This window comes from Petrotoga sp. HWHPT.55.6.3 (genome assembly GCF_002895495.1).
GTDB lineage: Bacteria > Thermotogota > Thermotogae > Petrotogales > Petrotogaceae > Petrotoga > Petrotoga mobilis.
Genome location: NZ_AZRJ01000019.1, coordinates 1 through 57,671, shown reverse-complemented (window position 1 = coordinate 57,671; position 57,671 = coordinate 1). Strand labels below are relative to the sequence as shown.

Sequence of the window (57,671 nt, the reverse complement as noted above, 5' to 3'; positions counted from 1 at the left end):
GTTCATTTGCAATAGAACTTTTAAAAGAGTTGGGTTACTCTGAAGAACTTGCAGAAAAATTTTTAAAGGACAGGGGGGAGTAATAATGCTAGGAAGAATAATATTAGTCGCATTAGGTATTTTAATTGTTTTATCAGTTATTTTCAACGAATTCTTTGTTAGTTTTAACTTGTTAGAATTCTTTTTTACATTGATTTTTCTTGGATACGGATTAAATTTTTTCAAAAAGAGAAATTTAGGAACTTTAGGAAGTCTAATATTTGGAATAATACTGTTGCTAGACACATTTGATTTGTTCCCCACTTCATTAAATTTTTGGGAACTGGTTCTATTGATGATCGCATCTTATATTATTGCTGCTGGATTTAAAGGGCTGTTCCATATTAGAAAGCCCCACTTAAAGATTAACAAATCGATCATATCTGAAAATCTTCCTCCTAAATTTATAGGTGACACACTTGATTTATCAACAGATGTAGACTGGAGCTCTGTAACTATTGACTCTTCTAAGATAGAGACACCTGTAAAAGTAAAAGCTGTAATTGATAATGATATATATTCTTTTAAACAAGAATATGACTCTTCTAAAGTCAATATTTTGAACAAGTTGAAAGTATCAAACATAAAAGTGCCTGAACGGGCAAAGATAACTGTATATTTAAACGAAAATATTAATTACAATTTTCGCGCAAAATTGAACGTTAGTGTAGCTTTTTTTGATTTAAGACAAATTAAAACACAAGAAGTAAGAATCAAATCAACTGCATCTAAGATCACCTTAATACCTTCTCAAAAAGATAATACAACAGTCGACGTGGACTCCGAAGTTTCAGCGATAAACATAAAATTACCTGGGGATGTCGCTTTAGTATTAAACCATGTTGGGGACTTGAACTTCAAAAATGTTGAGCGAATGTATCAAAGAGAAGATGGAACTTATATTTCTGATAATTTCTCGGAGGCATCTTACACTTGTTATTTGAATATTGCTTCTGAAATTTCCCGTTTAAATATTGAATTTATGTAATTAATCTTTATTTCTATACAAATTCATATAAAATTTAAATAGATCGGGTAATTTTTTGAATCGATGGGGCTCTTCAAACATTCTATACAACCATTCTAATCCAAGTTTTTGAAAGAAAAGGGGAGCCCTTTTTGTTATTCCAGCAAATACGTCAAAGCTACCACCAACTCCCATCATAAGCTTTGCTTCTAACGTTTCATAGTTTCGAAAAATAAAAGATTCCTGTTTTGGAATTCCCATCCCTACAAAAAGGAGATCTGTTTTACTATCATTAATTTTTTGAACTACCTCTCCTTCAGCATTTATATCAAAATATCCATGATGAAATCCAACAATATTTACATTGAACATTTTCTCAATTGTTTGCGCTGCTCGTTTAACTACATCCTCTTCGGAGCCAAGTAGAAATATTCTATAATTACTTATTTGAGACAATTCTAACAAATACTTCATTGTATCTATACCGGGACACCTTTCCGTCTCAATTCCTTTCTTTTTGAGTAATTTGACAATCCCCACTCCATCGGGAATAGAAAAAGATGCTTTACTGATGGCTCTAGAATAATCGTTACCTTTTAAATATTCCATATACATCAACGCATTTAAAGTAACTATCCAAAGCTTCTCTTTTCCTATTTGGTCTTCGATAAAAGAATAAATATCATTTTGACTGCCATAAATCATTGGAATATCTTTCAAAAGGAACTGTCCAACCAATACTTTCACCTCTAAATACTATTTCGAGTCGAAATATTGTATCACAAATAAATTAGAATTTCCAAAAAAATATTATACAAATAAAAAGTTGAGTTATGAAAAATGTTTACACTATAAAAACAAAAATTGACGTTTAATTAACCAAATTCCCTCTCTTTCATTGTATAATACTTTGAACTTTGATGAAAACTTCTCAAAATTAGGAGGAAGAATCATGGAAAAAACTTTACTTAGTCAAGACAAAAATGTTAAGAAATACCTTATCAAATTTTCTAAAGATGAAATTGAAAAAATAGAAGATCAAATCGTTCGAGAAATTAACCAGCATTACACCTTTGAAGGATTTAGAAAGGGTAAAGTCCCCAAACAGGTTATTAAGTTGCGTTTAGGTCCCGATTTCAATAATATGTTGTTAGAAGAAGCCGAACATGAGCTAGATCACAAAATCAGAGAAGAAGAAAAGTTACTCTTCCCAATTATTGTTGAATCAAAAGCTCAAGATGAGGAACACATAGAATTTGAAGTTTTACTTCACACCTATCCTGAAATTACAAAAACAGAATTTGAAAATATAACGGTTAAAATCCCTGAATCTAAAGAAGTGGTTGAAGACTTTGTTCAAAGAAGATTGAATGATTTACTGGAGAGCAACGCAATATTAGATCCAAAAGAAGAACCAATACAATATGGAGATTATGTAAGAATTAATTATGATTTAGTAGACGAAAACGGTGAAATAATCAAGTCCAATGAAGAAGAAGAAATAGTAGTAAGAGAAAATGACGAAAGAGAGCTGGTTAAAAACCTTCTCGGGAAAAAATCCGGTGACGAATTTGAATTAGAAAAAGAAGACCAGGGCAAAAAATTGGTTCAAAAAGTGCGAATCGCACAAGCTTATACAAGAAGACTTCCAGAATTGAACGATAATTTCGCCAAAGAGTTGAATATTGAAGTAGAAACATTGAACGACCTGAAAGAGATGCTGAAAAAAGAAGGAGAAGAAGCTGTTAAAAATTGGCAGGATGAATTTGTGATTAACTATATCTTATCTGAGTTACCCAATTATGTTGATATTGATATATCTGAAGAAAGCATAAATTATTATATTGACTCGACAATAAACGACCTAAAAAGCAAGGATAAATACGAAGAAAACTTAAAAAAATTTGAAAATGATGAAAATAAATTGAGAGAAGAAATCAAAAAGAGTGCTTTAAATTGGATTAAAGAGATGGTTGTCATCGAAAAAATATCTTTAGAAAACAACATAAAAGTAGGAAATGAGGAGTTATCTCAAGAAATTAAGAACTTCTCAACTATGTATGGTTTACCTTTCTCTCGCGCTCAGGAAATAATAAGCTCAAATCCCGAACTATCAAATGAAATCCTGTGGAACAAATTAAGAGAAAAAGTTGCCCAATTCATCAAAGAGAAAGTACAAATAGTTGAAATATCAAAAGAAGAGTTTGAAGGTGAAAATGTAACCCCAAACGAAGAACAAAAAGAAGAAGTCATCACTGATGATGAAGCAAGCGAAGAATAGACTAGACAAAATAAGAATTATATGATAAAATACACTTGAAGTTGAAGGGGACGTGGTGAAGTTGGTTATCATGCCGGTCTGTCACACCGGTGGCCGCGGGTTCGAGTCCCGTCGTCCCCGCCAATTTGGCAACGTAGCCAAGGGGTCAAAGGCGGCGGTCTGCAAAACCGTTATTCGAGGGTTCAAATCCCTCCGTTGCCTCCATTATAACTAAATTATCCCTGTGTATTACTTCTTCAGGACCAACGTTGTCTTTGAACGTAAGAATTTCATTGGTTTTCTTACCAATTATTTCTTTCAATTCCTTTGATGAATAGTTTACCAAACCCCTTCCGATATTTTCTCCTTTTTTATTGGATACTATCACCAGATCTCCGATGGAAAAATTTCCTGTTAAACTTACAATTCCTACCGCTAACAAACTTTTTCCTTTTAAAAGTGCCTCGCGAGCTCCATTATCCACAATCAATTCTCCTTTTGGCTTTAAGCTGAACTGAATCCACCTTTTCCTTTTGCTCATCTTTTTATCTTTAGGTAAAAAGGTTGTACCGATGTTGAACTTCGTATTTTCAATATTATCAACAGCTTTTGTGATGATACCCTCTTCGTAAGATGGGAGAATTGTTAAAGGTATTCCTGAAGCATTGGAAATCTTTGCTGCTTTTAATTTTGAACTCATTCCTCCAGTACCAAGTTTGCCACTCTTTCCGTTGGCAAGATTTTCAAGCTCGGGGGTAACTTCTTCAACAATATTAATCAGCGATTTCGGGTTCCCTAAATCTTTTAATAATCCTGGAATATCCGAGAGAATGATCAATAAGTCCGCTTCCAACAAGCTTGCAACTTGAGCAGACAAAACATCATTATCTCCTAATTTAATTTCATCTGTCGTTACTGTATCGTTTTCATTTACAATAGGTACTACATCATTTTCTAAAAGTGCATTCATCGTATTGTATGCATTTAAATAACGCTGACGATTAGAAAAATCGTCAGCCGTTAAAAGTATTTGAGCCACTTTAATATTTTTAACTGCAAAAAGATCACGATATTTAGAGATCAACACACCTTGACCAACTGCTGCACAAGCCTGCTTTTCAGTAACAGAATAAGGTTTATATCGGTAACCTAACTCACTTTTGCCAGCGGCTATAGCTCCTGATGAAACAATAATTATATCTTTTTTTCTTTTAAACTTTAATTCAGTTACTTGCTCAACGACTTTATTCATCTTACCAACATTTATTCCATTTTCATCGGCTATTGAGCTACTACCAACCTTTATAACTATCTTATTGATTGTATTTTTCAAAAAAATCACCAACCATTCAATTCAAAAATGAAATAATTTTATTTTTTATGGACTCTATGTTACCTTTTCCACCTAAATCCGGGGTTAAACTCTCTATATCTTTAACTGTTGAGGAAATAGCGTTTTCGAGTTTTTTTGCTAACTCGTTCAGCTTTAAATAATCTAACAACATAATGGATGAGCTTAATAAGGCGATCGGGTTTGCTATACCTTTATTAGCTATATCCGGAGCACTCCCATGGACTGCCTCAAAGATAGCAGTATCCTCACCAATATTAGCAGCTGGAGCAAGACCCAATCCTCCTATTAAACCTGCAGCTAAATCGGAAAGGATATCTCCGTACAAATTTGGGGCTACAACTACATCAAATTTTTCAGGATTCAACACCAACTGCATTGACATATTGTCAATGATCTTTTCTTCGTACTCTATTTCAGGATATTCATTTGCTACTTTTCTAATAGCTTCCAAAAATAAGCCATCTGTAATCTTTAGAATGTTAGCCTTATGAACAGCTGTGACTTTCTTTCTTTTATTTTCCTTTGCATAATTAAATGCAAAATATGCGATCTTTTCACTTGCGCTTTTTGTTATAACTCTGACGGCACAAGCTGTATCGTCAATCTTATACTCAATCCCTTTATACAAACATTCGGTATTTTCTCTCACTACAACCAAATCGACATTATTGTACTTAGTATTGAGACCCTCTAAACTTTTAACAGGCCTTAAATTTGCATATAAATTGAACCGTTCTCTTAGTGTAACGTTCACACTTCTAAATCCTTTGCCTATCGGCGTAGTTATAGGACCTTTCAAGGCTACTTTATTTTTCCTAATCGAATCGATCACATAATCAGGCAGTGGAGTTCCATATTTTTCAATTACCTTCTCTCCAGCTTCCACTAAATCCCAACTAATAGGAGCTTTCAAATGTTCAAAAATCTCTACCACTACAGAGGTTATTTCTGGACCTATTCCATCACCTGGAATCAAAGTAACTGTATACATAAAATCACCTACTATTCCATTAATTCTAAAGTACCATATTTTTTGTAATAATTAACCAAACCCCCACTTTGTAAAATCTTTAGCATCACTTTGGGGAGAGATTTAATCTTCAAAATTTCATCTTTGGTAAGATTCTTAACTACACCTTTTTCTAGATCAACAGTCAATAAATCACCTTCATCTATATTATCAGTTGGAACTTCAACTAAAGGTAAGCCAATATTTATGGAATTTCTATAAAATATTCGGGCGAAAGATGTTGCTATAACAGCACTTATACCAGCATGTTTTATCACTAAAGGAGCTTGTTCCCTAGAAGAACCACAACCAAAATTTTCTCCTGCAACAATGAAATCACCTTTTTTGATTTCATTATAAAAATTTGGCCTTAGATCCTCCATCAAATGAACAGATAATTCATCCATATCGATGGTATTGAATTTGTATTTTCCAGAAATAATGTAGTCGGTGTTCACATCATCACCAAATTTATGAGAATAACCTTTTAATTCCATTATTTATCCTCCCGTTCTAAAAATTAACTTTCACAAATATTTTCGGGGATCCGCTATTTTTCCCTCAATACAAGAAGCCGCCACTGTGGCAGGTGATCCCAAATAGATGAAAGCTTTGTTGTTTCCCATTCTTCCTTTGAAGTTTCTATTTGCTGTAGAAATTACATTCTCGCCATCTGAAGGTACTCCATTATGTGTACCCACACAAGGCCCACAGCCTGGGGCAACTACTGTAGCTCCAGCTTGAATTAAAGTTTGAATTATTCCCTCATTCATAGCTTTTAATAAAGTATCTTTAGATGCAGGAGCCACAATAAGTCTAACACCCTTATGGATTTTTCTGCCTTTTAAGATATTCGCAGCTATTCTTAGATCTTCAATTCTTCCGTTAGTGCACGTACCTAACAAACCTTGATGTATAGGAATACCTTCAACTTCACTAATTGGACTAACATTATCAACGGCATGGGGTTTGGCAACTTGAGGTTCCAAATCGCTGACATCAAATTTGTATATCTTTTCATAATTTGCACCTTCGTCTGATTCGTAACTTTTAAATGGTTTATCAGTTCTTTCTTTTATCCAATTTTCAGCTTTTTCATCAAGTTTCATCAAACCGACTTTGGCTCCCATTTCCACTGACATATTAGAAATGGTAAATCTTGCCTCAACCGATAAATTATCAATAACTGGGCCCTCAAACTCTACAGCCTTGTAAGTTGCTCCATTGGCGGTCATATTCTTTATAACATACAACGCAACGTCCTTAGAATAAATACCTTTTGAAAGAGAACCTTCTAAAACAATTTTTATACTTTGTGGTACCTTAAACCATAACTTACCACTCGCCATAGCAATAGCCAAATCTGTTGAACCGACACCCGTTGAGAAACAATTAAGGGCACCATAAGTACACGTGTGAGAATCAGCCCCTATTACGATCTGTCCAGGTAGGGCATGCCCTTTTTCGGGCATTAGTTGATGACATATGCCCTCACCGATATCGTAAAACTTGGTACCGTAATTGCTACTAAAATCTCTCATCAATTTATGTAACGCAGAAACCTTTTCACTTGGACTGGGAGCGTTGTGATCTATTACAAAGGCTACTTTTTCAGGGTAGGCAACCTTTTTAGCTCCAACATTTTCAAACGTCTTAATAGCTAATGGAGTGGTTCCATCTTGCCCCATCATGAAATCAACATCAACTATGACTATTTCCCCCGCTTCAACATCTCTTCCCAAATGATCACTGAATATCTTTTCAGATATTGTTTTGTAAGTTGACATCCTTTATCTTTTCCTCCCTCATTTCGTTGTAAAGATAGATTAACTCTTTATCGAATAAGCTTCTTTTGAGTTGAACAGATAGGGATCTTACCCTTTTTAAAATCTCTTCTCCTTCTTCAGGAGTTAAATCTATTTCGTATTCTTTGAATTTTGCAATAATAGCGTTCCTCCCGGAATGTTTTCCAATAAGTATCTGTCTTTGTAATCCTACTTCTTCAGGAGTGAAGGATTCATATGTTTTGGAGTCCTTTAATACACCGTCTGTATGAATGCCAGACTCGTGAGCAAAAACATTATGGCCTACGATTGTTTTTGATAAAGGAAGAACTCTTCCTGACGCCTTAGCAACGTATTCACAAACTTCTTTTAGTAAGTGAGTTTTTATTCCCAAATCATTTTTGTAAATGTATTTAAGAGCCATCACCACTTCCTCTAAAGCTGCATTACCTGCTCTTTCTCCTAACCCATTTACCGTAACACCTGCGTACTTAGCACCCGCTCTTATTCCTGCCAATGTATTAGCTGTAGCTAAGCCAAAATCGTTGTGAGTATGCATTTCAACATTTATACCAACTTCGTCTATTATTCTTCTGATATGTTCGTAGATGGAAAATGGTTCCATCATGCCAACGGTGTCACAGTATCTTAACCTATCCGCTCCTGCCTCTTTAGCCTCTTTGGCAAACTTTATAAGAAAATCCATATCACTTCTAGAGGCATCTTCAGCGTTTACAGACACGTACAAATTGTGTTTTTTGGCAAATTTTGTGGCATCTACCATGCTTTTTAATACCCAATCCCTATCTTTCTTTAATTTATGTTTGATGTGAATATCTGAAGTGGAAATAGAAATGGCAACCGCATCAACCCCACAATCAATAGATTCTTCAACATCCTTTATAACTGCTCTATTCCAGCCCATAATTGATACACCTAAGTCTAATTTACTTATCTTTTTTATGGCTTCCTTTTCATCTCCACCCATCGTGGGAATCCCGGCTTCGATCTGATAAACCCCTAACTCTGCTAACATCTTTGCTATTTGGACCTTTTCTTCATTTGCAAATACTACCCCGGCAGTTTGCTCGCCATCTCTTAAAGTTGTATCAACTATATATACGTTACTCACGTTCTTTTGTACGTTCTTCTTTCCTTTAGATTTAGAAGAATCGTACCCTCCCTCCTTTCAATTTTAGTGTCTATTGTAACTCTAGACTTACATCAAGGTCCTTAAATTTTTCTTAATTATACATTAATTTCAAAAAAATATCAAGTTCATGGAAAAATTCTTATTATGTCAAGACCTTTATTTTCAGGCAGTCCAAACATTAAATTCATATTTTGTACCGCCTGGCCACTGGCTCCCTTCATTAAATTATCAATCACAGACATGATTATCAAAGTATTTGTATGTTCGGCCATTTCAAAACCTATTTGACAGAAATTAGAGCCAGCAACACTTTTAGTAGATGGATACTTTCCAGGTTTAAGAATTTTTATAAAATAATCGTTTTTATAAAATTCTTGGTAAAGATCGTAGACTTCTTTTAGGGTTATATCTGATTTCAAATTACAATAAATCGTACTTAAAATTCCCCTTGTCATTGGAACTAGATGTGGAGTGAAAACAACTTTCACCTCTTGTTCCATTATTTTTGATAGCTCTTGCTCTATTTCTGGAATATGTCTATGTTTAGCAACGTTATACGGTTTAGTATTTTCATTACATTCTGAATATAGGTTACTAAATTTAGGTTCATGACCTGCACCCGATACACCAGATTTACTGTCAATAATTATGTTTTTATCTGTCACAACTCTATTTTTTAAAACAGGGGCAAGTGCCAAAATCACACTAGTTGGATAACAACCGGGATTTCCGATAATTTGTGCATTTTTAATCTTTTCCCTATATAACTCTGTTAATCCATAGACTTTATTGTATTTATCATATTCTATTTGTTCTATGTCTTCGTTTGAACCATACCAATTTTTGAAAATATTAAAGTCATCAAAACGAAATGCTGAACCTAGATCTATCAATCTCTTACCTGCATCCACTACCATCTTACCGATTTCGAAAGTTAGTTCGTGAGGTAAAGTTGAAAATATAATATCGCAAGTAACAACCGCTTTTTTAAAATCATCACCCTCTAATATCAGATCACAAAATCCGTCGAGACCTGGATAAACTTCCGAAATTAATTGGGATTCAAAGTGTTTTGATGACAGATAAGTTATCTTAGCATTTGGGTGTTTTGAAAGAATTCTGATTAATTCAATACCAGTGTATCCTGTTGCCCCAAGTATACCTACATTCATACATCTTCCTCCCATCTGGCTGCCCCAATTGTTTTACGGCTTTTTAGAATATTTCTTACATTTAAAGCTTCATATACATCCTCATCTATCGACTGACAAAAATTTTTAAATTCTGAAATATTCAACTCTTCTAATGGAACCTTTTTTGTTATAGCATACGCAACTAATTTTCCAACTATATCGTGAGCGGTTCTAAAAGGGATCCCTTTTTTTACCAAATAATCTGCCAAATCCGTTGCATTGAGATAACCAAATTTTACAGCCTCTTCCATTTTTTCTTCGTTCACACGCATCGTTTTCAACATACCTATAAATACCTTTAAACAAACTTTTAATGTATCAACTGTATCAAACAGTGGTTCTTTATCTTCTTGCATATCTTTGTTATACGCAAGGGGTAAACCTTTCATAGTTGTTAAAAGGCTAAGCAAATTTCCATATACCCTACCCGTTTTACCCCTGATTAATTCAGCAGAGTCTGGATTTTTCTTTTGTGGCATTATACTACTTCCAGTCGAATATTCATCGCTCAGTTCAACAAAATTGAACTCTTGGCTAGACCAAAGTACTATCTCCTCAGAAAATCTACTCAAATGCATCATTATCAAAGAAGCTATTGATAAAAATTCAACGATGAAATCCCTATCGCTTACTCCGTCAATACTGTTTAGTGAAACCTCTTTAAAGTCTAACAATGAAGCCACATACATTCTATCTATATCGTATGATGTTCCAGCTAAAGCTCCTGAACCTAAAACCAAAACATTCACTCTTTTCAAAGAATCTTTCAACCGTTCTATATCCCTTTTAAACATCTCCACGTAAGCCAACAAATGATGAGAAAATGTGATAGGTTGAGCTCTTTGCATATGTGTGTAACCGGGCATAATTTTGTTTTTGTATTTTTTTGAAAGTTCCACTAAAACGACATTCAATTGTTCTAATAAATCTATAATTTTGAATATTTCATTTCGTAAGTACATCCTTTCATCTGTTGCTATTTGATCGTTCCTACTTCTTGCTGTATGAATCTTTTTGCCCACATCCCCTATCTTTTCAACCAATATTTGCTCTACCAATGTGTGCACATCTTCTACCTTTGGAATCTCTTCAAATTTTTCTTCTTTTATTTCTCTTAACGCCCTTTCAATTTGTTCAAACTCTTCTTCAGAAATAATTTTTGCCTTTTTCAACCCTTCCGCATGGGCTAATGACGCTTCTATATCGTAGGGCAATAATCTGATATCAACATTTATTGACGAATTAAATATTTCCATGTCTTCTGCAATTTTTTCTTTAAACCGACCTCCCCATAATTTCATTGTTCTCCTCCTGCAGTCGTTTTGTCGTATTTTTGATTTTCAACAAAATGCTTCATCTGATAAGCTCTCATCTTCAAAGGTAGTCCAAACAAGTTTATAAAACCTTCTGCATCCTTTTGGTCGTAAATTTTATCTTCTCCAAATGTAGCTAACTCTTCGTTGTATAAGGAATATGGTGAACTTAATCCTGCAGTTATAATATTTCCCTTGTAAAGTTTCAATTTCACAACACCGGTAACCACCTTCTGTGTTTCATCTACAAAAGCATCTAAACTTTCTTTCAACTGAGAGAACCACAATCCATTATAAACAAGATCCGCATACTTTTGTGCCACTAAATCTTTGAATCTTGACGTTTCTTTGTCAAGTACCAAGCTTTCCAGTTCTTTGTGTGCAGTATATAGTAATGTTCCACCTGGAGTTTCATACACACCTCTTGATTTCATTCCAACTAATCGATTTTCTACGATATCTGCAATCCCCACACCATTTATTGATGCAATTTCATTGGCTTTCTTTATCAACTCTACGGGAGAAAGGTCTTCTTCGTTTATCTTCACTGGAATCCCTTTTTCAAATTCTATGGTTACATATTCAGCAACATCGGGGGCTTTTTCAGGTGGAGTAACCATATCGAATAACTCAGGCTTTGGTTCATTCCAAGGATCCTCTAAATCTCCTCCTTCATGGCTTATATGCCAAATATTTTTATCAACACTGTATATTTTTTCTTTGGTTATAGATATTGGAATTCCCTTCTTTTGGGCATAGGCAATTTCTTCCTCTCTGGACTTAATTTCCCATATTCTCCAAGGAGCAATAATTTTTATAGAAGGATCTAATGCCTTGATAGATACTTCAAATCTTACTTGATCGTTACCTTTACCTGTGCAACCGTGTGCAACGACATTTGCACCTTCTTTGTGGGCAATCTCAACTAGTTTTTTTGCCATTAGAGGTCTTGCAAAGGATGTTCCCAACAAGTATTTACCCTCGTAGATTGCTCCAGCTTTCAAAGTTGGATAAATATAATTGGTTACAAATTCTTCCACAACATCTTCTACGTAAACCTTAGTTGCACCACTTGAAAGAGCTTTTTTCTCGATAACATGAGTTTCTTCTCCTTGCCCTACATCAATACATACTGCAATAATTTCACAATCATACTTTTCTTTTAACCATGGTATGATTACAGATGTATCTAACCCTCCTGAATATGCTAACACTACCTTTTCCCCGGTTTTCATAAATAAATCACCTCTTTTTGATATTTGAAAATTTTTTTGTAGATTATGATAATAATCTACATATTCGTTCAAGGACTGTACATTATTTTTTCCGATTTTGCAATTCTTTGTTGCTTCAATTGATTTTTGAGCTGTTTCCAATGCTGTAAATAGAGGAATGCCGTTTTCTAAAGACGTTCTTCTTAATTTGAATCCAAAGTTGGATACGTTTTTACCTTTTGTAGGTAAATTAATAACCATTGAAAAATAACCTTTCTTTACTAACTCTAATGATTTTTGGTGATCTATCTCTTTTATTGTAATATCCATCAATTTGAAGGCTTCTGCTGTCCCAGTAGTTCCCCACAATTCGTATCCACAGCTTTGAAGATATTTAACAAAACTTTTACTTCCACTCACTTCTTTTTCTGGAAATGATAATAGTACATTACCCGTAGAAGGAACATCCAAATGAGCACTTTTAAAAGCCTTATACATCGCATTATGATAGTCGAAATCGATGCCAAGAGTTTCCCCTGTAGATTTCATCTCTGCACCTAAGGCAACTTCAACACCTGGCAATTTTTCTAATGAAAATATTGGCGCTTTAACCACCGTATATGGGATTTTTAGATAAAAAGGTTCATAATACCCAAGTTCTTTCAAGTTATTACCTAACGCAATTTCAACTGCCAGTTTTATCATTGGAATTCCTGTTACTTTACTGATTATCGGAACCGTTCTTGAAGCCCTAGGATTCACTTCAATAACGTAAACTTTTCCCTCTTTCACGATAAATTGAATGTTTATTAAACCCTTAACTTTCACCGCTTTGGATATTTTTTCAACGTATCTCACAATTTCTTTCTCTTCTAATTCTGACAAGGTTTTGGCAGGAAATACGGCAAAACTGTCACCTGAATGAATTCCCGCTTTTTCAATATGTTCCATTATTCCAGGAATTAATACATTTTCTCCATCAGAGACGGCATCAACTTCAACTTCTACTCCTTCTATGTATTCATCTATTAGAACTGGTCTATTGGGTGATAAGTCTAAAGCATGTGATAAGTACTCGAATAATTCATCTTCGGAATTAACCTTTTCAATAGATTGTCCTCCAATCACATAAGAGGGTCTAACTAAAAGAGGAAACCCTAAACGCTTAGCAATTTCTCTAGCTTCATCAAATGAAGTAACGTACCCACCACGAGGCTGATTGATCTCCAACTCTTTTAGCAACAGTGAAAATCTTTTTCTATCTTCACACAAATCAATATGCTCATATGATGTTCCCAAGATTTTGATTCCATGTCTTTCAAGTTCTTCACCTAGATTTAAAGCTGTTTGCCCTCCAAACATGACCATTGTCCCCATTGGATCTTCTTTTTCTATGATATTCAAAACATCTTCTTGAGTAAGGGGTTCGAAGTACAATCTATCACCTGTATCAAAATCTGTACTGACGGTTTCAGGATTGTTGTTTATGATGATTGATTTGATACATTTTTCTTTTAATGCCCATAGAGCTTTAACTGTACAATAATCAAACTCCACCCCTTGTCCGATCCTTATCGGTCCTCCACCTATAACTATGACTTTTTTTATGTCCTTGTGAACCTCTATTTCGTCCTCTTCACCATAAGTTGAGTAGAGATATTGTGTTACTGAATCAAACTCCGCTGCACATGTGTCAACCATTTTGTATGACGGAGTAATAGCATAGGTTTTTCTCAATTCTCTAACTTGATCTTCTTGTAACCCGTTTAATTCAGATATTTCTTGGTCTGAAAAGCCAAGACCCTTTGCTTCAAGTAATAGGTCGTAATTCAATTGGGAGAATCTAATAGTATTTTCAAAATCGACGATGTTTTTTATTTTTTCTAAAAACCATTCGTCTATGAAGGTTAATCTATGAATATCAAAAACCTTATAACCTCTTCTAAGTGCTTCGGCAATATGAAACAATCTTTTTTCGTTCGGAATTTGTAAATGTTCTACTAATTCTTCATCGCTCTCTTTTTGAACCTCTTTAATTCTCAAGCCTTTAATTTTCATATCAAGAGAGCGTACCGCCTTTAATAAAGAACTTTCAAAGGTACGTCCAATAGCCATCGTTTCACCAGTGGATTTCATTTGTGTACCTATCTTTTTATCAGCTTGATAAAACTTATCAAAAGGCCAGCGGGGGATCTTTGTGACAACATAATCTAAAGATGGTTCAAAAAAAGCTGTTGTTTTTCCAGTAACGGGATTTTTTATCTCATCCAAAGAAAATCCTATTGCGATTTTTGTAGCAATTTTTGCTATAGGATACCCCGTTGCTTTGGACGCTAAGGCACTGGATCTACTCAAACGAGGATTCACTTCAATAACTCGATATTCTTCGTTATAAGGATTGAGGGCAAATTGAATATTGCAAGCACCTTCTATCTTTAAAGCTTTTATTATCTTAATGGATGAGTCCCTTAACATTTGATGTTCTTGATCTGTCAACGTTTGAGAAGGTGCAACAACTATACTATCTCCGGTGTGAATTCCTACAGGATCAAAATTTTCCATATTACATACGGTGATGCAATTATCAAAAGAATCCCTAACCAATTCGTATTCGATCTCTTTCCAACCCAATAAGGATCTTTCTATTAAGACCTCTTTCATCATGCTCTTTTTCAACCCATTCTCTACAAATTCTATTAACTCCTCTTCGTTGTAAGCAAATCCACCACCTGTTCCTCCTAAAGTGTATGCTGGGCGTATTATCAAAGGATACCCAACTTTGTTAGCAAAATTTATGGCTTCGGATACTGTCGACACCGTGAGGCTTTCAGCGATAGGTTCTTCAATTTCTTGCATTTTTCTTTTAAATAATTCTCTACTTTCTGCTATTTTTATGGATTCAACCGATGTTCCCAATTCTTGAATATCGTATTTATCGATAATTCCACTATCCTTTAATTGGATAATTAGATTTAAGGCTGTTTGTCCTCCAAGTGTTCCTAAAATCCCATCCGGTTTTTCTTTTTCTATAATGGAAATTAAAGTATCCATTTCAAGGTTTTCCATATAAACTACATCTGCTATTTCTGTATCAGTCATAATAGTTGCAGGATTGTTGTTTACCAATATTACTTTACATCCTTCTTCTTTTAAAGATTTACAAGCTTGGGTTCCTGAATAATCGAATTCTGCTGCTTGACCTATTATTATTGGTCCAGAACCTATAACTAAAACATTTTTTATTTCACGTTTTTTTGGCATTGTTGACCTCCCCGGAAGTATGCTCTTAGTTTCTATTGATTAAATCTTTGATTTTTCTAAAAATAAAAGTTGTATCGTGAACCCCAGGACCACCTTCTGGATGAAATTGGACAGTAAAAATGGGATACTTTTTGTGCATGATTCCCTCGATACTTTGATCATTCAAATTGATGTAGGTAATTATTACATCTTTGTTTTTCACTGACTCTTTTTCAACCATATAACCGTGGTTTTGAGAAGTGATATAACATTTATTGTTCAACAAATTCATCACAGGATGGTTGGTACCTCGGTGACCAAATTTCATTTTTACAGTGTTAAAACCTAACGCCAAAGAGATTATTTGATGACCCAAACAAATCCCAAAAAGTGGTTTCTCACCTATAAACTCTTTAGCTAAAAGTATGGCTTCTTTTGCCTTTTTTGGATCACCGGGACCGTTGGAGAATAATACTAAATCTGGTTGAACCTTATCTACATCATTTTTAGTACTGTTATATGGAAAAACATAAATATCGTATCCTTCAGATTTGAGCTGGTTCACTATATTTTTCTTAACTCCTAAATCTATCAGGGCTACTTTTGGACCGTTCCCTTGAATTCTATAAATTTCCTTTGTTGAAACACTATCAAGTAAATTCTCATCAGAAGTTGGAACTTCAAAATCCTTCTCGGTGGTTATCACACCATTCATACTACCTTCTATTCTTAACTTTTTCGTAAGGGCCCTCGTATCTACTTTACTTAAAATAGGTACTTCATGTTGGTCTAAATAATCTAAAAGTGAATACTGAGATGTGTGATGAGAGGGAAATTGACAGTAATCTTTAACTATCAAACCTTTGATGGGGGGTCTTTTTGACTGTAAATTCTCTAAATTTACACCATAATTTCCTATCAATGGATAGGTCATTACCAGTATTTCTCCTGCATAAGATGGATCCGTTATTGATTCCTCGTATCCAGTCATAGACGTGTTAAAGACAACTTCGCCTTGTCCAAAATCTTTTTTACTGATAATTTCTCCTTCAAAAATGGTAGAATCATTTAACTTTATAAATCCTTTCATCTTAATACCCCATTTCTAAAAAAACTTCTTCGAGAATATTCATACCCTTGGCTATCTCTTCTTTTGTGATTATAAGAGGAGGGACGAATCTTAAAACATTGTGATTTAAAAGATTTATCAAAAGTCCTTTTTCCATAGCTTTTTTTACTATATCACTGCCATCTTCTATGTCTAACTTGACTCCGATCATCAAACCTTTTCCCTTAACTTTGTCAATTATTGAATGTTTTTCCTTCATTGCTAATAATTGATTTTTGAAAAATTCACCATTTTCTTTCACCATATTCAGAAAAGATTCTTGTGCAACGTTTTTCATCACAGCCATGCCAACTGCACAGGCTAACGGGTTCCCACCAAATGTTGATCCATGATCCCCTGGTGTAAATACGTCAGCTTTTTCATTCACAACAAGCACACCGATAGGGAAACCACCACCTAAGGCTTTTGCAAGGGTCATCACATCGGGTACCACTCCAGAATGTTCATAGGCAAAAAGTTTTCCAGTTCTTCCTATCCCTGTTTGGACTTCGTCAAAAATCAAAAGAAGGTCGTTCTCATCACAAAGTTTTCTAACTTGTTGAAGATATTCATTTTTTGCTTCGTTTATTCCCCCTTCACCTTGGATAACCTCCAACATTACAGCACATGTATTTTTATCAACAGCCGACTTTAGTGAATTTATATCGTTGTACTCTACGCTTTCAAATCCTTCCAATAGAGGTTCGAAATTCTTGTGATATTTTGGCTGGGCTGTTGCCGTCAATGCACCGTAGGTTCTTCCATGAAATGAGTTCTTTGCCGTGATAATTTTGTATCTTTGCCCATTGTATTTAGTGTTTCCATATTTTCTTGCTAACTTAATCGCAGCTTCGTTCGCTTCTGTTCCACTGTTGCAAAAAAAGGCACTTTTCCCAAAAGATTTTTCACAAATCATCTTGGCTAACTGTACTTGATTACCATTCCAATAGAGGTTAGAAACATGAACTAATTTGTCAACTTGAGATTTCACTGCTTCTACAATTACGGGGTGAGAATGGCCCAAAACATTGACAGCGATCCCAGCAACAAAATCTAAGTATTCTTTACCGTTTTCATCCCACACCTTTGTACCTTTCCCTTGTACCAAAGTTATTGGAAATCTTGAGTAAGTATTCATTACATACTTTTTATCTTCAGAGATTATCATTATCGTATACCTCCTTCGCTATCATTGTTCCCACACCTTTGTCTGTGTAGATTTCTAAAAGTAAGGCATGGGGAATTCTTCCATCTATTATATGTGCCCTTTTTACTCCATCTTCTAAGGCTTGGATACAACATTTTAACTTAGGAATCATACCGCCAGTGATAAATTGAGAATTCAATAAGTCTTTTGCTTCTCGATATGACAGTCTTGAAATCACACTTTCTTCATCTTCTTTGTTTTTTAAAACGCCTTCCACATCAGTCAATAAAACAAATTTATCCGCGTTCAAAGAGGAAGCAATTTTACCTGCCGCTATGTCGGCATTAACGTTATAAGTTTTCCAATCTCTTCCAATTGCACAAGGTGCGATGACAGGGATATAATCTTTTTCAATTAAATTCAAAATTACTTCCCTATTTACATTCACTACCTTACCAACGTAACCCAAATCCCCTTGGGACAAATCTTTTTCTGCCAACAATAAATTTGCATCTTTCCCACTTAATCCAACAGCCTTTCCCCCAGTTTTATTTATCAACGATGTAATCTCTTTATTTATCTTACCAACCAACACCATCTCTACTATTTCCATAACTTTTTCATCGGTTACCCTTAATCCATTTACAAATTTTGTTTCTATATTTAAACTCGCAAGCATTTTATTGATATCTGGTCCCCCACCATGAACGATAACAGGATTTAGCCCAACATATTTCATAAGTACGATATCTTCTGCGACCATCGATTTAATTTGTGGATCTTTCATAGCGTTACCACCAAACTTAATAACAGCTATACTTCCCGCAAATTTTTTTATGTAGGGTAATGCTTCAACCAAAACTTCCGCTTTAGATATCTCATCAGAGAACTTTTCAACTTTTATCATGTTCTGTACCCTCCATTTATTTCTACATATTTGTAACTAAGATCACATCCCCAAGAAATAGCACTCTCTTCACCATCTTTTAAATCTACAATAATTTTTAATTCTTTCTTACCTAGAATTTCTTTTGCTTTAACTTCGTTAAAATCTATAAAATGACCATCTTGACAAAGTTGAATCTTTCCCACACAACTTTGAAACCAGACATCTACCTTATCAGGATCAAAGTTTCCACCTGAATAACCAGCGGCTGCCAGCACTCTTCCCCAATTAGCATCCTCTCCATGAATTGCTGTTTTGACTAAATTAGACTTGGCTATAGACCTTGAGATCAATTTAGCATCTTCTTTCGTCTTAGCATTTTTTACTTGTACCTCGAAAAATTTAGTAGCTCCTTCCCCATCCATAACGATTTTTTTAGCTAAATTTTCAACTACTTCATAAAGAGCTTTTTGAAATAAATTGTATTCAGAAGAATCTTCTGTAATTTCTTCGTTTTTTGCTTGCTTATTTGCCAGAATAAGCACCGTATCGTTGGTACTTGTGTCACCATCAACCGTTATTAAATTAAAAGAATTATCTACAGAGTGCTTTAAGGCCTTATTCAAAGCAGATTTAGAAATGTTTGCATCTGTCATGATGAAAGACAACATTGTAGCCATATTGGGATGAATCATACCTGAACCTTTGGCAACCCCGGTTAATGTTATCTTTTTACCCCCAATCACAACTTGTGTAGAATTAATTTTTGGGAAGGTATCTGTAGTCATTATCGCCTGTGCGAAACTTAAAAGATCATCATTTGTTAAATCAATATTTTTTTCAAATGATTCTATGCCGTTTAAAATTTTTTCAATTGGCAATGGAACACCTATAACACCTGTTGAACTTACAAATACATCTTCTGACTTTAAATTTAAGATCTGAGCGGTTTTTTCTGCCATGCTTATCGCATCTGAATATCCTTTTACACCAGTGCAAGCGTTTGCGTTACCACTATTCACAATAACAGCTTGTATTTCGTTATCCTTAATGTTCTCCATACTCAAAATAACTGGAGCCGCTTTAACTTTATTCGTGGTAAAAACGGCTGAGGCATTAGCCTTTTTTTCTGAGTATATCAGTCCTAAATCTTTTTTGAGCTTCTTGATTCCACAGTGAATTCCCCAGACTTTAAAACCCAATGGTAAAACAATACCTTCTTGCATTATTTCCGTACTTTCCATACACTAACCTCCCTCTATTCTTTTGAACTTACTGTCTTTAGAAACTCTAAAAAAAACGGCTACATCTTAAAAGATGTAGCCGCATGGATTAAAAATCAATTAGGAGAGTAACCATCTCCCAACCTCATAAGCACCCATTACCGGTGCTTATGATCCACCGGCTACATGGGCGCCTCCTATTGTTATTTAAATTTATTTGATTATAAGAAATGAAATTTTTTTCACAATTAGTCATAAATTCAAAAAACTCCTTTTGCTAAATTTTAGGGATTATAACATAAAAAAATTGAATTGTCAAATTTATATCAAATTTTTTTCTTCGCCAGGTTGTATTTCGCAATTCAAGAGTTTTTTCTTTATTTCTTCTAACTTTGCTTTAATTTGAACACCTTCGTATCCTTTCTTTAGTAAATCTTTCCCCGTGATGGAGAGTTTTAGTTTCTCAATTTTTCTTAAATATTCATAGTATTTTGCTAATAATTCTTCTGGAAGTTTTACAGCTAAAAAAATTAATTGTTCATTTTGAAAACCGTTGGTTTTTTCATAGAAATAAGACAATTTTGATGTTTTTTCTTTGTCATTTAAATCTATAGAAATTTCATTAAATACATTTTTTACTTGGATTAAATTCTTAATAAAATCTTTCGGTAGTCCATATCTTTCAGTAATTTTCTTTAGAGATTCTTCTGGAGTGTATTGCAGTAGAACGCATAATACTATGTGGAATAGTCTGACTTTATTCAAATAATTTGGTAAGTTTGCCTTAAAGTATTCCCTAACATCAAAAAGTTTTTCTAAATCTTTTTCTAGTGTAGGAGAGTAGTAAGTTTTTTCGAACAAGTGAAGAATAATTTTCAGTTTACCCATTCTTTTTATTGCTTTCATAGGTTGGGGCTCTTCTAGTATTTTTTCTAATTCCTCTCTTATCCTCATTCCAGTGACTTTTTCTAAATATCCATTTTCTACAGCTTCTTCTAATTTTGTTAAGGTGTTAGGCTCAATTTCAAAACCAAATCTTTGTTCAAACCTTATAGCTCTCAATATTCTAGTAGGATCTTCGATAAAAGAAAGTGGGTAAAGTATTCTTATCTTGCCTTCTTCAAGATCTTTTTTACAATTAAAAAAATCCATCAGTATTCCAAAGGAACCCGAATTAATTTTTATTGCCATGGCGTTTATAGAGAAATCCCTTCTATATAAATCTTTTTTAATAGTTGATAATTCAACCTTGGGAAGTTCTCCTGCTTCTTCGTAATATTCTGTTCGGGCAGTTGCAATATCAATCCTTATTATCTTATTTTCCCCATTTCTATAAAAAATTGAGCAGGTGTGAAATTTGGGGTGTTCAACATATTTTGCCCTTAATTGTTTAGCAACATATTTACCAAATAACAAACCATCCCCTTCCACTACTACATCTATATCGTAGGGTATTGACTTTGTACCGTTTGATTTAGAGTTAATTGCTAGCAAAAGATCCCTGACAAATCCTCCTACTACATATACGTTTAACCCCAACTCATTCCCATACAGGCCAATAAGTTTTAGAAGATTAAGAATAGATATCGGTAGAATTTTTTCCATTTCTTCTTTTAGATTTTGCGATTTATACTTTTCTTCTAATATTGGGCTAAGTGAAAAATTAAAAACTCCGTTAGTAGCCCTTAAAAGATCAGTTCTAGTTATTATGCCAACAAGTATTCCATCTTTTAAAACGGGAATCCTTCCAATGTCTGCTTCTGCCATGATCCTTCTTACTTGAGTCAACGAAGTTTCTACATCAACAACCTTTAAGTTAGTGCTCATTATAGCTTTAACAGGGGCATTTTTTAAACCATGTTTCATTGCTTTTTCTATGTCTTTTTTAGTTACAATACCCACTAATTTATTGTCAGATATTACAGGAAGGCCTGAATGCCCTGTTTGAAACATCAATTCATGAGCTATTTCCACTGTTTCAAATGATAATATGGTTCTGACGGGAGATGACATAATATGCTTTGCTTTTAAAACTGGGACAAAAGAAGATTTTAACTCTTTTTTAATCTTGTTAATGACCTCTTGTATCCCAAGAGCTTTTGTTTTGGCTGAACCAGCTTTTTTATGACCTCCACCGCCAAATAAAGATAGAATTTTATTTAAATCTATTTCTTCAATCCTTGATCTTGCAACTATATGAATGCTTTTACCCATTTTTACAACAACAAACAAAACATCTGGAGTTAGAGTCTCAAACAATTTGTGGGTTATAACGTTTAACCCACCTATAAATTTGTCGATCTCAGAATAAGTAATCTGTATTGTTACTTCCTCCAAGGTAAGCTCTTGTACATTGTTATAGAGTTTGTCAAAAAGTTCTTTTTGCTCTTTTGTCATTTCTAACGAAACAAACTCTTCTACCTCTTCTATCCTAGCACCGCCTTTTAATAGCTCTGCAGAAATTTGATGATCTAGAGGCGTCGTTGTAGAATAAACATAGTTTCCAGTATCTTCATGGATTGCTATTAAAAAAAGAGTTTCATAGGTATCAGGAAGAACTATTTTGGTTTCTAATAATTTTTGAACAATTAACGTTGTGGCGCTTCCTACTTCTTTAGAATAATTATTACCAGTGATATTTTGCTCCTTTAACTCCGGATGATGATCATATATATCAACTTCTGTTCCCTGTTCAACGAGCGATTTTATAAAATCAGGGATTCTATTGATATCAGCAGTATCCACAATCACAACTTTTTCGAAATTGCGGTTTTTTATTTCTTCTTGATACTCTTTTATAAAATTATTCTCTTTTTCGTATGGAATATCGTATATATTCAAAAATTCCTTAAGATTTTGCTGAGGCTCTCCTTCGAGCACAATAATAGAGTCTTCATATATTAATGATGCAGCCACACATCCGGCAAACCCATCAAAATCGGCATTTTTATGCGTAGTTATAATAATTTTAGGAACCAAGATAAATTCTCCCTCGGATTAAATACATTATTTAAAAATGTGTTGAATGTCTCTATTTTACTTCAATCTAATTTATTGATAAATTCCCTTTCTATAAACTCGAAACCTTTTTCCCAAAAATCTTGGTTTGAGATATCAATCCCAATTTTTTTCAACAATTCTTTCGGGGAATCTTTTGCACCACTTCTAAGCAACTCTTTGTATTTTGGTGCAAAAGATTTTCCTTCGACTTTGTATTGTTGGTATAAAGCTATAACTAATAAATTAGCAAAATTGTATGCATAAACGTAAAAAGGTGTTCTAAAGATATGAGGTATGCTTGCCCATTCATAATAATACTCTTGTGGTATTATTACTGAATCACCAAACATAATTTCTAATTCTTTCTTATACAGTTCTGCAAGTTCTTTCCAATTAGCACTTCCATTTTGTTCTATCAAATTGTGAGATGATATTTCAAATCTAGCAATCATATTTTGTCTGAACATCGTCGAAAACATTCCTTCAACATTCGATGACAGGTAAGCCGTTCTTTCCGCTTCTGAAAGGGTGGGTAGTATTTTATCAATCACCAACATCTCACCAAACACAGATGCAACTTCTGCCATCGTTAAAGGAGGGTGATAATTCCAAATGTTTTGGTCTGAGGCTAAAGTCCCATGTATCCCATGTCCCAACTCATGTGCTAATGTACTCACATCGGCAAGGGTCCCAGTAAAATTTAATAAAATAAAAGGTTTTCTATTAGGAAGTGCGTAAGATGTGTATGCTCCTCCTCTTTTACCTTTTCTTATTTCAGAATCTATTCTTTTTTCTTTAAAGAAAGACTCTGCAATTTCTCCAATTTCTTCATCGAACTCGTAATACGAATCTAAAACAATCTTCTGTGCCTCTTCAAAAGTATATTCTTTTTGTACTTTTGCCAAAGGCGCATAGATATCGGCAAGAGTTTGTTCTATCCCTAACCTTTTACCTTTCCATCTGTAATATTGGTGAACCATGGGCGTCCTGTCAGTTGTGACCTTTATAACGGTTTCCACAATTTCATCTTCAACTTCGTTGTTAAAGTTTCTCATAGAAATCGGCTCTTTGTAATTCCTCAAACTAGCCTCTGTGTCGTAATTTTTTACGATAGAATTGTATATTTTTTCGAATAGGAGGCTATCTTCGTCGTACTTTTTAAAGAATTCTTTCATTGCTTGTCGTCTTAAATTTACATCAGGTTTTCTTCTTAAACTCCTTACTTGCGGATCGGTTAATTCTTTAAGTTCACCATCGATCTCTAACTTGAAAGTATAAGAACTTGTTAACCGACCATATAATTCTTCAAAGCCTCCCCGTGATGAGTTGTACATAGCGGCTAACACCTTTTCAGCATCTTCACTCAATATATGGCTTTTTGATTTAATAAGCTTTTGAAGCACATGGGTGTAATCTTTCAATTCCTCGGCATACATCAATTCGTTAAGCTTTTTTTCATTTTGCTTCAATAACCTCGGCTTCCAAAATGATGATTCCATTTCTATTTTTGAATCGTAATCTTTAGCCATCGCATAGAGTTTTTGAGCAGTTTCGTCTTGGGTGTTGGAATCATAAAGCAAGTGACAATACTGGTAAGTAAAATTATGCATTTTTAAAACTTTCTCAAACTCTTGGAAAAAGTTCTTCAATTCGTGGGGAGTCAGCGAAGGGTTCGACAGTTTGTCATAGTACTGTTGATATAATTTTTTGATTTGCCTTAAGCTTTCTTCGAAATCTTCTTTAATTTGTGAGTCTTCGGGTGAGGAATAAAAAAATGTTAAATCCCATCTAGACAAAACGTTTCATCTCCCTTCTATATATAATGCTTCTGTATGATCTTTCTAGCTTGGTCTTCATCTTTTTCCATAGCGCCAATTAATTCTTGTTCATTATCAAATTTTACTTCATCTCGTAAAAAATCTATTACTTCTAAAACTATATAATCACCATATAGATCACCAAAAAAATCCAAAAAATAGACTTCAACTTTTGGAGTCTTTTTGTATTCATCAAAAGTTGGTCTTAAGCCAACGTTCATTAGGCCCCACAAAAAACCCGATCGACCTCTTACATATCCTTTCACAATGTAAACACCAAATTTTGGCAATAAGATCTCCTCTTTTTCCCAAACGTTAATATTTGCAGTTGGAAATCCAAGCTTAAATCCTACATGTCTATCTTCATAGACTGTACCTTCAAGAGTCCATGGCCTTCCAAGCATTCCATTTGCTGTCTTAATATTACCTAATTTTAACTCTCTTTTTATAGCTGAAGAACTAACCCTGTTTCCTTGACTTTTTAAATCTTTCAGCACTTTGACTACTAATCCTTTGCTTTGACTAACAGCTTGTAAATATTCTACATTGCCTAATGCATTTTTCCCAAAAGTAAAATCTTCACCACAAACTATTGCTTTTACTCCTTTTTTCATCAATTCCTCAAGATATTGTTCATGGGGTAATCCCCATACTTCTTCTAAATCTTTAACTTCAACTTTAAATCCAATATCTTCGCAAATTTGTTTCCTTCGCCAACTAGGTAGAATGAGACCTTCAAACCCTCCTAGATGCTTTTCAGGAGGGTATCTGAACATCAAAACCAAGGGTTCAAACCTTAAGTTATTCGCGAGTTGGAGAGTGTTTTTCAATATATACTGATGGCCCTTGTGTACACCATCAAAGATCCCAATTGTGAGTGCATACAATTTTATGTCACCTCGTACAGAATTTTATATATTTTTACTATCCTATCGTTCCTTTCTTCTTCTTTAAGAAGGGTTCTTAAAAATGTCGATTTTTTTTCAGCCCTACCTATTCCTAAAAAACATTCTTTTTCGTCGTATATTTTAACGTAATCATTTTTATTGAAATTAGAAAATTCTAAAACATTATCTTTATAAATTTGCTGCCCTTTAATGACTAGTTGCCCGTTATTAATCTTAACGTAAGGAAGATCTAAAGCCTCATCCATTTTTAACATTTTTTCCAGTGAAACCTCTTCTAACAAAATGCTATCTTTTAATTCAAACTTACCACTTTTCACTCTACAAAGTTCTTTGGTAACGGCTCCACATCCTAAAGCATATCCTATATCCATGATTAATGATCTTATATAAGTTCCCGAACTTACTTCTACAAAGAAACTAAATTCTTGTCCTTCTTGTGAAAAATTTGAAAGCTGATATATTTTTACTTTTTTTGGAGGAAGATTAATTATTTTACCTTCACGGGCATATTCATAAAGCTTTTTACCTTTATATTTTTTGGCTGAATAGGCAGGAGGAACTTGTAGATATTCCCCCACAAAAGAAAAACATATGTCTTTCAAATTAGAGATGTGTTGCTGAGTAACTATGTTCTTTTCCTGTATTTTCCCTTCTATATCAAAAGTATCTGTGATGATTCCCAATTCAGCTTTTACATAGTATGTCTTTTTTTCGTTTTGAAAAAATTCTAACAATTTTGTAGCTTTATTTACTCCTACAACTAGTACTCCCGTAGCAAAGGGATCTAGAGTTCCAGCATGACCAATTTTCTGTAAGCCAAACTTTTTTCTAAGAATATTGATTACATCATGAGAAGTAATACCCTTTGGCTTGTTGATTACTAAAAAACCACTTTTCATTTCCCTTCCTCGTTTTTCTCTATTTTCTCTATTAGTTTATTTATTCTAATACTTGCTTCAATACCTTCGTCTTTATGAAACCTTACCTCGGGAACCTTGAACATTTTAATATTTTTTGCGATAAGAGTTCTAAACATACCCTTTGCGTTGTTTAGAATATTAATGATGGTATCAATATCTTCATCAAGAGATGAAACATATACATCTAAATAAGATTTATCTTTTGATAAACGTACCATATTTATGTCAATAAATTTGTCTTTTAATCTAGGATCCTTTAATTGAGAAAAACCTTGGGTAATTAATTTTTTCATTTCAGACTCAAGCATTTCTCTTCTATACTGAGCCATCAGATGTCACCTCCAGATCATCGAACACTTCTTTCATGTTAGTAAATTCAGGGGACCTTTTAATTATATCTTTGAATTCTTCAAAATAACTGGCATACTTATTATAATTTAATCCCAAAAAGTTCCAAATTTTTAAATCAACCTCAGGAATATCGAAGCATCCTGAATAGCCGTAAAAATATAAATTAGTAGTTATATTCGCAACATTTACAATATACAATAATTTTTTTGCTTCTTCATTACTAGACTCCAAAGGATTATCATGGTATGTAGCAGTTTCTATGACTAAGTCTGACATATTCCAATTTTCAAAAAGCTTCCTTCCAATCTGTTGATGCGAATAAGTTGATAACAAATTTTCCGCCTGAAAAAAAGAAATTTTTTCGTGTTGAGCAACTTTAATGACCATCTCAAAAACATCCGGCATAATATGTGCCATCACTACCTTACTAAGATCATGCAGAACACCACACATAAAGGCTTCTTCTTTATCTGGGGAATTAAGATATTTTGCTAAAAGTTCTGAGGCGACGCCAGTTGAGATCAAATGAACCCAAAAATGCTGTGTATTGAAAAAAGGTATATCTTGGGAAAAATAATTCTCGACAGTAAAAATACTTAAAGCTAAATTTCTAACCGTTTTGAAACCAAGCAGATTTATCGCTTGCGTAAGTTTCGTTACTCTCTTTGGTAGTGCATAATAAGCAGAATTAGATAATCTTAAAATCTTTGCAGTTAAAGCAGGTGATTGAACGATCATATTATGCAAGTCATTTATATCCGCTTCGGGATCGTTGGCTATGTTAATAATCCTTTGTACAATAAAATCAGGCGTTGGTAATTCTTTAATTTTTTTGGTGATCTCTTGAATATCCATTTCGTTCATTATATCAGTTCCTTCCATCAAGTTCTAATTCACTTTTTTGTTGTTTGTTATTCATAACAAATCTTTAAGAAGTAACGCGGAAATAGAAAAATAAAAAAACATACTTAGTATATCCATCAAAGTAGAAATAAATGGTCCAGAGATCAAAGCAGGATCTAAATGTATCTTTTTGGCAAGAAAAGGTAGTATGGCTCCTAAAAGATTTGAAATCATAACTACTATAATTATAGATAAAGATAAACTCAACATAATTAAGGGTTCTCGAGTATTGACTATTGATCTTAAAAACATGATTACTCCTAGAATTATACCTAAAATTATACCAGAAAAAAACTCTTTTCCTAAAACCTTTTTAAAATCATCCTCTTCAATATCTCCAACTGCCATTGATCTAATTACTATAGCAGACATTTGACTTCCAGTATTTCCGCCTATGGCGTTAATGGTCGGCATAAATGCTGCTAATACAGTAATTTTCTGTAGAACGTCTGAAAATCCTTCAATTACAAAAACAGCAATACTCTCAAAAAGTAGTAAAGCACCAAGCCAAATTACTCTACTTTTTACAAGTTCCCAAATCGAAGTATGAAAATAAGAAGTCTCTGTTACTCCTACTGCTGCCATTTTTTGGATATCTTCTGTGGCTGATTCTTCTAAAACATCTACAATATCGTCAATGGTTATTATCCCTACCAGTCTTTTTTCGCTATCTGTTACTGGAATAGCTAAAAGATCATAATCTTGCATGACCCTTGCAACTTCTTCCTCATCATCGTAAACCGTTGAATAGATTGGGGTTTCATTCATTATATTTTTTATAATCTCATTCTCTTCTGAAAAAATCAAATCTTTTAATTCTACTGTCCCCTTCAATTTTCTAGTGTTATCTATCACAAACAAAGTGTAGATAGTCTCTTTTTTATTGCCTTCATCCTTAATATGATTAAGCGCTTCTTTAACTGTCATACTTTCTTTGAGATCCAAAAAATTTGGGTTCATTATCCTTCCTGCAGAGTATTCTGGATAATTAAGAAGAATAACAGTGTTTTGCCTCTCTTCAGGAGAAAGATGGGCAAGTAAGCGCTTTACTACGTTGGCAGGAAGTTCTTCTAAAAGATCAGCTCTATCATCTGGTTCCATATTTTCTATTATTTCTTTCAACTTATCTTCTTTAAAAAGAGAAAGTAGTTCCATTTGATCATCTTTCTCTAACTGAGAAAAAACTTCTGCAGCGGTGTCTTTAGGCAAAAATCTGAAAACAACAATTTTTTCATCGTGAGGTAATTCTTCAATCATCTCTACTATTTTTGCGGGTTCTTGTTCTTTTAACAACTCTTTTAGAAGTTTAAACTCCTTTTCGTTTATTAATTTTTTTATATCAACTTTTACTTCAACCTTCAATTTTACTCCTCCTTTCAATCATTACGGTGGTAGATCGAGAAATTCACAGAAACTACCGTGACTATCCATATTTGCATCTCCTTTCTAGCCGATAATTTTACGCTTCTTCAGGCTCTTTTACAAAATAGAAAAGTATTCCTCCAATGATAAACAAAAAGAGCAAGCTTGCAACTCCCCATCTAGAACTCTTCCCAATTTGTGTGAAGATCCCTACTAAAAAGGGCCCCAAAATTGCTGAAAATTTTCCAAATATATTGTAGAACCCAAAATACTCTGCAGATCGATCCTTTGGTATCATGCGACCATAAAGTGACCTGCTAAGAGCTTGAATCCCACCTTGAGAAGATGCTACTAACATAGCTAATATCCAAAATTGGACAATGGTTTCTAAGAAAAAAGCAAAAACAGTGATAAAAGTATAGACAAAAATTGCAAAATATATCAAATTTTTTGTAGAAAATCTCTTGGATAATCTTCCATACAACAAGGCAAACGGAAAAGCTACTATTTGTATCACCAAAAAAGCGACCAGCAAATCGTTGGCGTTAAGTCCAACATCAAGTCCGTAAGAAGAAGACATCCTTATTATTGTATCCACTCCATCTATATAGAAAAAATATGCCAATAAAAAGAGAAAAACATTTTTGTTGCCTTTCATATTCTTTAAAAATTGCGAGAGCCTTTTAAAAGAATCTTTTATTGGAGTTTTCGTTTTTTCTACATAGTATGTTTGCTTAACATTTTTCATGATTGGGATTGAAAAAACAAACCACCACACTGCAGTGATAACAAATGCCAACTTTGTTGCTGCAGTAGTAGATTTAAGGCCGATTAATGAAGGATTCAAGATAAAAATAAGTCCAATTAAAAATGGTATAGTACTACCTATATAACCCCATCCAAAACCGCTAGATGATACCCAATTCATACGTTCTTTTGAAGTTACATCCGTTAAAAAGGAATCGTAGAAAACATTGGCTCCAGAGAATCCTATGCTTGATAAAACATATAACACTAAGGCAAAAAACCATTGTCCTTCTTGAATCAATGACAAAGAAGCTGTAAACACAACACCCATCAAAAGAAAGAAAAGCAAGAACCTTTTTTTATAATCCTTATAATCAGCTAATGTCCCTAAAATTGGTGCCAAAATTGCCACTATCAAAGTTGCTATAGTAGATGAATAACCCCAATAAGCAGTCGATAAATAATCTGGCATGTGAGCAGCGGCATAATCCTTAAAGAATATTGGTAACAGTGCGGTGGTTATAGCAACTGAATACGCGGAATTCGCCCAATCGTACAAAATCCAACTTCTTTCTTCTTTTGTCAACTTTGCCCTCCCCCTTATTTATTATCTTTTTCATCATCATTAATGAATAGATCTAAAGGATCTTCATAATAATTTTCCATCGCTGATAAAATTTCACCGATCTGAGCAAAGTACTCATCAACGTCTTTTTCATCGTAGATTCCTCTTAAGAATTCTTCCAACTTTTCTAAATCTACTTCAGGATTTTCCTCAATGTACTTTTCTGCACTTTTGATTATTTCTTCCATAAAAATCACCTCCTTTCACTATATGCATAAATTATAACAAACTTTTATCAACTTTTTTTAAATTTTAATAAAATATAATAAAACAAAAAGATTGGGTAAAAATACCCAACCATTTAAAGATCAAATTGATAATATTTATAAGGGAGAAAAAACATAATTAAATCTGCATTCTCATTATTTCTTTATATGCTTCAACGATTCTATTTGTAACTTCTGTTGTTAATTGTAACGAAAGAGAAGCCTTTTCTGCAGCAATCATAACTTGATGTATATCCGTTATATTGCCTGCGGCATAATCTGCTGCAACTTTATCAGCATTCTTTTGGATTGAATTTACTTCCTCAATTGCATCTTTTAATAATTTAGAAAAGTCTAAATTTTTATCTTCTTGTTTAGTTTTTTCTGGAGCTAATTTATTGGGGTCAATCCCATTTATTCCATTTATACCTTCTGTCATCAATGCTCACCTCCTTACTTATCTGCCTATTCCAAGGGCAGAATTGTACATGCTTTTGGCTGAATTTACAACCGCTGCATTCATCTCATAAGCTCTTTGGGCAGACATCATATCGACCATTTCTCGTAATACATTGACATTAGGATAACTAACGTATCCTTCAGCGTCTGCATCGGGGTGGTTAGGGTCATATACTAATCTAAAAGGTGAGGGATCCTCTACTATAGAAGAGACCTTCACTCCGCCAAAATTCCTATCTCCATTTGTACTTTCACTGAGTGCTTCTTGAAAGATTACTGCTTTTCTTCTGTAAGGTCCACCTTCTTCTGTCCTAGTTGTATCTGAATTAGCCAAATTCTGAGAAATAACGTCTAACCTAAATCTTTCTGCTGTCATACCGCTTGCAGCAATATCCAAAACCTTAAATAACCCATCCATCATTTACCACCTCTAATAGCTGTTTCATATCTTTGGATTGCATAGGTCGTCAATCTGGATAAAGTGTTGTATTTTAAGGTATTTTGAGTCATTCTTACCAATTCCATATCGGGGTCGACATTGTTTCCGTCATCTCTAAGCGATTTGGAATTATCTATTTGAATATTTGGTTGAATTTTTCCTAAAGATAAGGTATTATTTATGTGTTGGTCTCTATTCACTTTAAGAGTCAAAGCTGAATCTTCACTCAACGCTTTTTGTAACTCGTTTTCAAAATCAACGTACTTTCTTTTGTACCCAGGTGTTTCATAATTTGCTATATTTTGAGAAATCACATTTTGCCTTAAAGATAATGCATCCATAGTATTTGGAATAATCTGAAAATTGATATTATCAAACAATAATTTTCACCCACCTTTATTTTATCTATTTTATTTTTCTTTTCAAAAACAACATTTTCCTAAATAATGATTTTTAAATAATTAATTTGGAGGAAAAAAGATGAAAAAAATTTTTTTAATTGGGTTTTATGGGTACGGCAACTATGGAGATGATCTATTGTTAAAAAGTTTCTTACAAATATTAAATGAAATAAAATTCGATGGAATTATATTCTTACCTCTTGAAAACGAGTTGGAATTCGATGAAGAATATAGATTTCAAATAATCACTGTTCCAAGATTCAATTTCTACGAAATACGTAAAACTATAAAAGAGAGTGATGTTATAATTTTTGGAGGAGGAAACCTTTTTCAATCCGAAACATCTTACAGAAGTTTTATGTACTATTACTATATAGCCCACCTGGGGGAAAAATTTAATAAAACAATCTTACTGTTATCCCAAGGTTTTGGATCTTTTAACCAAAAACGAAGCCTCCAAAAATTAAAGAAAATCCTTTCTTACCCAAAACTTTACGCTAATTTGAGAGATGAAACATCTTATGTCTTTGCAAAAAAATACAATAAAAATATCTCTCTAGGTGTAGATGTAGGACCATATCCTTTTTTAAATTATACTTATAAAAAAACAGACAAAATATCAGTTTGTTTGAAAGAAGAACATGATTTACAGCTTTTAACAGAATTCTTATCAACTTTTGAACATTATACACTTTCCACTTTAGTAATAAATGCAACCCAAGACACATTAAAAAATTATGAATTAGTTGAAAACATTAGAAAAGAAACCAAGGTATCCGCTGAATTCCCTTTTAAAGACCCAAATAAAATAACCAAAGAAATTTCTCAATCTAAAATAATTATATCTGATCGTTTACACAGTGCTCTAACTGGAATCTTTTTTGCTGGGCAAACATTAACTTTCAACAATGTTAAGAATAGAAGAGTCCTAAAAAACATAAAGGAAGATTACAACTTTTTTTATAAAAGCACTCCTGAAATACCCTTTATCTATTACGACACCGTTTCTTCAAATTATGATTTCAAAGAAATTTCTGATATATACAAAGATAAATTACAAAAAACGGTGTTTGATATTAAAACACTCATTCAAAGTATCTTATAACCTGCAACTTCGAAGAATCGGTACAAAGTACCAAAACTACATTATCAGTAGGAGACTCAACGTCGATTGGATAATTGTAGGTATCAATTGTTTGATAGACGTTCGTACCCTCAATTACAAAAAGCTTATTTTCTATATGTGAGATAGCGAATAAGTATTGTCCATTGGGAGAAACAGAAATATCACTAATTGGTACATCATCTAAAATAACGTTGGTTTCACCAGAGGAGAGATCGTAGTAATAAACACCACCCATGAGAGAATTGCCCACAATATTATTTTTGTATATCTCAATGTTTGTAGTGTACCTTCCAAATTGAGCTATTTTAGGCTGTTTTCTGAAATCATTCCTATACAAATTGCCATTGTAATACGAAACCATATAAATGATTCCATTTGATCCTACAATATCTATAGGATGTTCTATATGGTTATAATTTACAATATAAGTATCATTATTAGGAATCAAAAAAAGCAAATCGGTTAAAAACACGTTGTTTTGAAAATTATCAAATAAAGGTATAAAAACTTGGTTGCCTATATTTCTAATTAACGGGCTATGCACAGGAAGGACCATTGATTTTTTTATAAACAGGTTGTAATCGACAATGTATAATTTAAAAGGATTTGTGCCTAATATGTACAATTCGTTGTTTATAAGTTTTATATTTACAGGTTTAGAATCTAAGATTAATTTTTGCATCACCTTGTTGTTTTTGATTTTTAGTAATTCTTTATTGTAATTATCAATAACATAAAAAAATTCTCCATCGAATGCTCCACCCATAGGTAAGATAGCTTGTGTAAACTCAATTTTTTCTAAAGTAAAGATATCTATAAAATGAGCTGTACCTTGGTAATCGGCAATTATCGCGTAATTTTTGCCCAAATCTATATGAAATGCTCTTTCCCCAATGTTGAAATTGTTGACTTCTAAAAAAATTGATTCTGAAAATAAAGACGCTGCCAAAAAAATAGATAGAACCATTAAGAAATGAAATTTTTTTGAAATATCAATCTCTCCTCTTATAAGTATTTTATAGGATTATTTTACCACATCAGATTTTCTCAATCAACATTTAATTACCTTAATTTTTTAATGAAAAAGCTCTTAATCATCTTTAATCGTTTTTAAAAGGATATAATTACTAATAATCAAGTATAATTAAGATAATCCAAGGTTGAACAACTACAAAAAAAATGATATAATAAAATCAATCATTTATTTGTTGTTCTAAATAATTACATAATTTGGAGGATAGAGATGAAGAAATTAGCCATTTTATTAATTACAGTCATTTTTTCTTTAACAGCTTTCACCCTCGATGTTGAAGCAGTTAGAGATGTTTATACATCGCTTATTCAAACCTACAACAGTGATGGTAATCTTTCCAACGAAGAATTCAATTCTTTTTTCCAAGAACTTAACAATTTAGGATTGTATAGATTTTATAGAACTCAAATGATAGGAAGTGCTGAATACGTTGATAGACCTACAAATATTCAAACTTATCTTTCTCAGATTTATGACAATGTAGAGTCTCAATTAACTACAATTGAAGAAAAATTGGCTTTTGCGGGATTCTTAGTGTATGTTCAATCCGATCTTTCTGGCGAACAAATTACACAAGAGATGATTAGATCTATGCCAGCCTACTTTGCAACCGTTCAAGATTATACAAGATCTTTAGAAAATGATGCTTTAACTTATTTTGGCAACGTTATTATATATTCTTTGGGAATTGTTGATACCGCTCCTTTCACTAATATTGAAAGATTCGAATCTAAGGCTGAGATTTTAGATAAAAGATTTTACATATATGAAGGGGAAGCTAATCCTGAATTTAATGAGATAATATTAGAAAATAGAGAAAGTTTAGAACAAGGAATTCAGCAGCTTGTACAATCTGGTATAACTGGAAGGCCACTCCAAATCGCGATAGATCAGCTCTCTTACAATTATGTCAATTCGCTAATAGATGAAACCAACCGCCAAGTACAACAAGTCACTCAAATATTTATTGAGGAAGGCAAGACTGGGACTAATATTTCTTTTATAAGAATTATCATCTATGCTGTTTTGATTCTTATAACTTTCTTATTTTTAAGAAAGTATCTTTGGGTGACAGCTTTAAGTATTTTTGGAGTTGAATTTGTCTATCTTCTGACCTTCTACAATCCTATAAAAGATACAATATCTTCCTTTCTATATGGAAGTTATATAGTTACTTTTGTGTTTTTGTTTTTAGCCGTTTTGCTCTTTAAAAGTTTCGGAAAAAAGACCAATTTTACAGAAAAAATTATAAACTTTTCCATTTTTTTCTTGGTGTTGCTTACTTTATTCGTACCCTCATATTATTCTTACGATCTTTTGATGCAAAATAATACTCAGTTTGATAATTCCACTTTTGAAACTCAATTATTGAACGATGTTGTTGTTTACCCACATGCTCCATTGCATAAAACTATATCCAGTTTGAATTCATACTTAGGAAGCGAATACTCAAAAGTCAACACTTTTTATAGATCAACTTTTTCATCTTTTTTAGCTGATCTTTTGAACTCACAAGTTTTGTCAAACCTACAAGGATCATCGGTTCAAACAAATAGAGACGGCTTGAAAATTGATAAAGTACAAAATTACCGAAGTATACCACTTGATTTTTCAAAAGAGGTTATTGACTTTGTTAATTCATCAGAAATTGCAGAAAGAAATATCTATAATGAGTTAGACGCATTAAAAGTCCAAGCCAACGATGTGTTAAAATTTTCTGATGCAGAATTCGAATCTAAATTCATAGAAACTTCAAACCAACTCCTTCAATCTACTGATCTAATCGATCCCTTGTTACCCAGTATAAAAACCTTTTTTGATGTAGAAAAGGTCGACAAAATAAATTTAAGAGCCTATAACACTGTTTATGGTACAAAAATCTTTCTTTTGTTTTTTTTAAGTTTAACGATTCTTGTCATTTTTGAAGAGAAAATCACAAAATTTGTTTCTTTAATATCTATGTATATAATAAGCATTCTTAGCTTCATACAAGTAACTCCCCTTCAGGTTTTCAGCCAAACTGGCTATCCTAGTATTCACACTGTTGACTACACTATAAACTATATATTTGGAATAATTTTATTACTTTTAACTTCTCTGTTGTTTGTTAGAAACTTTTACTTTCAAAAAAACAAGTAAATTTACCCAAAGGAGGTAGGAAAACATGAAAAAGTTGCTAGTTCTTAGTTTAATCAGTTTAATGTTTGTAAGTTCTTTCGCTTTAAAAGTTATTATGGTAACTGATGTGGGTGGTTTGGGAGACAAGTCTTTCAACGACGGAACATGGGCTGGAGTTCAAATGGCTATGGATCAACTTCCAAATGTTGAGGGAGAAATAATCATTTCCAAGGAACAAACTGATTATATTCCAAATCTAACCAACGCAGCTCAAAGAGGAGATGTAGTAATTGGAGTTGGATTTATGATGGCAGATGCCTTATTCAATATCTCCGCTCAATATCCCGATACATTTTTCATAGGAATAGATATAGAACCATCTCCAGGTCAAACGGTCCCAAACAATTTAGCCCTTTACACCTTCAAAGAACATGAGGCAGGCTTCTTAGGTGGATACGTAGCGGCTGCCATGACCAAAACAGGTAAGATAGGTTTCGTTGGTGGAATAGAAATACCCCCGGTCAAAAGATATGAAATAGGTTACAGAGCAGGAGTTGAAGCCTACAATCAAATCCATGGTTCCAATGTCCAAGTTTTAATCGGGTACGCTGCCAGTTTTGAAGACCCGGCAAAGGGCAAACAGTTAACCCTTTCTCAATACGACAACGGCGCAGATATCGTCTTCGCAGCCGCTGGTGCAACAGGTAATGGTGTCATCGACGCTGCAAAAGAAAAAGGAATGTCTTTCTACGGTTTACCAGCAAATGCGCCTCTACAACAGGTTATAGATAAATATTATGAAAAAGGTGAGGGTTACTTCGCAATAGGAGTCGATGTTGATCAAGATTATATGGCACCTGGTTATGTTTTACTTAGTATCACAAAAAAGATCGATGTAGCAACTTTTGATGGTATCAACTCAGCTTTGTCAGCAAGATATTTTCAATCTGGACATAACAACTTAGGTATAGTCGATGACGGTGTTGGAATATCTCCAATGAAATATACCAAGGGACTTATACCAAACGAAGTAATAGCAGAATTGGCATATTTACAATCACTTGCCAAGGAAGGAAAAATCAATATCCCTCAAAGCGAAGCTGAATTAGGTTCCTTTAATGCAAGTAATATAGTTTTTCCATTCTAATTTACTCATTTATTGCAAATATGAGGCGGGATAAAATCCCGCCTATTTTGTAGATTATTTATCAAAGTTTGTTAAAACTTTTATTCCTGAAGTTGAAAGGAGGTTGCAGATGCCTCAAACAGAAAATATCCATGAAGAGTTAAATGACTATGCAGTATACATGAATGAAATAACTAAAATATTTCCCAGGGTTGTTGCAAATGATAAAGTTACCTTTAAAGTAAAAAAAGGAGAGATTCATGCACTAATCGGTGAGAATGGCGCTGGAAAAACCACTTTGATGAATCAACTCTATGGTTTGTACCAACCCACAAGCGGCGAGATTTACATAAAAGGAAAAAAAGTTGATATCAAAGGCCCTTCTGATGCTATAGACAATGGTATAGGCATGGTTCATCAACATTTTATGCTGGTTGAAAATTTATCAGTTGCGGAAAACGTTGTTTTAGGAAACGAACCCACAAGGGGAGTTATTTTTAATTTTAAAAAAGCCAAAAAAGATGTTGAGGAATTGTCAGGAAAGTATGGACTCAAAGTAGATGTAGAAGCAAAGATCGAAGATATTCCTGTAGGAATGCAACAGAGAGTCGAAATAATTAAAACACTTTATCGTGGAGCGGACATTTTAATTCTCGACGAACCAACAGCAGTTTTAACCCCCCAAGAAACTCAAGAGCTCTTTGAAATATTGAGAAGTCTCAAAAAAGATGGTAAGACTATTATTTTCATTAGCCATAAATTGAAAGAAGTGCTGGAGATAAGCGATAATATTACCGTTATGAGACTTGGGAAGGTTACGGGTAACGTTAAAACTTCAGAGACAAACGAAAAAGAATTGGCTAATATGATGGTTGGAAGAGAAGTTGTTCTAAGTATAGATCGACCAGGTATAGAACCAGGAGAAGTACTTGTGAAAGTTGAAAATTTATGGGTAAAAGACAATAGAAAGTTAGATGCCGTAAGAGGTATTACCTTTGAAGTTAGAAAAAACCAGATTCTAGGGATCGCAGGAGTAGCAGGAAATGGACAGTCTGAACTCGCCGAGGCCTTAACTGGGCTCAGAAAAATAGAAAGAGGCAAGTACTATTTTCAAGGGAAAGAGGTCAGTAATTTATCTGTGAAAGAATTAAGAGAGCTAGGCATAGCTCACATACCTGAAGATAGACAAAAAAGAGGTATGGTTCATGAATTCCCAAATTATTTTAATCTAATTTTAGGTTCTCATGACAAACCACAATTTTCAGAAAGAGGATTCCTAAAATTTGATGGTATAAGGGATTTCTCCAAAGATCTCATTGAAAAATTTGACGTTAGACCACCTGAGATTGATATATATACAGGAAATTTGTCTGGTGGAAACCAACAAAAAGTTATCATAGCGCGAGAAATTGGCACTTCACCAACATTTATAGTTGTTTCTCAACCAACAAGAGGATTAGACGTGGGAGCAATAGAATATGTTCACAAAGAATTGATACACTTGAGGCAAGAAGGAGTTGCTATTTTACTTATATCTATGGAACTCGACGAAATCTTGTCTCTATCTGATAGAATAATGGTTATGTATGAAGGAAAATCCATGGGTGAATTTGAAAATGGTCAATTAACAATCGAAGAGATCGGTTTAATGATGGCAGGAAAGAGTTTAGATGAAGTAAAATTAATGGAAGAGGCTGGAGAAATTAAAAGTCTATAAATAGGAGGCGCTAATAAAGTGACTTCTTCCTCAAAACTTATGAAATCAAGATGGATGTCTTTTCTAGTTCCTTTTTTAGCGGTTGTAGTTTCACTTTTAATTGCAGCAATTATAATTTTAGCCATAGGCCAAAACCCCTTAAAAGCCTATGGAGCTATGATTAAAGGCGCAGTTGGTAGCAGGCTTTCCTGGGCGGACAATATAACAAAAATGACAAGTTTGTTACTAACTGGTTTGGCTGTAGGATTTGGATTCAGAGCAGGAGTTTTCAATATAGGTGCGGAAGGTCAAATGGCTATGGGTGGGATAATGGCGGTAGCGGTAGGACTGAGCTTAGGTAATGTCCCTTCTGCTATAGCAATACCTTTGACTATTCTGGCAGGGATGGCTGGAGGAGCCTTTTGGGCCTCTATAGCAGGGTGGCTTAAAGCTCAAACAGGTGCCCACGAAGTTATAACTACCATTATGTTGAACTGGATAGCTTATCATATTACCAATTATCTGGTAGCCGGACCATTTGCTGTAGGTGCAGGCGTTCCAAAATCCCCTGAAATTGCAGAAAGTGCTCAACTTCCTCCACTGTTAACAGTCCAAGCATCTACCATTCCTTCTAGTATTTTAATAGCCATCGTTGCGGCAATTGTTATTTATATAATATTAGAAAGAACAACAACTGGATATGAAGTTAAAGCTGTGGGATTCAATCCATATGCAGCAGAGTATGGAGGAATATCAATAAGTAAAAATATTGTACTTACAATGGCTATTTCAGGAGCGTTAGCTGGTTTAGCTGGTGCTTTAGAAGTTATGTCCGTTCATCATAGAATTTTTGGTGCATTTACAAGCGATAGAGGTTTTGATGGAATAACTATTGCATTGATCGGTCAAAACAATCCTATAGGTATTATTTTTGCAGCTTTTCTTATCTCCTCACTAAGATCTGGTTCAAATGCTATGCAAACTATAGGTGTACCAGATGATATTATTGTTGTTATACAAGGAATAATAATATACTTTGTCGCAGCGGATAGAATAATACGAACTTGGATCATAAAGGCTTCTCAGCTCGGAAAGAAAAAATCCCCTAATACACTTCAAGGTGGTGAAGATGAATGAATTGGTTTGAAGCTATATTTACCGCTTTTGCTTCACCTTTATTTTATAAATTAACAATTCTTTCCGCCTTACCTTTAATTTTTGCAGGAATTGGAGGAGTGTACAGTGAAATAACTGGAGTAACAAATATCGCTTTGGAAGGTATAATGAAATTAGGTGCTTTCATCGGTGTGGCTGTTACTTTTCTTACTGGAAACCCTTGGATTGGACTTCTTTTAGGTATGGCCGGAGGTTTACTTTTGGCATTTTTACATGCCTATGTTTCTATAGAATGGTCGGCAAATCAAATCGTTTCTGCCACAGCTTTGATTCTAATCGCTCAAGGATTCACTGGCTTTTTGATGAAACCTGTTTTTGGACAAGAAGGTCAAACAGACTTTGTTGCTAAAATCCCAACGGTAAAAATTGAGGCAATTCAAAACATTCCTTTCATTGGAGAAATTTTTGGAGAGATCAGTTCTTTCTTCTACATTGCAATAGTAGTAATCATTGGATCTTGGTTTTTACTTTACAAAACTCCTTTAGGCTTAAGAATGCGATCCGTAGGGGAAAATCCCAGGGCTGCTGATACGCTAGGTGTAAACGTAAAAGCGATAAGATACTTTGGAGTTTTAATGAGTGGAGTTCTTGCTGCATTAGGAGGAATGTATCTAGCCCTAGGTGATATAGGACAGTTTCAAGAACAGATGCCTGCGGGCAAAGGATTCATTGCCTTGGCAGCTATGATATTAGGCAATTGGAATCCTATTGGGACCATGTGGGCAGCTTTGCTTTTCGGCGCTGCAGAAGCTATGAACATTCAACTTCAAACTTTGATGGTTCTCCCTTCAGAAATCAAAGCTTTACTAAATTTATTGCCTTTCGTTTTGACTATAATTGTCGTTGGAGGATTTGTTGGAAGAACAAGAGCACCTGCAGCTGACGGAGTCCCTTACGAAAAAGAGTAAATAGTTATTTTCAAAGGTGGTTAAGATGAAAGAAAATATTGAAATAACTCTTTTAAATAAGTACAAAAAAATAATTGGAATAGATGAAGCTGGAAGAGGCCCATTAGCTGGGCCTGTTTTTGTGGGGGCTGTTGTTATAGAATCAAAAAAAGAATGCGAATTATTAGCAAAAATTGGAAGAGATTCAAAATCGTTATCTCCAAAAGAAAGAGAGAGAAGATACTTTCAAATCACGAAAAATTTTAAATATTATAGTAATTTTTCAACTTCAGATTTAATAGATCAAATAAATATATTCAAGGCGACTGAACTAGCAATTATGAAATTATTGGAAAAAGTGGTGGGAAAAAATCTGAACGATTATTATTCAATCATCGATGGAAAGTTCTTCAAACTTGATTATAACTATGAATGCATAATCAAAGGCGATCAAATATCTCCTTTAATAGGAGCTGCATCTATTGTAGCAAAATACGAAAGAGATATATATATGAATCAACTACATGAAATATATCCTAATTATGGCTTTGTAAACCACAAAGGCTATCCTACCAGGAAACACATTGAAAGCATAAAAAAGTATGGTATAATATCAGAGCATAGAAAAACATTTAATCCTATTAAGAGATTCATCGAAGAAGGAATTTTATGAGGAGGCAGAGACATTGAGGGAAAAAAATCTTTTATTGTTATTTTTTGTTTTTCTTATTTCCACCGTTCTTTATCCTGAAATTATTTATCAACCCTTGGAGCAAGCAACCTTTGCAAAAGTTAATGAAGAAACACTTAGTGAAGAACTATTAATATCAAGATCTCAAATAGTTTACCTTTTGTCAGATATTTATAATTCTTATCCCGAGTTTTATTCTGTTTTAACAAGAACAGCTACAGGTGTTGAACTCATGAATACATATTTAGAAGATCAAGCTTTAAAAATAGTCAATCAAGTTCTTTTTATACAATTCGTCGAACAAAAAAACATAGATTTACAACGCAAACAAACGTGGAATAACATTGAGGAAAACTTTTCAAAAGCCTTTAAAGACGTTGGAATACCTGACGAAGAAATAGAAAATTATCTTCTCGCCTTAGGTTACACTTCAAAAACAAATTATTTAGAAGATGCATATTATTCAACATTATACAATAATTCTATAGCTGCGCTTTATACCAAAATTGTTCAAGAGGCAGAAGTAACCGACGAAGAAATTGCAAAGGAATATCAAAACAACAAAGCCATCTATAAATCTGATCCTGCAGCTGATATAAAGCTAATTGTATTCAATAGCACAGAAGATGCTTCTTACACATACAATCGTATTATTGAAGGTTATTACACATATGATGAAGTATTCGAACAAACTGATTCAGCTACCTCTATGAGAATAAATCTTAAAGATGATTCAAATTCGATTGTACAAACTGTGAAAAGCAATCCTCCAGGATTTATTACAACACCTCTTTTGTATGATTCGCAAAACGATACATATGCTCTTTTAAAAATAGAACGAAAATACCCAGAAAAACAGTTAACTTTTGAAGAAGCAAAAGACCAAATAATTTTTAACTTAAAAGACAAAAAAGCTCAAGAATATTTTGATAAAGTTTTACCAACTGAATTCCAAAAATTTCAAGAAGAATCTTCAATAATTCTCAATTCTGATATGTTTTGAAGGAGGCTTACACATGCCTGATATAGAAAAAGATAAAATCATAAATGCTCTGAAAGAGGTTTATGATATGGAAATTGGATTCGATATCGTTTCATTAGGTTTGATATACAAGGTAGATATAGATGAGAACAATAACGTTCATATATTGATGACATTAACCACCCCAATGTGCCCTTTGGCCGGTTTAATAATTGAAAATGCAAAAGAGAAGGTAAAAGAAATAGAACAAATCAACGATGTAGATATCGAACTTACCTTTGATCCCCCTTGGGATCCGCAGATGGCAAGTGAAGAAGTTAGAAATCTTTTGGGAATTTGAGGTAAGATAATGAAGATAACAGAGTTAGTAAGTAAAATTCAGGGGGAGTTTAAAATCTCCCCCTTTCGTATATTGAAAATATTATCAAAAATTGAAGATAAAGATATATCTTTTTTTCTTAAAGATTCAGAAGTAGAAATTTCTCACCAAACTTTCGATTTTTTACTTAAACATCTTAAAGAAGGGTATCCTATCGAGTACTTTACAAAAAAGGTTTCTTTTTTAGGAAATGAGTTTTTTGTAGATGAAAATGTACTAATACCCAGGATAGAAACTGAAGATTTAGTAATATTAGCAGTCAATCTTATAAAAAATAAAAATATAAAACATGTAATTGATATAGGGACAGGTTCTGGTGTGATAGCAATCTCGATAAAAAAACAATTACCAAAAATTAAGGTTCAGGCTTCTGATATTTCAGAAGCTGCGATAAAAGTAGCTCAATACAACGCTCAGAGATTAGGTGTCAATGTTGAATTTAAAATTGGTGATTGCTTAGATCCATTTTTGAAAGAGATTGAGGAAGTAGAATTGATAATTTCAAATCCTCCATATGTTGAAACTTCTTTTATAGAACAAAATTGTTTTTTAAGATATGAGCCTAGAATTTCTCTTGATGGGGGATACGATGGTCAAAGTTTTTTTAAAAAGATATCTAAATATTCTCACCTTTTAAAATCTAAATATCTCTTGTTCGAAACCAGTGAATTTACTGTAAAAAAAACGGCTGAAATTCTATCAACAATAGGAAAAGTTCAAATTTTGCCTGACTCTTTTAAGAAAGAAAGATTCATCTTTATTTCTCCTCATTATTAAACAAACTTAGAACAAGCATTATCTCACCTACACCAATTTTCAATTCCTTAGCTATCTCTTGAGGGGTATAGCCATTTTTGGACAACTCAAGAATTTTGTTAGTTTTGTCGTATTTATAGTTAACATTATCTTTACTTATATTTATATTTTTATCTTTAGCCATATCGATATTTGATGGAATATTTTCTTTCTTTGACGAGATGTTGGGAACTTCTTTGATTTTCTCAAATATCATTTTTTCTTCTTCTGGTGTCAACTTCACCAAATGGTTAGAAACATCCAAATCGGTATTTGTGTTAATAAAATCAACCAACTTTTTACTTGATATATTTAATTTTCTTGAAAGCTCGTAAACCCTTAGTCTATCGTCTTTTTCAACTGTCTCTTTTTGATTTTTATTATCCTTCTGATCTTCTAAATTTTTTGTGTTTTGGACTTTAGTTTCAATTTCTTGTCTCTTATACGAATCTAATTTCCTTTCTAAATCTGTCAACAATGAAAAAGTTTTAGCATAAGCATCATCTAAATCTTTCATAAGTTGATCAACCAATTCTATTTTATTATCTAAGGCCCTTAATCTTGTGGAGGTTATCTTTTGAAATCTTGCTAAATAGAGGTTTTTTTCTTCCTCAAAATTTTCATATTTTTCCCCTGTCTCGTTATTTTCTTGTAAAAAGTTGCCTAAACGGATCATAAGAAAAATATTAACAATTGATATTGTGAGAGAAAGGACAACTAATAAATATAAAATAACCATTACAATTCCCCCATTTTTACGATAGTCTATTTAGATTGGAATTCTATCGTGGGATAACCTAATGCCCCGGTATAGGAATAGCCTATAACATTCTGGTCTATATAAGTGGGAGTAGGATTTACACTTAAGACTTCCCAACCATAAGGATAATGAATACTTACAGTCACTTCCTCATTCTGAGCACTTAAAAGTTGTCCAGAAAGAGAAAATTCAATATTTCCTCTATCATTTCTATAAACCAACCCTTCCAATTTAACCGTTTCATTCACATAAATCCTTGGAGAATTGGAATTTACGGTTGACTCATAAGATAAAACCACAAAATCTCTTGGGATTTGTTCTTTTAAATTATCCAAAGATTGTTGAAAAAGAGAAAGCTTTTCTTCATCGGGGGTGTTAAACCCTTCTACCAAGGTTTCGTAATCTCTCTCGTTTTCTGTTAGTATTTCTACTTTGGTTGCAAAATCCACGGAAAGGTCTTCGTAAATAGTAAATGTAATATCTCTTGATATTACTTGAAACTGAGGCTGAAGATTTCTGTACATAAAAAATTGAAAAATAGCTAACCCAGCAAAGAAAATTAATGTTATGATTATGAAATTAAAGCTATTACCCCTTTTTTGTTTTTGATCGTTAGCCATGTGATTCCTCCTAATAAATGATCTTTAACCTGTTGATTATTTTTTATTATAACATAAATCAAGTGTTTTTTTTAAAGGTACAAAAATTTAGTCAATACCCCGTACAGATTTCTCCCTTTCACCCCCTAGCCTACTCCGAAGAATCATTAAATTATATCAAATATAACAAGAAGTTGCAATCGTAATTCTAACTTAAAGTTATATCGGTTGTAATATCTGCGCAAAACAGAGATATTATAATTAAGAATTGTTGTGGGATAAAAAGCTTCTTCCTGAAAGAATATTAATCGGCTTTTGAAATTAATATTCTTCACTAAATTCACAAAACTAAAAAAACAACCTACAAGGAGGGCTAAGATGAACGAATTAACCAGTTCTCAAATATGGATATTTGGAACCCTAGCAAGTCTGATCGCTGGTCTTGCTACTTCAATTGGAGCTATTCCAGTATTGTTTTTCAAAAAAGAGTTAAGCGAAAAAAATTTAGATATGTTTTTAGGATTTGCTGCCGGTGTTATGCTCGCAGCTACTGTTTTTTCACTTATAATTCCATCTTTAGACACGGGTGGAATATTAATAACTATTTTAGGGATATTTCTTGGCGCACTTACTATTGAATTAATGGATACCTTCTCCCCTCATGAACATTTTTTAAAGGGACATGAAGGACCTGAGTTAGCCCGTTTAAAGAAGATATGGTTGTTCGTTATCGCAATAGCACTCCATAACTTTCCGGAAGGAATGGCTGTAGGGGTGAGTTTTGGTGGTGGAATGATTGCTAATGGTATTACTGTAGCAGTTGCTATAGGACTACAAAATATTCCAGAAGGGACAGCGACAGCTTTCTCTTTAATTAAAGCAAATTATTCAAGAAAACAAAGTTTCTTTTGGAGTTTTTTGACAGGATTAGTCGAACCTATAGGAGGTTTACTTGGGGCATCTCTAGTGGTCTTAATGAAACCAGCCTTACCTTTTTTTCTTTCATTTGCGGGAGGGGCTATGCTGTACGTTATCAGCGATGAGATAATCCCAGAAACACATTCTCACGGATACGAAAGAACGGCTACTTTCTCACTGATTTTTGGATTTTTGCTGATGCTGGTCCTCGATGTAGCATTAGGCTAAATAAATAGACGTTTTAGAAATAAACTAATTTTCAAAATGCATGTTTTAGTGTTTTTAAAGACATTATAAAAACTTTTTTGGAGGTCAAAAAAATATGATAAGTCAATACATAATCTCAGTTCTAGCCGGTTGGGGCGCTGGAGCTGTTACAGGAATAATTGGAGCAAGTGCTGCAGCGGTAATTGTACCTGTTTTAATAACTTTTTTAGATATTCCAACTTTTGAAGCTATAGGAATAAGTTTAGCGACGGATGTGGTGGCATCGTTGGTAGCAGCAAATACTTATAGAAGAAACGGTAATATTGATTTAAAATCTGGATTACAGATGGCAATAAGTGCAATTGTGGGGGCTATAATTGGAACTTGGATTTCTTCATATGTTCCTTCAGCCGGATTAGGAGGATTTACTGGAGTTGCAATCTTATTAATCGGTATAAATTTCATAAGGAAGCCTTTACATCAAAGAATACAAACTATTCAAGAAAAACATAAAAATGATCCAAATATAAATAATGTCAAAAGAATTACTAGCTCAATACTTTGGGGTTTGTTAATCGGATTTATAGCTGGTTTTGTCGGTGCAGGCGGCGGAGTGATGATACTTCTTATACTTACCCTGGTTTTAAGATATAAAATTCACGTTGCAGTAGGAACTTCTGTTCTGATAATGGCTTTTACAGCATTATCTGGTGCTGTTTCTCATGCGTTGTATGCCCCAATCCCTTGGGATTTGTTAGCTTTCGCGGTTGTAGGTGGTGCTGTAGGTTCAAAAATGGCTGCAACATTCGCTAATAACGTTTCGGAAGAAAAACTTAGCAAAATTGCTGGAGTAGCATTTATCCTTTTAGGGGCAATGACAATTACAGACGGTATAATATCTTAATTGATGATAATTTTATTTTTTCCTTGCCCTTTTGCCATGTATAGATTTTGGTCGGCAATTTTGAAAAGTAAATCTATTTCATGGCTGTTACCATACGCTACTCCCGCAGAAAAAGTGACATTCATCTCTTGTTTTAGTTTACGGTTTATTCTTTTCAAAATAGAATAAACCTCTTCTTTTTTAACCCCTCCTAAAATTATTACGAATTCATCGCCTCCATATCTGAATATATTATCTTTTTTTCTCAAATTATCGACACATAGTTGCGCAAATTTTTTTAAGAGTGAGTCTCCTTCTTCGTGGCCATATGTATCGTTTACCTTTTTGAAGTTGTCTAAATCAAGAACAACTAAGGCTATTTTCTGATTTTTTAGATATTTTATAGAAGAAATATAATTTTCGTAACTTCTTCTGTTTCCAATCTCTGTAAGAGAATCTATCTGAGCATCTTTTTTTAATAAACTCTGATAAATTTTGTTTTGCCACATCACACCACTTTCTTTGGCATAATAATCTAGAATCTCGATTTGATCATCTGTAATTGGTTTTCCGTTGTATCTATTATCGCAAAGATAAAACGCAAGTTTTTCATCCTCTATTTCTATTGGTGAAATAGCTATTTCTCCTCTTAAATCAAGTAAATTTACTATCTTTTCCTCCAATCGACTTACAGGTAATTTAATAGTGCTATGCGATTCAACTGCGTATTTAAAAAGATCATTATCTATTAACAATTCTTTTTTAATAATAATACCTTTTATCCTTTTTTCTAAATTTGAAAAATAACTCATTCCAAACTCATATTGAGACAAATATGAATCAATGTTTGTTTCAAGTGTTTCAAACTTTTCATAAGTTTTGTGGGCTTCCATTTCATTTTCAGGTCCTATAACTCTATGAACCTTGAAATCACCACTGTCTTCAACAAATAAGATAGCCCTGTTAAATCCTCCTGCAAAGCCACCTGTTATCGCTGTCATAGTTATATATATCATTTCATCGATAGAAGTTCCAGGTTTATACCCTTTTTCTAATATAATTCTTGAAGCCCTGAATACATTGGCTATTTTTGAAGAGTTGAGTAGAATATCGGTAAGCATTGATCCTACTAACGAAGAGGCATTTTTAATTGTCTCATACAAAGCCATACTTTCCTCTTTTTTGAGTGTTTCGTAATTAATTTCAATGATATTCTCCATTTGAAAACTTTTCAATTCAACTTTTTGTTCTTCTAGTAAATTAGTCTCTTCTATATTTTTTATCGTGAAAATAGAGAATGAATTAAATATCTTTATTAATTTATACAGATTATCAGGTACTTGAAGTGGATCTGAATGAATTTTAACTGTAACTTCAAAATCAAAAAGAACTTCTTTTGTGAAGTTTTCAAGTAAAAGTGTAATACCTGGGTTTACATAAGCTGAATTAATTTTTGATTGATACTTTTCAAGCAATTTTATATTCATTCTATTCACATCTCCGTAATCTGCACCCACATTTTCATAATTACGTCTAATATTTCATCTGGTGTAATCAACTCACCATTAGTTTTTGTTAAAGATTCTACATGTCTGTTCAATTTATTCAACCGAGACATCTCTTTAGCATACTGCCCTGTATTCATCTCTGGAACGATTATACTTTGAGCATTTTTAAATATTAGTTTAAGTCGTGAGGTTGGCATGGGCCAAACAGTGATAGGCTTAAAAAAGCCTACAGGAATTTTGTCTGATCTCGCTTGTTTAACTGCCTTCAAAGCACTTCGGGCTACACTACCATATGCAACTACTACTATATCGGCATCTTGAAGCATGTACTCACTATAGATAGAAATCTCCTCTGCTGATAATCTAATTTTTGAGTCTAAATGTTCAATAACTTTTGATATTGTGCTTGGATCCCTTATCGGAAAACCACTTTCATCATGAACAAGGCCAGAAACATGAAATCTTGACTTCCCCATTTCAACTAGCGGATTTACTGCAAATTGCTCATCTATATCAAAAGGTAAAAACAATTCTTCCTCACCTAAATCTACTTCCTTTAATCTTTCAACAATTTGAGGATTCTCTTTCTCGTAATCAAAATACACGTTTTCTCTCATGTGAGCCAAAGTCTCATCCAAGACCAAAATAACCGGTGTTCTATATTTTTCTGCATAATTGAAAGCTGTGACAGTATATGTGTAAACTTCTTCCACTGTAGAAGGATATATTGCAATAATTTGGTGATCTCCATGAGTTCCCCACCTTATCTGCATTATATCTCCCTGTGAAGGTTTGGTAGGAAGTCCTGTGCTTGGACCACCTCTCATAACATCAACAAACACACAAGGTACCTCTGTCATAATGGCGTATCCTAAAGCCTCTTGCATAAGGGAAAAACCGGGACCACTAGTTGCCGTCATTGATTTTACACCTGCAAGAGAGGCGCCTATTATGGCAGCCGCACTTCCAAGCTCGTCCTCCATCTGTATAAAAGTACCTCCAACCTTTGGCAATTCTCTAGACAGATATTCGGCGATTTCAGTTGATGGTGTAATCGGATAACCCGCAAAAAACCGACATCCAGCCTTTATAGCAGCCATTCCAACAGCTTCGTTACCTTGTAAAAAAAGCATTTTCCCCATCAAGTTCACCTCTTTTAAGAAGCGCGTCCTTTTTATTTTATTGCTCTATTTGTTTTATACTTATCGCAAAATCTGGACACATTCGTTCACATTGCAAACATCCAGTACATTTTTCTGGATCTGGAACAACAGGTTTACCAAATTCTTCTTCTATTATAGCATTTACGGGACAAATCCAAGAACAGATACCACATTTTTTACAATAATTGTAATTAATTATCACTTTAAAATGTTTTTTAGTAGTTTGCATTTGATTATTCCTCCCATTTGTTTGATAACCCTTTTTTTATCAAAATGTCTATATTATAGTATACTTAAAAATAGACCAGCAGCTATTGCCGAACCTATTACTCCGGCAACATTTGGCCCCATTGCATGCATTAAAATAAAATTACCTGGATCAGTCTCTTGAGCAATATGTTGGGCTACACGAGCTGAATCAGGTACCGCCGAAACACCTGCTGCACCAATCAATGGATTAATTTTTTCTTTTGCAAACAAATTCATCAATTTTGCAAATCCTATTCCACTTGCCAATGCAATTATAAATGCAACTGCCCCTAACAATATAATTTTTAAGGCTATCCAAGATAAAAATATATCAGCCGTGGCAGAAACTCCTACCGATAGCATTAAAAGTATTGTCACTGTATCCAAAACATAACGTGAGGCCGCTTCAGCTAATCTACCAGTTACTCCAGATTCTTTTAACAAGTTTCCCAACATAAGCATTCCTACTAAAGGTAGAGCCTGGGGAACCATTAAAGAAACTACAACAGTTGTTATTATAGGAAAAATAATTCTTTCTTTTTTAGAAACTTCCCTTAACCTTCTCATACGTATTTTTCTTTCTCTTTTGGAGGTAAGTAACTTTGAAACAAAAGGTTGAAGCACAGGAATAAGTGAAATATAAGAATAGGCTGCAACTGCTATAACAGGTAATAAATCCGGAGAAAATTTAGAAGCTATGTAGATAGAAGTTGGACCATCAGCACCTCCAATAAGACCTATCGCGGCTGCAGGATGAAGGTCAAACCCTAAAAAACTCGCCAATATAAAACTAATAAAAATGCCTACCTGAGCAGCTCCCCCCAGGAGTATCAATTTTGGATTAGCAATCAAGTAAGAAAAATCAGTTAATGCTCCAATACCCAAAAAAATCAATGGTGGATAGATTCCAGTATCTAATCCCAATTTTATATACCACAACAATCCGCCTGGTTGGCCATTCTGAGGAGGCATGAGAATACCTGTTAATTCTGGGGGAATGTTAGCTATAACCATACCAAAGCCCAATGGAATTAAAAGAAGCGGTTCTGCGTGTTTTGATATAGCAAAATAGATAATAATCAATCCAAGAAGTATCATGAAAACTTGAGGCCAAGAAAGATTGATAAATCCAGTACTTGAAAAAAAGTCGAGTATGCCTTCCGCTAGCATTTAAAAACCTCCTAGGAGATAAGTGTGAAATTTTTTTCAATCACTTCTACAGTATTTTATTATAACATAAAAAAATTTACTGTTTCTACTTTATATAAAAAGAGTTTTTATTATTTTTTTGGTATAATAAAAGTAGAATAAGTTTATTTATCGAACTAATCTAAAAGTCAACTTATCATAATAATATACTGGGGGTGCTCTTTTGAAATATAGAAAATTTGGTAAGTACGATGTAGAACTTTCGGCCTTGGGTTTTGGGTGTATGAGATTGCCTGTTTTGAATAAAGATCCTTCTAAAATTGATGAAGAAAAGGCAACGAATATGCTGAGATACGCTATTGATAACGGAGTGAATTATGTTGATACAGCGTATCCTTACCACCAAGGAAATAGTGAATTATTTGTAGGTAGGGCCTTAAAAAATGGTTACAGGGAAAAAGTCTACTTAGCCACCAAAAATCCTGTTTGGTTGGCAAATAAATACCAAGATTTTGAAAAATATTTAGATGAACAACTAAAAAAACTTGATACAGAATATATAGATATGTATCTGTTACACTCTTTGGATAAAGAAAGATGGAATAAAATTTATAATCTAGAAGTTTTGAATTTTCTGGATGAAGCAAAAAGTAAAGGCAAGATAAAGTTTGCCGGATTTTCTTTTCACGATGACTTCAAAACCTTTAAAACGATCGTTGATTCTTACAACTGGGATTTTTGTCAAATTCAATACAATTATCTTGATACACATTTTCAAGCAGGAATCGCAGGATTAAAGTATGCAAACAGAAAAGGTCTAGCGGTGATTATTATGGAGCCAATTAGAGGGGGTAAATTGGCTAACAAATTACCTAAAGAAGCTCTCGATATCTTTAGTAATTTAGATAATACCAAGTCACCAGCTTATTGGGCGTTAAGATGGGTATGGAACCATCCTGAGGTAACTACCGTTCTGAGCGGAATGTCCACAATGGAACAGGTGATAGAAAATATTAAAACAGCAGATGACTCAGATCAAAATTCCTTAAGTGAAAAAGAATTAAAAGCAATTGAACAAGTCAGAAATATTTACAAGAGTAAATCTAAGATAGATTGTACGGGATGTAATTATTGTGTACCTTGTAAAAACGGTATACCTATTCCTACAATTTTTAGTATTTATAATGAAGGCTACATTTTTGATAACTTAATAGAGGCAAAAGAAAGATATCAAACTTTGATCAAACAAGGCATAGATGCCTCTATTTGTGAGGAATGCGGGGATTGTGAAGCAGAATGTCCACAACATTTACCTATAAGATCGTTGTTAAAACAAGTCAAAAATGAATTAGCATGATCCAAAATTATAGAGGTGATCTTTATGGATAAAAAAATCCTTGGTAAAACTGAGTTTGAGGTTTCACTTTTAGGATTAGGTGGGTTTCATATGTTAGAAATTTCAAAGGATGATGTTTCAAAGCTAATGGATATTTACCTAATTTCAGGTGGTAATTACATTGAGACCGCTGCCGAATACGGAGATGGTGAATCGGAAAAGAAAATTTCATACGCTTTGAAAGATAGAAGGGATCAAATAATTCTTGCTAGCAAATGCCACGCTCGAGATAAGAGAACTGCTCAACATTTTGTAGAAAGAACCTTAAAGAACTTGAATACAGATTATTTAGATATTTTGTTTCTTCACCATGTTACCACTCAGGATGATGTTGATGCTTTATTGAAAAAAGAGTCGGCCTTAGATTATCTATTTCAAGCTAAAAAAGATGGGATTATAAGAGCGTTAGGGGTATCTTTCCATGGTTTGGGGGACTATGCGCTTAAACTTATAAAAACAATAGACTTGGATGTTGTGATGACAGGTTTTAACTACTTGGATATATTTAATTTCCCGAGCACTTATCAAGAAGTCATTCCTTTTGCAAGGTCTAAAAACATGGGAATTGTCGGAATGAAAGCTTTTGCAGATGGTTATCTCTACAGGTCTACTTACGATGCATTAAACTATGCTTTGACTCAAGATTTAGATGTAATGGTTGTAGGAGCGAACTCCGAAGACATGCTAAGAAGAGATATTCAGATAGCCGAAAACTTTAAACCATTACCTAAAAAATCTGTAGAAAACTTATATTATCGTGCCCCAGAACTTGGAAATTATGTCTGTAGACAATGTGGAAAATGTTTACCTTGTCCAGAAGATATAGAAATCATGAAAGTGTTTGAATACGAGGGATGGTACGATAGACAAATAAGGGATTATCAACCCCACGAGGCTCCAGATTATGCACTGAGAGAAAGATTGGCATTCTGGTTTGGAAACCAAAACGAAGCTAAAATGGCTTATTCCAAACTCAATAAGACCTTCAAAGATTGTACAGAATGCGGGATATGTGAAGAAAGATGTCCTTACGATATACCCATAATAAGAAAATTGAAATTGGTAGACTACAAGCTTGGAAAGGGAGAAATATACTAAAACTATCTTTCCAGAGATCGATAATTCAACTTTCTTTGGGATTTCGAAGCTTTAGTATAATTCCCCTTTGGTGACTCTCCAAAGGGGAATTATACTTGCTTTAGATATTAGTTAGTGACTTCTTTCATGCTTTTACCTTTCTTAAATATTAGATCTTTATACCAATTTTTATAATCGTTCAGAATCTTATCTTCTGAGATTTCATATATTTCATTCAGATCGGTAGTCATATCTATTTCTTCAAAAATTTCTGAAATTAGATCTTTCTTATTGGTTATATTTTCAATTCCATAAGCGTTTACCATATCTAATAAAAGCTCTCTTTCAAACTCTTTCTTTTCTTTTAAATCTTGGAATATTAAGGAAACTTCGTTGATCATTTTTTTTATTTTTTCTAAATAGTATTCTTTATCTTGCTTTTTTAAATTTTCATCAAAAATTATATGATCCATAAAATCCATAAACTCTTCTTCCATTTCAATGAACAAATCATACGATTCATTATAGTAATAAGAGTTTCCTAAAAATTGATCATTGTGATGCAAATCTGCCATATCTTTTAGCTCGTCTTCTATATCTTCCATATTCTTTATGGTAAAATCAATATCGACGTCGTCTATATCGTCATCGAAAGAATAATCCTCTTCTTCCCCATTTTTCGTATTAAACAAATAATTGGTATACCTCTCTAATTCAAGGCGTGGTTCAGAATTTTTCAGAAATTCTTTTGGATTTAGATTATACATTGTAAAAAAGTCATCGGTGGTATTGTAAATATTTTCGTAATTAACAATCGATATTTTCTCGATTATTTTTTCGTAAAATGGAGAGATTTTCTGAGCAATATTTGGAAGTATCGCAACTCGAAAATTATTTGTTTCGTTCAGCAGATTTCTATAAAAACTTTCTATGCTCTTGCGATCACTTTCAATATACATATCGTAATGATCTCCATAGTTGTTAGTAAAAATTAGGTGATGCTCGACTAAACCTTTACCTATTTTTCTTAAAAACAAAAAATACAAACTACTACTTTCATTCAAAGAATAAATAAATGATTCTTCTGCAATTATCTCTGAAGTTTGGTTTTCATGATCAGAAGCAAGCACAGAGATCATATTTTTCTTTTTTGACTTAAAAAAAGCATTAATTCTTAAGATCGTCAATATCAAAGGGATATATTCTATATCAAAGGTAAGTTTTTCCAATTTACCATTCCCTTTTTCATCCAAATTAAATTCGTTATTAAACCATTTGTAATTTCCAAACCTTCCTTCTACTTCATAGATATACTTCTCGTAAATATCAGGATCTTTGTTGTTTTTCAACATTGACTCGTCTAAGAAAATTTTTTTAACTGATACAGGCCGAAGTTTCATATAATCACCATAATTACCTTTTAAAATTATCATCACAGCACCTCTTTTACGTAAAACTTTAAAAATTTTTTAATAAAATTAATCCTTCAATTACTCATATTTGTACAATTTAAAATGATAACCTAGAAAAATAAATAACATCAATACAATTATAACACCAATTATTTGAAAATCCCAAGTAATTAATCCTATCAACCCAAAAAAAACAGAAATACTATATGTAACTAATGCAACAAACAATGGTTTTATTTTATATTTTTTTCTAATTTTATCATATATATGCTCTTTATCCCCTAAAAAAGGAGATCTTTTGCTGAGTAAACGTCTTATCACAGCATAAACCAGATCAGTAAAATAAAACCCTGTGATAATTAGTGAGATGAAATAACCTCCTCTACCAGATCTTCCAGATAGGAAAGAAAAGGAATAAAATAAAGTAAAACCTAAAAGATAAGAACCCGCATCACCAAGAAATATTTTCGCTGGTGGCAAATTGTATAATAGAAACCCCAAAATTGCGAAGGCAAAGATCAAAAGTTCATAATTTTTGGATATCAAGGAAAAAAATAACAAACTCACTATTGCCGTTCCAGCGCAGACTCCATCCATCCCATCAACCATATTTACTCCGTTAACTAAAGCTATACCGGTTAATACCAAAATAAAAAACTGAAAAGGTTCAATAATTCCTCCTACAAAATATATTGCCATTGAGACGACAATAAACTCTGCAAATAATCTAATATAAGGAGAAACACTCTTAATATCATCGTAAAGACCAATAAAAGTCAATATACTAGCAGGAATTATAAAACCTATGTCATTGTAATAAAAAGGTAATATTGAAAGAAAAACAGCTACACCACCCAAATAAGGAATGGGAGACTTATGAACTTTCAACTTATTGTCGGGTTTATCAACGATATTATATTTGTTTGCGATTCTTATCATAATGGGAACTAGAATAACAGATAAAACAAAAGAACTTATTAATTTTATAGCTAACAAATTATATTCACCCGCATTTTTAAAAAATTTAGGATTTCTTTCTCCTAGTAAAAAGGATTGATTTAAGTATACTCCAAAATGTTCCTGAACCATATGAAATATGCAAAAGTAAAAACACAAAAAAACTACAAAAAAACAATAAAATATTTTTCTCTTTTATAGCATACTTTAATGAAAATAATGTGTCTATAAACAAATATATGAAAAACGGAATAGCTAAAATAATATTAAAAACGGCATTTTTTGAGAGGACTAAAAATATGAATAAGAGAAGAAGATACATTATAAAAATAAAAGGAATGAAATGTCTAAGGGAAATACCATAAGGAGATATTTTTAGAGTTATATAATTCCAAAAACCATTTGAAAAATTCTTTTTCATAAAATCCCACAACCCATTTGGAACATAATAATTATTTGTAATTGGTAATAAAAAGATTTTTAAACCCTTTTTTCTCATCCTATAATTAAACTCGATATCTTGATTCCTTAAAAGTTTTTCATTAAAATACCCTACTTTATCAAAAACTTCTCTTCTATAACATGCATATGCTACGGTATCAACTTCTTGTGGTTCTTTCACTTGATGTCTATGGCGGGATGCAGTACCGAAGGGGGAAGAATACGAAAAAGCCATCGATTTTTGTAAACAACTTTTATCGTTAGCAGGGGTGGCCAAAGACACTCCTCCTACAGCACTCGCTTCTGGGTGTTTCATCAAAAATTCAACACTATATTCCACATATTTTTCATCAAATTCTGTATGAGAACCAGCTATAAAAACAAAATCCCCCTTACTATTTTTGATCCCTAAATTTAAACCGTGGGGGGTAAATTTTTTTTCATTCGTAATGATTTTTATATTATTACTTTTTTCAGCGAGTTTCTCTATTATACTAACGGTGTTATCTGTCGACTGACCATCAACGACAATTATTTCATCCGGCTTTCTTGTCTGATTGCTTAAAGAATTTAACACTTTTTTGATCGTTTTTTCTTCATTTCTGCAAACTAATATTACCGAGACTAAAGGTAAAGAAATTTATTATCACTCCCCTTTTGCTGAACTGTGCAAAATGGTCTCTTTTGTAATGTTTTTGAATAACTTTCCTAATCTCATTTGCTTTGCAAATGATGTTACGCGATTTTGGGGTTCTTAAGGGGCAAAGCCCTTTTGCTGGTTTGTGCAAAATAACTTTTTTATAATAAATTTTGATTTCGGGGATCTTAAGGGGCAAAGCCCTTTGCTGGTTTGTGCAAAATAACTTTTTTATAATAAATTTTGATTTCGGGGATCTTAAGGGGCAAAGCCCTTTA

General features: G+C 33.4%; 51 protein-coding genes, 2 tRNA genes and 1 pseudogene (1 of these 54 running past the window's edge). 19 read left to right on the top strand and 35 right to left on the bottom strand.

Annotation, left to right across the window (positions count from 1 at the left end; genetic code table 11):
- On the top strand, positions 1-83 hold the 3' portion of the coding sequence (locus X926_RS06650) for a DUF4097 family beta strand repeat-containing protein (RefSeq protein ID WP_103065481.1). Its footprint begins 1,027 nt before the window's first position; 83 of the gene's 1,110 nt are visible here — the last part of the coding sequence; its start codon lies off the left edge, out of view; it ends in the stop codon at positions 81-83.
- Between the two features lie 2 nt (positions 84-85).
- The gene (locus tag X926_RS06645; protein ID WP_103065480.1) at positions 86-1,027 is read left to right on the top strand and encodes a hypothetical protein; all 942 of its coding nucleotides are present in this window, start codon (positions 86-88) and stop codon (positions 1,025-1,027) included.
- Here the strand turns inward: X926_RS06645 and X926_RS06640 are convergent, their stop codons facing one another.
- The gene (locus tag X926_RS06640; RefSeq protein ID WP_233186700.1) at positions 1,028-1,753 is read right to left on the bottom strand and encodes a WecB/TagA/CpsF family glycosyltransferase; all 726 of its coding nucleotides are present in this window, start codon (positions 1,751-1,753) and stop codon (positions 1,028-1,030) included.
- Between the two features lie 205 nt (positions 1,754-1,958).
- Here X926_RS06640 and tig point away from each other — a divergent pair, with 205 nt between their 5' ends.
- The 3 genes from tig to X926_RS06625 all read left to right on the top strand — a co-directional run bounded on the left by tig (position 1,959) and on the right by X926_RS06625 (position 3,491).
- On the top strand, positions 1,959-3,287 hold the full coding sequence (gene tig, locus X926_RS06635) for a trigger factor (protein WP_103065478.1): 1,329 nt from the start codon (positions 1,959-1,961) through the stop codon (positions 3,285-3,287).
- A 46-nt stretch (positions 3,288-3,333) separates the two neighbouring features.
- A tRNA-Asp gene (locus tag X926_RS06630) sits at positions 3,334-3,410 on the top strand.
- Between the two features lie 4 nt (positions 3,411-3,414).
- Positions 3,415-3,491, top strand: a tRNA-Cys gene (locus X926_RS06625).
- Positions 3,492-3,504: 13 nt separating this feature from the next.
- On the opposite strand, the pseudogene proB reads toward X926_RS06625, so the two are convergent.
- The 24 genes and pseudogenes from proB to flgB form a co-directional block, all read right to left on the bottom strand.
- Positions 3,505-4,608, bottom strand: a pseudogene (proB, locus tag X926_RS10440) (glutamate 5-kinase); the annotation flags it as partial.
- A 7-nt stretch (positions 4,609-4,615) separates the two neighbouring features.
- Positions 4,616-5,611, bottom strand: coding sequence for an isocitrate/isopropylmalate dehydrogenase family protein (locus tag X926_RS06615; protein ID WP_103065477.1), 996 nt, complete (start codon positions 5,609-5,611; stop codon positions 4,616-4,618).
- Positions 5,612-5,622: 11 nt separating this feature from the next.
- Complete coding sequence (locus X926_RS06610) at positions 5,623-6,126, bottom strand: 3-isopropylmalate dehydratase small subunit (RefSeq protein ID WP_103065476.1); 504 nt, start codon at positions 6,124-6,126, stop codon at positions 5,623-5,625.
- A gap of 30 nt (positions 6,127-6,156) precedes the next feature.
- Entirely contained in the window at positions 6,157-7,416 is a 1,260-nt protein-coding gene (locus X926_RS06605) for a 3-isopropylmalate dehydratase large subunit (protein ID WP_012209494.1), read from the bottom strand.
- Entirely contained in the window at positions 7,391-8,545 is a 1,155-nt protein-coding gene (nifV, locus tag X926_RS06600) for a homocitrate synthase (RefSeq protein ID WP_103065475.1), read from the bottom strand. Before nifV ends, X926_RS06605 begins: the two co-directional genes overlap by 26 nt.
- A gap of 146 nt (positions 8,546-8,691) precedes the next feature.
- Complete coding sequence (gene argC / locus X926_RS06595; RefSeq protein WP_103065474.1) at positions 8,692-9,738, bottom strand: N-acetyl-gamma-glutamyl-phosphate reductase; 1,047 nt, start codon at positions 9,736-9,738, stop codon at positions 8,692-8,694.
- Positions 9,735-11,060, bottom strand: coding sequence for an argininosuccinate lyase (gene argH / locus X926_RS06590; RefSeq protein ID WP_103065473.1), 1,326 nt, complete (start codon positions 11,058-11,060; stop codon positions 9,735-9,737). The genes argC and argH overlap by 4 nt, the downstream gene beginning before the upstream one ends.
- The gene (carB, locus tag X926_RS06585) at positions 11,057-15,547 is read right to left on the bottom strand and encodes a carbamoyl-phosphate synthase (glutamine-hydrolyzing) large subunit (protein ID WP_103065472.1); all 4,491 of its coding nucleotides are present in this window, start codon (positions 15,545-15,547) and stop codon (positions 11,057-11,059) included. The genes argH and carB overlap by 4 nt, the downstream gene beginning before the upstream one ends.
- Before the next feature lie 25 nt (positions 15,548-15,572).
- Positions 15,573-16,616, bottom strand: a complete 1,044-nt coding sequence (gene carA, locus X926_RS06580) for a glutamine-hydrolyzing carbamoyl-phosphate synthase small subunit (protein ID WP_012209489.1) — start codon at positions 16,614-16,616, stop codon at positions 15,573-15,575.
- Between the two features lies 1 nt (position 16,617).
- The gene (locus tag X926_RS06575) at positions 16,618-17,802 is read right to left on the bottom strand and encodes an acetylornithine transaminase (RefSeq protein ID WP_103065471.1); all 1,185 of its coding nucleotides are present in this window, start codon (positions 17,800-17,802) and stop codon (positions 16,618-16,620) included.
- Positions 17,789-18,688, bottom strand: a complete 900-nt coding sequence (gene argB / locus X926_RS06570; RefSeq protein WP_012209487.1) for an acetylglutamate kinase — start codon at positions 18,686-18,688, stop codon at positions 17,789-17,791. The genes X926_RS06575 and argB overlap by 14 nt, the downstream gene beginning before the upstream one ends.
- Positions 18,685-19,881 (bottom strand): bifunctional glutamate N-acetyltransferase/amino-acid acetyltransferase ArgJ, encoded by a 1,197-nt coding sequence (gene argJ, locus X926_RS06565; RefSeq protein ID WP_369973685.1) that lies wholly within the window; start codon positions 19,879-19,881, stop codon positions 18,685-18,687. The genes argB and argJ overlap by 4 nt, the downstream gene beginning before the upstream one ends.
- A 330-nt stretch (positions 19,882-20,211) precedes the next feature.
- Positions 20,212-22,869 (bottom strand): CBS domain-containing protein, encoded by a 2,658-nt coding sequence (locus X926_RS06560; RefSeq protein WP_103065469.1) that lies wholly within the window; start codon positions 22,867-22,869, stop codon positions 20,212-20,214.
- Positions 22,870-22,931: 62 nt separating this feature from the next.
- Complete coding sequence (locus tag X926_RS06555) at positions 22,932-24,686, bottom strand: M3 family oligoendopeptidase (RefSeq protein WP_012209484.1); 1,755 nt, start codon at positions 24,684-24,686, stop codon at positions 22,932-22,934.
- A 17-nt stretch (positions 24,687-24,703) separates the two neighbouring features.
- The gene (gene ribF, locus X926_RS06550) at positions 24,704-25,594 is read right to left on the bottom strand and encodes a riboflavin biosynthesis protein RibF (protein WP_012209483.1); all 891 of its coding nucleotides are present in this window, start codon (positions 25,592-25,594) and stop codon (positions 24,704-24,706) included.
- A gap of 2 nt (positions 25,595-25,596) precedes the next feature.
- Complete coding sequence (truB, locus tag X926_RS06545; RefSeq protein ID WP_012209482.1) at positions 25,597-26,514, bottom strand: tRNA pseudouridine(55) synthase TruB; 918 nt, start codon at positions 26,512-26,514, stop codon at positions 25,597-25,599.
- Positions 26,511-26,864, bottom strand: coding sequence for a 30S ribosome-binding factor RbfA (gene rbfA, locus X926_RS06540; RefSeq protein ID WP_012209481.1), 354 nt, complete (start codon positions 26,862-26,864; stop codon positions 26,511-26,513). Before rbfA ends, truB begins: the two co-directional genes overlap by 4 nt.
- Positions 26,851-27,750 carry an HDOD domain-containing protein gene (locus tag X926_RS06535; RefSeq protein WP_158245208.1) on the bottom strand — a complete coding sequence of 300 codons (900 nt, stop codon included), beginning with the start codon at positions 27,748-27,750 and terminating at the stop codon, positions 26,851-26,853. Before X926_RS06535 ends, rbfA begins: the two co-directional genes overlap by 14 nt.
- A 51-nt stretch (positions 27,751-27,801) precedes the next feature.
- Complete coding sequence (gene mgtE, locus X926_RS06530) at positions 27,802-29,151, bottom strand: magnesium transporter (RefSeq protein ID WP_012209479.1); 1,350 nt, start codon at positions 29,149-29,151, stop codon at positions 27,802-27,804.
- Positions 29,152-29,248: 97 nt separating this feature from the next.
- Entirely contained in the window at positions 29,249-30,502 is a 1,254-nt protein-coding gene (locus tag X926_RS06525; protein WP_369973684.1) for an MFS transporter, read from the bottom strand.
- The gene (locus tag X926_RS06520; RefSeq protein WP_012209478.1) at positions 30,499-30,711 is read right to left on the bottom strand and encodes a hypothetical protein; all 213 of its coding nucleotides are present in this window, start codon (positions 30,709-30,711) and stop codon (positions 30,499-30,501) included. Before X926_RS06520 ends, X926_RS06525 begins: the two co-directional genes overlap by 4 nt.
- 157 nt (positions 30,712-30,868) lie before the next feature.
- Complete coding sequence (fliE, locus tag X926_RS06515; protein ID WP_012209477.1) at positions 30,869-31,168, bottom strand: flagellar hook-basal body complex protein FliE; 300 nt, start codon at positions 31,166-31,168, stop codon at positions 30,869-30,871.
- An 18-nt stretch (positions 31,169-31,186) separates the two neighbouring features.
- Positions 31,187-31,609: a flagellar basal body rod protein FlgC gene (gene flgC, locus X926_RS06510; protein WP_012209476.1), complete on the bottom strand. Its 423-nt coding sequence runs from the start codon at positions 31,607-31,609 to the stop codon at positions 31,187-31,189.
- The gene (flgB, locus tag X926_RS06505) at positions 31,606-32,007 is read right to left on the bottom strand and encodes a flagellar basal body rod protein FlgB (RefSeq protein WP_012209475.1); all 402 of its coding nucleotides are present in this window, start codon (positions 32,005-32,007) and stop codon (positions 31,606-31,608) included. The genes flgC and flgB overlap by 4 nt, the downstream gene beginning before the upstream one ends.
- Before the next feature lie 100 nt (positions 32,008-32,107).
- On the opposite strand from flgB, the gene X926_RS06500 reads away from it, so the two are divergent.
- Positions 32,108-33,133: a polysaccharide pyruvyl transferase family protein gene (locus tag X926_RS06500; protein WP_012209474.1), complete on the top strand. Its 1,026-nt coding sequence runs from the start codon at positions 32,108-32,110 to the stop codon at positions 33,131-33,133.
- Here X926_RS06500 and X926_RS06495 read toward each other — a convergent pair.
- Complete coding sequence (locus X926_RS06495) at positions 33,114-34,121, bottom strand: WD40 repeat domain-containing protein (protein WP_012209473.1); 1,008 nt, start codon at positions 34,119-34,121, stop codon at positions 33,114-33,116. The genes X926_RS06500 and X926_RS06495 overlap by 20 nt on opposite strands.
- 276 nt (positions 34,122-34,397) lie before the next feature.
- On the opposite strand from X926_RS06495, the gene X926_RS06490 reads away from it, so the two are divergent.
- The 9 genes from X926_RS06490 (at position 34,398) to X926_RS06450 (ending at position 44,019) form a co-directional block, all read left to right on the top strand.
- On the top strand, positions 34,398-36,326 hold the full coding sequence (locus tag X926_RS06490; RefSeq protein WP_012209472.1) for a hypothetical protein: 1,929 nt from the start codon (positions 34,398-34,400) through the stop codon (positions 36,324-36,326).
- 25 nt (positions 36,327-36,351) lie between these two features.
- The gene (locus X926_RS06485; protein WP_012209471.1) at positions 36,352-37,452 is read left to right on the top strand and encodes a BMP family protein; all 1,101 of its coding nucleotides are present in this window, start codon (positions 36,352-36,354) and stop codon (positions 37,450-37,452) included.
- Positions 37,453-37,561: 109 nt separating this feature from the next.
- Entirely contained in the window at positions 37,562-39,148 is a 1,587-nt protein-coding gene (locus tag X926_RS06480) for an ABC transporter ATP-binding protein (RefSeq protein ID WP_012209470.1), read from the top strand.
- A gap of 39 nt (positions 39,149-39,187) precedes the next feature.
- The gene (locus X926_RS06475) at positions 39,188-40,264 is read left to right on the top strand and encodes an ABC transporter permease (protein ID WP_041534425.1); all 1,077 of its coding nucleotides are present in this window, start codon (positions 39,188-39,190) and stop codon (positions 40,262-40,264) included.
- Positions 40,261-41,211 (top strand): ABC transporter permease, encoded by a 951-nt coding sequence (locus X926_RS06470; protein ID WP_012209468.1) that lies wholly within the window; start codon positions 40,261-40,263, stop codon positions 41,209-41,211. The genes X926_RS06475 and X926_RS06470 overlap by 4 nt, the downstream gene beginning before the upstream one ends.
- 25 nt (positions 41,212-41,236) lie before the next feature.
- A complete protein-coding gene (locus X926_RS06465) occupies positions 41,237-41,863 on the top strand; it encodes a ribonuclease HII (protein WP_103065467.1) in 627 nt (208 codons plus the stop codon).
- 13 nt (positions 41,864-41,876) lie between these two features.
- The gene (locus X926_RS06460; RefSeq protein WP_103065466.1) at positions 41,877-42,884 is read left to right on the top strand and encodes a peptidyl-prolyl cis-trans isomerase; all 1,008 of its coding nucleotides are present in this window, start codon (positions 41,877-41,879) and stop codon (positions 42,882-42,884) included.
- Positions 42,885-42,897: 13 nt separating this feature from the next.
- Positions 42,898-43,203: a metal-sulfur cluster assembly factor gene (locus X926_RS06455; RefSeq protein WP_012209465.1), complete on the top strand. Its 306-nt coding sequence runs from the start codon at positions 42,898-42,900 to the stop codon at positions 43,201-43,203.
- Between the two features lie 9 nt (positions 43,204-43,212).
- Positions 43,213-44,019: a HemK/PrmC family methyltransferase gene (locus X926_RS06450; protein WP_103065465.1), complete on the top strand. Its 807-nt coding sequence runs from the start codon at positions 43,213-43,215 to the stop codon at positions 44,017-44,019.
- Here the strand turns inward: X926_RS06450 and X926_RS06445 are convergent.
- The gene (locus X926_RS06445) at positions 44,000-44,776 is read right to left on the bottom strand and encodes a DUF6115 domain-containing protein (protein WP_103065464.1); all 777 of its coding nucleotides are present in this window, start codon (positions 44,774-44,776) and stop codon (positions 44,000-44,002) included. The two genes, X926_RS06450 and X926_RS06445, sit on opposite strands and share 20 nt — an antisense overlap.
- A gap of 26 nt (positions 44,777-44,802) precedes the next feature.
- Entirely contained in the window at positions 44,803-45,417 is a 615-nt protein-coding gene (locus X926_RS06440) for a DUF4897 domain-containing protein (protein ID WP_103065463.1), read from the bottom strand.
- 357 nt (positions 45,418-45,774) lie between these two features.
- Here X926_RS06440 and X926_RS06435 point away from each other — a divergent pair, with 357 nt between their 5' ends.
- Together X926_RS06435 and X926_RS06430 are read left to right on the top strand one after the other, a co-directional pair.
- The gene (locus tag X926_RS06435) at positions 45,775-46,542 is read left to right on the top strand and encodes a ZIP family metal transporter (protein WP_103065462.1); all 768 of its coding nucleotides are present in this window, start codon (positions 45,775-45,777) and stop codon (positions 46,540-46,542) included.
- Between the two features lie 94 nt (positions 46,543-46,636).
- The gene (locus tag X926_RS06430) at positions 46,637-47,425 is read left to right on the top strand and encodes a sulfite exporter TauE/SafE family protein (RefSeq protein ID WP_103065461.1); all 789 of its coding nucleotides are present in this window, start codon (positions 46,637-46,639) and stop codon (positions 47,423-47,425) included.
- Here the strand turns inward: X926_RS06430 and X926_RS06425 are convergent.
- The 4 genes from X926_RS06425 to X926_RS06410 are packed head-to-tail and all read right to left on the bottom strand — an operon-like array spanning position 47,422 to position 51,494.
- Positions 47,422-48,891, bottom strand: a complete 1,470-nt coding sequence (locus tag X926_RS06425) for a GGDEF domain-containing protein (protein WP_103065460.1) — start codon at positions 48,889-48,891, stop codon at positions 47,422-47,424. The two genes, X926_RS06430 and X926_RS06425, sit on opposite strands and share 4 nt — an antisense overlap.
- 5 nt (positions 48,892-48,896) lie before the next feature.
- Positions 48,897-50,054: a 2-oxoacid:acceptor oxidoreductase subunit alpha gene (locus tag X926_RS06420; protein WP_012209459.1), complete on the bottom strand. Its 1,158-nt coding sequence runs from the start codon at positions 50,052-50,054 to the stop codon at positions 48,897-48,899.
- Positions 50,055-50,091: 37 nt separating this feature from the next.
- Positions 50,092-50,304 carry a ferredoxin family protein gene (locus tag X926_RS06415; protein ID WP_012209458.1) on the bottom strand — a complete coding sequence of 71 codons (213 nt, stop codon included), beginning with the start codon at positions 50,302-50,304 and terminating at the stop codon, positions 50,092-50,094.
- 53 nt (positions 50,305-50,357) lie between these two features.
- Entirely contained in the window at positions 50,358-51,494 is a 1,137-nt protein-coding gene (locus tag X926_RS06410) for a sodium ion-translocating decarboxylase subunit beta (RefSeq protein ID WP_012209457.1), read from the bottom strand.
- Between the two features lie 202 nt (positions 51,495-51,696).
- On the opposite strand from X926_RS06410, the gene X926_RS06405 reads away from it, so the two are divergent.
- Both X926_RS06405 and X926_RS06400 read left to right on the top strand, forming a co-directional pair.
- On the top strand, positions 51,697-52,830 hold the full coding sequence (locus tag X926_RS06405; protein ID WP_012209456.1) for an aldo/keto reductase: 1,134 nt from the start codon (positions 51,697-51,699) through the stop codon (positions 52,828-52,830).
- Between the two features lie 24 nt (positions 52,831-52,854).
- On the top strand, positions 52,855-53,967 hold the full coding sequence (locus X926_RS06400) for an aldo/keto reductase (protein ID WP_103065459.1): 1,113 nt from the start codon (positions 52,855-52,857) through the stop codon (positions 53,965-53,967).
- Between the two features lie 107 nt (positions 53,968-54,074).
- Here X926_RS06400 and X926_RS06395 read toward each other — a convergent pair whose 3' ends face one another.
- Genes X926_RS06395 through X926_RS06385 form a run of 3 tightly spaced genes read right to left on the bottom strand, consistent with a single transcriptional unit; the run spans position 54,075 to position 57,372 of the window.
- Positions 54,075-55,379, bottom strand: coding sequence for a hypothetical protein (locus tag X926_RS06395; protein ID WP_012209454.1), 1,305 nt, complete (start codon positions 55,377-55,379; stop codon positions 54,075-54,077).
- 57 nt (positions 55,380-55,436) lie between these two features.
- On the bottom strand, positions 55,437-56,354 hold the full coding sequence (locus X926_RS06390) for a glycosyltransferase family 4 protein (RefSeq protein ID WP_012209453.1): 918 nt from the start codon (positions 56,352-56,354) through the stop codon (positions 55,437-55,439).
- Positions 56,355-56,382: 28 nt separating this feature from the next.
- The gene (locus X926_RS06385; protein ID WP_255408272.1) at positions 56,383-57,372 is read right to left on the bottom strand and encodes a glycosyltransferase family 2 protein; all 990 of its coding nucleotides are present in this window, start codon (positions 57,370-57,372) and stop codon (positions 56,383-56,385) included.
- Positions 57,373-57,671: the final 299 nt, after the last annotated feature.

Bases quoted from the DNA above. Each gene is read 5' to 3' on its own strand.
- X926_RS06645 (WP_103065480.1), top strand. From the start codon at position 86: ATGCTAGGAAGAATAATATTAGTCGCATTAGGTATTTTAATTGTTTTA.
- tig (WP_103065478.1), top strand. From the start codon at position 1,959: ATGGAAAAAACTTTACTTAGTCAAGACAAAAATGTTAAGAAATACCTT.
- X926_RS06615 (WP_103065477.1), bottom strand. From the start codon at position 5,611: ATGTATACAGTTACTTTGATTCCAGGTGATGGAATAGGTCCAGAAATA.
- X926_RS06610 (WP_103065476.1), bottom strand. From the start codon at position 6,126: ATGGAATTAAAAGGTTATTCTCATAAATTTGGTGATGATGTGAACACC.
- X926_RS06605 (WP_012209494.1), bottom strand. From the start codon at position 7,416: ATGTCAACTTACAAAACAATATCTGAAAAGATATTCAGTGATCATTTG.
- argC (WP_103065474.1), bottom strand. From the start codon at position 9,738: ATGAATGTAGGTATACTTGGGGCAACAGGATACACTGGTATTGAATTA.
- argH (WP_103065473.1), bottom strand. From the start codon at position 11,060: ATGAAATTATGGGGAGGTCGGTTTAAAGAAAAAATTGCAGAAGACATG.
- carB (WP_103065472.1), bottom strand. From the start codon at position 15,547: ATGCCAAAAAAACGTGAAATAAAAAATGTTTTAGTTATAGGTTCTGGA.
- carA (WP_012209489.1), bottom strand. From the start codon at position 16,616: ATGAAAGGATTTATAAAGTTAAATGATTCTACCATTTTTGAAGGAGAA.
- X926_RS06575 (WP_103065471.1), bottom strand. From the start codon at position 17,802: ATGATAATCTCTGAAGATAAAAAGTATGTAATGAATACTTACTCAAGA.
- argB (WP_012209487.1), bottom strand. From the start codon at position 18,688: ATGATAAAAGTTGAAAAGTTCTCTGATGAGATATCTAAAGCGGAAGTT.
- truB (WP_012209482.1), bottom strand. From the start codon at position 26,514: ATGAAAAGTGGTTTTTTAGTAATCAACAAGCCAAAGGGTATTACTTCT.
- rbfA (WP_012209481.1), bottom strand. From the start codon at position 26,864: ATGGCTCAGTATAGAAGAGAAATGCTTGAGTCTGAAATGAAAAAATTA.
- X926_RS06535 (WP_158245208.1), bottom strand. From the start codon at position 27,750: ATGAACGAAATGGATATTCAAGAGATCACCAAAAAAATTAAAGAATTA.
- X926_RS06520 (WP_012209478.1), bottom strand. From the start codon at position 30,711: ATGGAAGAAATAATCAAAAGTGCAGAAAAGTACATTGAGGAAAATCCT.
- fliE (WP_012209477.1), bottom strand. From the start codon at position 31,168: ATGACAGAAGGTATAAATGGAATAAATGGGATTGACCCCAATAAATTA.
- flgC (WP_012209476.1), bottom strand. From the start codon at position 31,609: ATGATGGATGGGTTATTTAAGGTTTTGGATATTGCTGCAAGCGGTATG.
- X926_RS06500 (WP_012209474.1), top strand. From the start codon at position 32,108: ATGAAAAAAATTTTTTTAATTGGGTTTTATGGGTACGGCAACTATGGA.
- X926_RS06495 (WP_012209473.1), bottom strand. From the start codon at position 34,121: ATGGTTCTATCTATTTTTTTGGCAGCGTCTTTATTTTCAGAATCAATT.
- X926_RS06490 (WP_012209472.1), top strand. From the start codon at position 34,398: ATGAAGAAATTAGCCATTTTATTAATTACAGTCATTTTTTCTTTAACA.
- X926_RS06485 (WP_012209471.1), top strand. From the start codon at position 36,352: ATGAAAAAGTTGCTAGTTCTTAGTTTAATCAGTTTAATGTTTGTAAGT.
- X926_RS06480 (WP_012209470.1), top strand. From the start codon at position 37,562: ATGCCTCAAACAGAAAATATCCATGAAGAGTTAAATGACTATGCAGTA.
- X926_RS06475 (WP_041534425.1), top strand. From the start codon at position 39,188: ATGAAATCAAGATGGATGTCTTTTCTAGTTCCTTTTTTAGCGGTTGTA.
- X926_RS06470 (WP_012209468.1), top strand. From the start codon at position 40,261: ATGAATTGGTTTGAAGCTATATTTACCGCTTTTGCTTCACCTTTATTT.
- X926_RS06465 (WP_103065467.1), top strand. From the start codon at position 41,237: ATGAAAGAAAATATTGAAATAACTCTTTTAAATAAGTACAAAAAAATA.
- X926_RS06455 (WP_012209465.1), top strand. From the start codon at position 42,898: ATGCCTGATATAGAAAAAGATAAAATCATAAATGCTCTGAAAGAGGTT.
- X926_RS06450 (WP_103065465.1), top strand. From the start codon at position 43,213: ATGAAGATAACAGAGTTAGTAAGTAAAATTCAGGGGGAGTTTAAAATC.
- X926_RS06445 (WP_103065464.1), bottom strand. From the start codon at position 44,776: ATGGTTATTTTATATTTATTAGTTGTCCTTTCTCTCACAATATCAATT.
- X926_RS06440 (WP_103065463.1), bottom strand. From the start codon at position 45,417: ATGGCTAACGATCAAAAACAAAAAAGGGGTAATAGCTTTAATTTCATA.
- X926_RS06435 (WP_103065462.1), top strand. From the start codon at position 45,775: ATGAACGAATTAACCAGTTCTCAAATATGGATATTTGGAACCCTAGCA.
- X926_RS06430 (WP_103065461.1), top strand. From the start codon at position 46,637: ATGATAAGTCAATACATAATCTCAGTTCTAGCCGGTTGGGGCGCTGGA.
- X926_RS06425 (WP_103065460.1), bottom strand. From the start codon at position 48,891: ATGAATATAAAATTGCTTGAAAAGTATCAATCAAAAATTAATTCAGCT.
- X926_RS06420 (WP_012209459.1), bottom strand. From the start codon at position 50,054: ATGGGGAAAATGCTTTTTTTACAAGGTAACGAAGCTGTTGGAATGGCT.
- X926_RS06415 (WP_012209458.1), bottom strand. From the start codon at position 50,304: ATGCAAACTACTAAAAAACATTTTAAAGTGATAATTAATTACAATTAT.
- X926_RS06410 (WP_012209457.1), bottom strand. From the start codon at position 51,494: ATGCTAGCGGAAGGCATACTCGACTTTTTTTCAAGTACTGGATTTATC.
- X926_RS06400 (WP_103065459.1), top strand. From the start codon at position 52,855: ATGGATAAAAAAATCCTTGGTAAAACTGAGTTTGAGGTTTCACTTTTA.
- X926_RS06395 (WP_012209454.1), bottom strand. From the start codon at position 55,379: ATGATAATTTTAAAAGGTAATTATGGTGATTATATGAAACTTCGGCCT.